This is a genomic window from Massilia sp. BGA-UO-ETr-WB1 (assembly GCF_059567845.1).
This window is the reverse complement of the sequence record NZ_JCAQOT010000024.1, coordinates 1071124-1115531: the sequence shown is the minus strand read 5'-3', so window position 1 is coordinate 1115531 and position 44408 is coordinate 1071124. Positions and strand designations below refer to the sequence as shown.

Sequence of the window (44408 nt, the reverse complement as noted above, 5' to 3'; positions counted from 1 at the left end):
AATAATTTGAGCTAAGAGGCTTGCGCCTCCGGCATCATCATCAAACGCCCACACTTATCGACTGTTAATTTTTAAAGAATTCTGCGTTACTTGCTGAAGCGTTTTGTTCAGCAGCAGAGAGATGAGATTATGCAGTGTTTCATGCAGCCCGTCAACTCATTCATTTCATCACTTCGCTGCACCTGCATGCCGCGCCGTGAGGGACGGAACTATAGCAAGCCCGCCCCAGGTTGGCAAGCGCAGCGCAAAAGCAGGGAAATGTAGGTAAACTACATCATGCTAACGAACAAATGTTGACATAAATTTCACTCAAGCGTAGATTCCACCCTGCTATCTCAGCCGATGTCCTCGCGGACGGGTGCACCGTGGTAGTAATCATACAAGCCACACATAAGCAGTCCCGCAAAGGGCAGCCAGCACTGAGACATCCTTACGACGAAAAAAATCGCATCTGACCGCGAGGCACTGTTACGCCCCTTCGTCGCAGTCCGCCGCCCCGCGCTCCTTAGACGCAGTCCAACCTGTTGAGGAGATGTGCATGCAATTCCGTAAAAAACCGCTCGCCTTGTGCCTGTCGGCCCTGTTTGCCGCTGGCCTGTCCCAGGCGGGCACCATACCGGCGGCCCACGTGTACCACAACCATATGCCCAACTTCTGGCCGTTCTACGCGGTCGACGTCCAGGCCAAGTACAACGCCACCGCCGTTGGCGCCCCCATCCGCTATACCTATGACGGCGAGGTCATCAACCTCAAGCAGAATCCCCCGGCCGGCTACAGCTACTATCTGCCGGCTTCGCTGGGCGGCGGCATCATGCCGCACGACGATCTGGTGACCTATTACGCGCACGATGCCAAGACCGGCGCCTACCAGTACTGGCCCATGCAGGTCGCCAACGAAATGCAGAACTGGTCCGGCGCCAAGGGCCAGGTCCACGTCACCATGTCCGGCGCGGTCATCAACAACGTGCAAAGCCTGGCCACCCTGCAGAACGCACCGGGCTACACCAACACCAATTGGGGCGCCGGCTGGGCCAACACCTTCAACACGCTCAAGACCAGCAATAACTACCGCACGCTGGACACGGTCCACTTCACCGGCCACCACACCATGGGACCGCTGGTCGGCCCCGAATACTTCCTGAAAGACCTGATCTACCAGAACGCCACGCTGGCCCAGCCCTACTTCCTCGGCAATAGCTTCGTCTCGTCCAAGGGTTTCTTCCCCACCGAACTGGGCTTCTCTGAACGGCTGATCCCCACGCTGGCCAAGCTGGGCGTGCAATGGTCGGTGCTCGGCAACAACCATTTCTCCCGCACGCTGAAGGACTACCCCTACGCCGCCTACGACGCCACCGGCGACACCCTCACTTCGCCGCCCAACCGCGCCGACCTGCGCAACACGTCCAATGTGGGCAGCTGGGTGGCGGCGGGCATGGCGCACGAGCAGCAGGTCGTGGTCAACAAATTCCCCTTCGCCTCCACTCCGCATTGGGTGCGCCATGTGGATCCGGCCACCGGAGCGGTGAGCAAGGTGGCCGGCATCCCGGTCAGCCAGAACGGCTCGTGGCTGGAAGGCTGGGAGGGCGCGGTCACCGTCGACGAACTCGCACCGTATACCGCGCTGGAACCGCGCCAGTTCTATGTGATCGCCCACGACGGCGACAACTCCAGCGGCCGCGCCGGTTCGCTGAGCACCTGGCAGGCCGGCCACTCCACCACCTGCAGCGGCAATGGCTACTGCCTGGGCATCGATGAATACCTGCGCGCCAAGCCGATTCCGGCCGGCGACGTGCAGCACGTGCAGGACGGCTCGTGGATAGACACGCGCGACTCCTCGTCCGACCCCACCTGGTATCACTGGCGCCTGCCCTTCCTTATATGGAAAGGCCAGTTCACCGAATTCAACCGCGTGAACGGCACCAACTTCTCGCCCAAGGTCAACTTGAAAGGCCAGCAGGAAGGCGCCACCGTGTCGCTCGAATACGGCTGGCATTACCTGGAGCGCAATTTCGCGCTGCTGCAGGCGGCGCTCAACTACGCCAGGACGGCCGAGCAGATCTGGCTGGACGGCCACCCCAACCACTGGTCGCCCACCACCGCGCTGGACAACCAGATCACCCATCCCGGCAACCAGCTCAATCCGTGGATGCTGTCCTACCCGGTCAAAGGCAACCTGGCGGCCGACTACGCAGGCGGCGCCAACCCGGCCGAACTGGCCTGGTACTTCCTGCTGCCCGCCATGGACTCCGGCTTCGGCTACTACGACGAGAACAAGGACGACTCGGTCAAGCCCACGCTGGCCTTCAACAACTCACTGAACTTCTCCAAGCCCTATGTGCAGACGCGCCTGGCCAGCGACCGCACCGGCCCGTCCGTGTGGTGGCCGCAGCGCTACCCCTACAATCCGGGTTCGGTCAACGCATCCAAGGCGGAAGGCTGGACGGTCCAGCACTACAGCAATGACTTCGCCATCTACACCTATGCCTACGACGTCTCGGGCATCGCCAGCGCCAAGGTGAAGGTGCGGGTCCACGCCAGCAACAGCATCGACGGCAACGACGACACTTACAAGGTCTATGACCCCGCAGTGCTGGCCGGCACGCCGGGGCTGTCGATCACGCCGGCCAAGGTGGGCGCCTGGCAGGAGTATCCGATGCAGCTGCGCGACCTGCAGCAGGACATGAACGGCGTGCCCTGGGTTGCCACCACGCGCGACACCATCGCCGCCTTGCCGGCGCAGGAATCCGGCGACCTGTATTACACCTACCTGTCCAGCTACCGCAACCAGTTGCTCGACTACTACGTTGAAATGACGGACTCGCTGGGCAATGTCACGCGCTCGGAGATCCAGCAGGTATTCGTCGGCGCGGGCAAGTACAAGGCCGTGTCCGGAGGCTCCGGCTACGCGGAAGATATCAACGGCGCAGTGAACGGCGTCTACCCCTTCCTGGCCATCGACAGCACCGCACCCGGCGCACCCGGCACGCCGGTGGCTGGCATGGTCAGCGACCGTTCGGCCGCGCTGACGTGGGCCGCGTCCACCGACAACGTGGCCGTCACCGGTTACAAGGTGTTCCGCAACGGCGTGCTGGTCGCCTCCCCGTCCACCAACAGCCACGTCGACCAGGGATTGACACCGTCCACCGCCTACAGCTACACGGTGGCGGCTTTCGACGCGGCGGGCAACCAGTCGGCCAGCAGCGCCGCTGCCGCCGTAACCACCAGGGCGGCGGACACGCAGGCGCCGACCGCGCCGGGACAACCCGCCGCATCGGCCATCACGCCGGTGGCGCTCACCCTGAGCTGGACGGCGGCCACGGACAACTACGGCGTGGCGCAATACCTGGTGCTGCGCAACGGCAGCCAGGTAGGCGTCAGCACGGGCACCGGCTACAGCGACAGCGGCCTGCAGCCGTCGACCGCCTACAGCTACACGATCAAGGCGCAGGACGCGGCGGGCAACACCGGCCCGGCATCCGCGCCGCGCGCGGTCACCACTGCGGCGGGCAATGTCGCCACGGTCTACTACCGCCTGCCCTCCGGCTGGAGCGGCGCCAACATGCATTACGCGCCCACCGGCGGCACCTGGACCACGGTGCCGGGCGTGCCGATGGCGTCCGCATGCAGCGGCTGGGTCTCCTACACCGCCAGCCTGGCCAGCGCCGCAGGCCTGCAGGCCGCCTTCAACAACGGCGCCGGCGCCTGGGACAACAACGGCGGCAAGAACTACGCGCTGGGCACCGGCATCTCGGATGTACAGAACGGCGCGGTCAGCACCGGCGTCAATCCCTGCAACGTCGACACCACCGCCCCGGGCGCGCCCGCCGGCCTGGCCGGCTCCGCCATCGATGCCAACACGGTCAGCCTGGCGTGGAACGCGGCCAGCGACAATGTCGGCGTGGCGGGCTATTACATCCACCGCAACGGCGCCCTGATCGGCACCGTGGCCAGCGGCACAAGCTATGTGGACAACACGGCAGCCGGCGGCACCACCTACAGCTACACCGTGAAGGCGTTCGACGCGGCGTCCAACGTATCTGCCGCCAGCAACGCGGCCAGCGTGACCACGCCCGCCCAGCCGGACAACCAGGCGCCGGCGGTCCCGGCCGGCCTCGCCGCTTCCAGCGTCGACGCCAACAGCCTCACGGTCAGCTGGAACGCATCGACCGACAACGTCGGCGTGAGCGGCTACCAGGTGCTGCGCAACGGCGCGGTCATCGCCGCCACGGCGGCAACCAGCTACAACGACAGCGGCCTGTCGCCGGCAACCGCCTACAGCTACACGGTGAAGGCGCTGGATGCGGCCGGCAACGTGTCCGCCGCCAGCGCAGCGCTGGCGGTGAGCACCGCGCCGGTGGGAGGCAACGTGGCAACGGTCTACTACCGCAACACCGCCAACTGGAGCACCGTGAACATCCACTACGCGCCCGCCGGCGGCACGTGGACGGCCGTCCCCGGCGTGCCGATGGACGCCGCTTGCAGCGGCTGGAAGTCGAAGGCGCTGCCGCTGGGCTCAGCCAGCGGCGCGCAGGTGGTGTTCAACAACGGCGCCGGCACCTGGGACAACCACGGCGGCGCGAACTACGCGCTGGGCAGTGGCGTCTCGGCTGTCAACGCGGGCGCCGTCACGGCGGCCAATCCCTGCGCCGGCGCGGACACCACCGCGCCCAGCATTCCGACCGCGCTGGCCAGCAGCAACGTGACGGCCACCTCCGCCTCCCTGTCCTGGAACGCATCCACCGACAACGTGGGCGTGGCCGGCTACAGCATCCTGCGCGACAATGTGCAGGTCGGCACCACCGCCACGGCCGGTTTCAGCGACACCGGCCTGGTTCCCGGCGCCAGCTACAGCTACGCGGTGCGCGCCTACGATGCGGCGGGCAACAGCTCCGCGCCGAGCAGCGCGCTGGCGGTATCGACCCCGGCGGATTCAACCTGCCAGGTCAGCTTCACCATCGCCGGCGCCAACACGGTGGTCGGGCAAAGCCTGTACGTGGTGGGCAACCTCGCCAACCTCGGCAACTGGACCCCGGCCAGCGGCTTTGCGCTGGCGATCCAGGGTAGCGGCGCGAACGTGCCCTGGAGCGGCACGCTCGCACTGCCTGCCAACACGTCGATGCAGTATAAGTATGTGAAGTGGAACGGCAGCACGGCGGCCTGGGAAGGCAACCAGGCCACCGCCTCGGGCAACCGCGAGTTCGCCACGCCGGGATCGTGCAGCGGCACGATCCCGCGCAGCGACGGCAACTTCAAGTTCTGAGGCCGTACCCGGCACGCGGGCGGGCATGGCATGCGTGCCATGCCCGCCCTGCGGCGCCGCTTCAGAGCCCGTCGAACTTGGGCGCCCGCTTTTCCAGGAAAGCGTGCATGCCTTCGCGCTGGGCCGGGGTGCCGAACGCGGCCTGGAACAGGCGGCGCTCGTAGTTCACGCCTTCGGTCAGCGTGGTTTCGAAGGCGCGGTTGACGGCGTCCTTGATCTGCATGGCCACCGAGGTGGACATGGAAGCGATGGTGGTGGCCGCCGCCAGGGTTTCTTCGATCAGCTTATCCGCCGGCACCACGCGCGACACCAGGCCGATGCGCTCGGCTTCGGCCGCGTCGATCATGCGCGCGGTCAGCAGCAGGTCCATGGCCTTGGCTTTGCCGATGGCGCGCGGCAGGCGCTGGGTGCCGCCGGCGCCCGGGGTGACGCCGACCTTGATTTCCGGCTGGCCGAACTTGGCGCTGTCGGCCGCGATCAGGAAGTCGCACATCATGGCCAGTTCGCAGCCGCCGCCCAGCGCGAAGCCGGCCACCGCGCCCACCACCGGCTTGCGCACCTTCAGGATATGCTCCCAGTTGCGGGTGATGTAGTTGTCGCGGTAGGTGTCCTGGTAGGTGTAGTCGGCCATGGCGGCGATGTCGGCGCCGGCCGCGAAGGCCTTTTCGCTGCCGGTCAGGATGATGCAGCCGATGTCCGGGTCGGCGTCGAATTTGCGGAAGGCGTCGCCCAGCTCATTCATCATGCGGTCGTTCAGCGCGTTCAGCGCTTTCGGGCGGTTCAGGCGGATCAGGGCAACCTTGCCATGCGTTTCTACGATCAGGTCTTCATATTGCATCGAGGTCTCCTTATTAAAGCGGGGATATCGGGCGATTGTAGCGGTTCTTGCAAGAGCGCTGGTATTATTTGCGCCGATGCGATTCTTCCCCGCCAACGATCCCCTGCTGCGCAACGCCGACCCTCCATCTCGCGCCGGGTGGCGCCGGGCCTGGCCGGCCTGCTGGTGCAATGGCTCACGGCGCCGTTCGCCGTGCTGTTCGACGCGCTCAGCTTCCTGGTTTCAGCCTGGAACCTGCGCAAGACGCAACTGGTGGAGCCGGCCCCGGCGCCGTCGGACCAGCATCCGCTGCGCGACATCGCCTCCGGCTTCGCCGTCATCTGGCGCGAGCCGCTGCTGCGCACGCTGGCCTGGGGCGCGGCGCTGTGGCACTTCTTCCTGTTCGGTTACAGCGCGCTGCTGGTCCTGCTCGCCACGCGCGAACTGGGCATGACGCCCGGCATGCTGGGCGCGGCGCATACGCTGGGCGGGCTGGGAGTGCTGCGCAGCGTGGCGCCGGATCAGCCGTAAGGCGTGTACTCGAAGCCGTTGCCGATCACTTTCAGGATTTCGGCGCGGTTTTCCGCGCTCTCGCTGAAGCCCATCAGCACGTCGGCGCGCGCCGTGCCATGCTCCAGCTTGTCCACCCAGTGCGCCACGCCGGCTGCTTCGCCCGCGCGGTGCAGCACGTTGAGATACAGGTTGTTGACGAAGGCTTCGTTGCCCAGGGCGCCATAGCTGGACTGGAATTCGGCGCTGTCCAGGAAGGCCTTGGCCACCGCTTGCAGCGACATGCCATTATCCAGGTGCGACATCCAGAAGCCCAGGCCGGCCTTGTCCGGGGTGCGGTTGAACGCGGCCTGGTACATGCGGTAGGCCTGGCCGCCGTGGCCATCGGCATCGAGCGCGATGTTGCGGTCGCTGAATTGCAGGCGCTCCACGCCGGTCAGGCTGTCGCCCGTGCCGACCGTGCCGCCGTAGCGGTACAGCACTTTCGATTCGGCCGCGCCGACGCTAACGGTGTAGTCGCCCCAGTTGCTGCCATAGACCACGGTATCGACGCCGTCGCCGCCGGACAGGCGCACGTTGGTCCCTATGCCGCTCAGCAAGTCATTGCCGCTGCCGCCTTGCGCCACGGTGTGGAGCGTGGTGAAGCTGTACACCGAATCGGCCAGGAATTTGTTGCCCGCATAGTCGAGCAGGGAGCCGGCCGGGATTTCCAGCGTGTACTTGGTGCCTGGCTGCAGATTGGCAGACGGGTCGATGGTGACGGTGTTGCCGGCGATCTGGATGCGGTTGTTCGCGCCGGTCATATAGAAGGTCTCGACCAGATTGCCCACCGAGTCGATCAAGCGGATCGAACCCTCGCCGCCCCGCATCAAATCGTTGAACCCCAGCGTGATATTGCCGGTGAGGCTGGCGCCGGCGCTGCCGCTGGCGGGCGCGAAGGACACCATGGCCGGCATGGCGGTATCGCCGCTGATGTTGTACGCGCTGACCGCATACGTGCCGGCGGCCCCGCCGGCGTAGTAGCCGCTACTGCCCACGCTCAGGTAGTAGTCGCCGCTGAGCTCGCAGCTGAAGCTGTAGCCCGGGGTGTTCAGGCCGCCCAGGCTGGTCATGCCATAGTACCCGCCGTTCGGCCCGCTAACCAGGGCCAGGCCGGCCTGGCCGCTGCCGGTATCGAGCGTGCCGTCGCCGCTGTTCTTGCCTCCCAGAACAAAAGCGTACTTGTTGCCGGCCACCATGCTGATCTTGATCCAGTCGGCGTCGCCGATGTAGTCCAGTGAACCGGCCAGCCTGGCGCCGCTGGTCAGCGCCGCCGTGGTGGCGCTGCTGGCGGCAAAATCGTCGCCGGCCGGCGTGCTGACCTGCAGCGTGTAGCCGGCGGTGCCGGTGCTGCCGGTGTTGTCCACGGTCAGGAAATAGTCGCCCGTGTAATTGGCGGTGTAGATGCGGTAATCGGTCACGCCGGGCTTGGAATAGCTGGCCAGGCCGGACGAGGAGCCTTCGGCGTCCTGGCCAGCCAGCTGCAGGTAGGGGTTGCCCACGCCGGTCTGCGTCTTCAGCTCGAACAAATAGGTGGAGCCGGCCTTGACCGAGAACTTGAACATGTCGATGTCGCTGGCCAGTTCCAGCTTGCCGCTGGTCGTGCTGCCGACGGCGACCTGCCTGGCGCCGGCCTTGTCGTTGCCATGGTCGTCTTGCACGCCGACGGCGGCATGGGCCAGGTAGCTGCCGGTCATGCCGGAGTTGGGGCTGGCGCCCACCTCGAAGTAATAGGTGCCGGTCTTGGCCGGCACGTACTGCAGCACGGCATCGCTGCTGGCGCCGGTTTCAGCCGCCAGCAGCTTGCCGGTGCTGTCGAACAGCTGCATCTGCGCGTAGCCGTAGCTGTAGTTGCCGCCGGGCACGCTGTGGTCCGGCTTGGCGCTCAGCCAGTACACCTGGCTGGCGCTCAGCGTAACGGCGTACCAGTCCTTGTCGCCGGCCACTTCCAGCTGGCCCTTGGTGCTGGCGCCCACCCGCATCGTGCCCGCGCCTGCGGCGCTGGCGCCGCGGTCGTCCACCGCCGCCTCGACGGTCAGCGTGTAGGGCGCCGCCGTACCGGAGTAATTGCCGCCGCTGGCCAGGAAATAATAATCGCCGCTGGCCGAGGCGGTGAAGGAGTAGCTGTTGCCCGACAAATAGGCCGCCACGGCCTGTCCGCCGCTGTCGGCCACCGACACGGACATGGAATAGGCCGAGCCGGCGTCATAGCCCTGCTTGGCGGTATAGGTGACGCCCTTTTCCAGGGTGACCTTGTACGCATCCACATCGCCCGGGCCTTCGAAGATTCCGCTCACCGCCTGGCGCAGCGCGATGCGGCCGGCGGTTTGCGCGGTGTCCCCCGCGTCGTCGGCGACGGCGGCACCGGCGCTGAGCGTGTAGCTGTACGGCACGGTGGCCGAGTACGTGTAGTTGGACGCGCTGACGAAATAATCGCCGGCCACGGCGCTCTTGAACATGCCCGTCATGCCCTTGGCGGACATGGTGGACCAGACCGGGCTCAGCATGCCGCCGCCCGGCTGCGCCAGGTAGAGGCTGAAGCTGCCCGAGCTGTCCGACAGCGCAGGCGCCGCCAGCTGGAAGGTGTAGTAGCTGTTGGCTGCCAGCGTGATGCGGAACCAGTCGCTATCGCCGCCCCGCTCGAATTTGGCGGAAATCTGTCCGCCTGCTTGCAGCCAGCCGGTGGTGGTGCTGTCCTGGGTGTAGTCGTCGCTGGTAGCCATGGTTGCCTTGAATGAAATTGTGACGAATTCTAAAGGCAATCGTGCCACAGGAATATCACAAATTGTCACCCAGAAATTGACGTTTGCTGCCGTGCGCCGTGCGGGCGGCCATCGCGCCTACACTGAGCCATCGCAGCTACGCTCTGGAGAATGCCATGTTCACCCACATCCTGTTTCCTACCGACGGTTCCGAACTATCGGACAAAGTCACAGCCCGCGTGCTGGAGCTGGCACGCGTGCACGGCGGCCGCGTGACCGCCATCAGCGTGATCCAGCCCTTCCCTTTCATGACCCTGAGCGGCGACAGCGGCATCGTGGCGCCGGACGCGGAGGTGTACGAGGGCCAGATGGAGCGCGCCGCGCGCGACAATGTGAACAAGGTGGCGGCGGCGGCCAGCGCGGCCGGGGTGCCGTTCGAGGGCCTGGTGGCGCTCTCGCCCAGCCCTTACCAGGAGATCGTGGCGGCGGCCGAGAAGCATGGCTGCGACGCCATCGTGATGGCGTCGCACGGCAGGAAGGGCTTGAACAAGCTGTTCCTGGGCAGCGAGACCCAGAAGGTGCTGGCGCATACCGAGCTGCCGGTGCTGGTGCTGCGCTAGCGGCGCTGGCGGCCCTGCTTCAGGATTTGCGGGGCGGCTTGGCCGAGGCGGCGGGCGGCACCTGCTTGGGCATCAGCACCCAGACGCTGCCGCGCTGCTTCATGCGGCCGGCGTTTTCGGCCGCTTCGGTGCCGAAACCGAAGAAATAATCGACCCGGATCGCGCCACGGATGGCGCCGCCCGTGTCCTGCGCCATCACCAGGCGCTGCAGCGGTATGTCGCTGTTGGCCTGGGTGGTGGACAGGAACACCGGCGCGCCCAGCGGCAGCTGCGAGGCGTCGATGGCCACCGAACGCTGCGGCGTGAGCGGCACGCCCAACGCGCCTTTCGGGCCCACTTTCGGGTCCGGCAGCTTTTCTTCCTTGAAGAACACATAGGAAGGGTTGGCGTTGAACAGCTCGGCCTGGCGCGTCGGATGGCCGGCGATCCAGGCTTTGATGCCTTGCGCGGAGGCCTGGTCCGCCGTCAGCTCGCCCTTGTCCACCAGGTAGCGGCCGATCGACTTGTAAGGGTGGCCATTCTGGTCGGCATAGGCCACGCGCACGGTTTCCAGCGTGTCGGTCAGTTGCACGCGGCCGGAGCCCTGCACCTGCAGGAAGAAGGCTTCCACCGAATCGTCCACCCACATCAGTTCCTTGCCGGTGAAGCTGGCGCTCTCGATATCGGCGCGGGTGGAGTACGGCACCACCTTCTTGCCCTGCAGGCGGCCGCGCAGGCGCATGCCCTTCAGCTCGGGATAGACGCTGGCCATGTCCACGGTGAGCAGGTCGTCCGGCACTTTATATAGAGGGGTCTGGTAGGGACCGCCCTTTTTGCGCGCGCCGCGCAGCAGCGGCTCGTAGTAGCCGGTAACCAGGCCGGTGTCCGCGCCGTCCGGCGCGATCACCTGGCGCGGCTCGAAGAAGCTCTCGAAGTACAGGCGGATGGCCTTCTCGTCGCCCGCGTTGACCTGGCGCGCCACGCCGCACGGCTCCTTCCATTCGGCGCGCTTGCCCAGCACCGAGCAGGACGCCATGAAGGCCGGCCAGGCCGCGCGCACGTCATCGCGCTCCCAGCCGGGCAGCGCCGCGAAGGTGGCCGGCACGAAGCGGATGGCGGCGGGCGGGGCCGGCGTTGGCGGCACGGCGGGCGCCAGCGGCTGGGATGGCTGGGCAGGCGGGATTGGCTGGGCCGGCGGGGCCGGCTGCTCGGGCGGGCGCGGTTGGGCCGGCGCGCCCGGCTTGGGCATCGGGGAAGTACAGCCCGCGAGCGCCAGCGCCACGGCGCCCAGGGAAAGGATTAAACTACTGCGTGCAAATAACATGGGGGGCTGGATATGTGGGTGTTGATGTTGGAAGCGTTCGTGGCGCTGTTCCTGCTGGTGTTCATCGTCTGGTGGACGTTGCCATCCAAGAAGAAGCCGGCCGCCAAGCCGCTGCCCGGTCCCGATGCAGGCGGCAAGGACGACGGCCCGGCTAGCTGACAACTTGGTTGCCGGCTTGGTTGCCGGCTCAGTGCAACGTACGCGGCAGCGACAGCACGAATTCGGGAATCTTGGCTTCGAACTGGTGGCCATCCTCGGCCACGCAGAAATACTCGCCGACCATGGAGCCTTGCGGCGTGGCCAGCGCGGTGCCGCTGGTGTACTCGAACTGCTCGCCCGGTTGCAGCAGCGGCTGGTGGCCCACCACGCCCAGGCCGCGCACCTCTTCGGTATGGTTGTTGGCGTCGGTGATGACCCAGTGGCGCGAGATCAGCTGCGCCGCCACCGTGCCGGTGTTCTTGATCGTGATCGAGTACGTGAACACGAAGTTGGTGCGTTCAGGATCGGACTGCTCGGGCAGATACTGGGTTCTGACCGAAACAGTGAATTCATAAGTGGCCATCTGCAATCCTTAGTAAATCTTCAGTAGTTCTTCGTGCAAGCGTAACGAATTGTTACCGTCTATCTGACATTGCACCGCAAATCCGGCGCGGGCGCAAGGGTCAGCGTAAAATAGCGCATCTTTTTATCGCAGGCCCATCCATGACTACCTTCCGTATCGCCCCGTCCATCCTGTCCGCCGACTTCGCCCGCCTGGGTGAGGAAGTGCGCAATGTCGTCACCGCCGGCGCCGACATCATCCACTTCGACGTAATGGACAACCACTACGTGCCCAACCTGACCATCGGCCCGCTGGTGTGCCAGGCCATCCGCCCGCACGTGGACGTGCCGATCGACGTGCACCTGATGGTCAAGCCGGTGGACCGCATCATCCCCGACTTCGCCAAGGCCGGCGCCAACATCATCACCTTCCACCCGGAAGCGTCCGACCATATCGACCGTTCGCTGCAGCTGATCCGCGACCACGGCTGCAAGGCCGGCCTGGTGTTCAACCCGGCCACCCCGCTGAGCTACCTGGAGCACGTGATGGACAAGATCGACATGATCCTGATCATGTCGGTCAATCCGGGCTTCGGCGGCCAGTCCTTCATCCCGCAGGCGCTGAAGAAGATCGCCGAAGCGCGCCGCATGATCGACGAATCCGGCCGCGACATCCTGCTGGAAGTGGACGGCGGCATCAAGATCGACAACATCGCCGCCGCCGCCAAGGCCGGCGCCGACACCTTCGTCGCCGGTTCGGCCATCTTCGGCCAGCCAGACTATAAAGCAGTGATCGACGCCATGCGCGCACAGCTGGCGGGCGTGTAATGACAATGGCGGCCGCTACCCCAGGCTTGAACCCGCTGCGCGGCGTGCAGGCCGCCATCATCGACCTGGACGGCACCATGCTGCACACCATGCCGGACTTCCACGTCGCCATCAACCGCATGCTGGCCGAGCTGCGGCCGCAGTTTCCAGGGCGGGGTCAGGTCCGGCATCGCGCCNATGCCGGACCTGACCCCGGAAGTTATTGCGCTGATGGTAGGCAAGGGGTCGGAGCATCTGATCCGCTCGGTACTGGCGGTTTATCTGGAGGCGGACGGCGTGGAGCAGCACTTCGGCGCCGCCATGGACGCCTACCAGCGCCATTACCTGGACATCAATGGCGACCACAGCACGCTGTATCCGGACGTGGCGGCAGGGCTGGCCGCGCTCAAGGCGCACGGCCTGCGCCTGGCCTGCGTGACCAACAAGCCGATCGCTTTTGCGAAACCCTTGCTGGAGCAAAAAGGCCTGGCCGGCTATTTCGAGGTGGTCTACGGCGGCGATTCGCTGGCGCAGAAAAAGCCCCATCCCCTGCCGCTGTTGCAGGTGTGCCGCGATTTCGCGCTGGAGCCGGCCCAGGTGGTGGCCATCGGCGATTCCTCGAACGACGCGCAGGCGGCGCGCGCGGCCGGCTGCCCGGTGCTGACGGTGCCGTACGGCTACAATCACGGCGAGTCTATACACGACACAGATTCCGATGGTATAGTTGACACGCTGCTACACGCGGCAGACTTGATACGCTTGCACAACCAGATAGCAAACTGATCCTAAACACAGCATGTTTCTCAACAAAAGACACAATGTCACGCACCAGGGCTCGATTGAGGCCTGGCTATGGCGACGCTGGCAATCCTGGGCTAACTGACCCGCGCTGATTGCTGTCGCCCGCATTTTCGTGCGCCGACAGGTTTTTTGAACTACCCCCGCCCGAACTCCACCTATCGCTTTGGGCGGCACGGAGAGAACATGACCGAACTCGAATTCAAATCGCTGGCCACGCAAGGCTACAACCGTATCCCACTGATCGCGGAGGCTTTCGCCGATCTGGAAACCCCGCTGACGCTGTACCTGAAGCTGGCGCAAACCCAGCACCACGGCAAGAACACCTTCCTGCTCGAATCGGTGGTGGGCGGCGAACGCTTCGGCCGCTATTCCTTCATCGGCCTGCCCGCGACCACGCTGCTGCGCACGCACGGCAACCTGACCGAGATCGTGAAGAACGGCGCCGTCATCGAAACCCACGAAGGCAATCCGCTCGACTTCATCGAACAGTTCCAGTCGCGCTTCAAGGTGGCGCTGCGTCCCGGCATGCCGCGATTCTGCGGCGGCCTGGCCGGCTACTTCGGCTACGACACGGTGCGCCATATCGAGAAAAAGCTGGCCGGCGGCGCGCCGAAAGACGACCTGAACCTGCCGGACATCCAGCTGATGGTGACCGAAGAGCTGGCGGTGATCGACAACATCTCCGGCAAGCTGTACCTGATCGTCTACGCCGACACCAGCCAGCCGGAAGCCTATTCGAAAGCGCGCCAGCGCCTGAAAGACCTGCGCGCCCTGCTGCGCCGCGGCGTCGATGCGCCGGTGACGTCGGCCTCGGTGCGCACCGAAACCATCCGCGACTTCGACAAGGAAGACTACCTGAAGGCGGTGGCCCGGGCCCACGAATACGTGATGGCGGGCGACCTGATGCAGGTGCAGATCGGCCAGCGCCTGCGCAAGCCCTACGTGGATTCGCCGCTGACGCTGTACCGCGCGCTGCGTTCGCTGAACCCGTCGCCGTATATGTACTTCTACAATTTCGGCGACATGCAGATCGTCGGCGCCTCGCCCGAGATCCTGGTGCGCAACGAGACGGCGGCCGACGGCCAGAAGAAAGTCACGCTGCGCCCCATCGCCGGCACCCGCCCGCGCGGCGGCACGCCGGAACGCGACGCCGAGTTGGCGAAAGAACTGCTGGCCGATCCGAAAGAGATCGCCGAACACGTGATGCTGATCGACCTGGCGCGCAATGACCTGGGCCGCATCTCCGACATCGGCACCGTGAAGGTGACCGACCGCATGGTGATCGAGAAGTACTCGCATGTGCAGCACATCGTCTCCAACGTGGAGGGCACGCTGAAGGAAGGCATGTCCAACCTGGACGTGCTGCGCGCCACCTTCCCGGCCGGCACCCTGACCGGCGCGCCGAAAGTGCGCGCCATGGAAGTGATCGACGAGCTGGAAATCAGCAAGCGCGGCATTTACGGCGGGGCCTGCGGCTACCTGTCCTTCGGCGGCGAAATGGACGTGGCGATCGCCATCCGCACCGGCGTCATCAAGGACGGCATGCTGTACGTGCAGGCCGCGGCCGGCATCGTGGCCGACTCGATACCGGAAATGGAATGGCAGGAAACTGAAAACAAGGCGCGCGCCGTGCTGCGCGCCGCCGAACAAGTGCAAGATGGCCTGGATGGGGAGTTCTGAGATGCTGCTGATGATCGACAATTACGACTCCTTCACCTACAACATCGTGCAGTACTTCGGCGAGCTGGGCGAGGACGTGCGCACCTTCCGCAACGACGAAATCACGATCGCTGAAATCGAAGCGATGAACCCGGACCGCATCTGCATTTCGCCGGGGCCGAAAGCCCCTGCGCAGGCAGGCATTTCGGTCGAGGTGCTGAAGCACTTCGCGGGCAAGAAGCCGATACTCGGCGTGTGCCTGGGGCACCAGGCCATCGGCGAAGCGTTCGGCGGCAAGGTAATCCGCGCCAAGCAGGTCATGCATGGCAAAACTTCCGCAATCGCGCATACCGGCGTGGGCGTCTTCCAAGACCTGCCCAGCCCCTTCACCGTGATCCGCTACCACTCGCTGGCGATCGAACGCGCCTCGCTGCCTTCCTGCCTGGAAGTGACGGCGTGGACCGACGACGGCGAGATCATGGGCGTGCGCCACAAGGAATACGACATCGAGGGCGTGCAGTTCCACCCCGAGTCCATCCTGTCGGAACACGGCCACGCGCTGCTGAAGAACTTCCTGGAACGCTGACCGGGCCGGCGCGCGCGCGCCGACGCATCCCTGGCCCGAAATCCGTCCCGAGCTCAATCCGAATTGAAGAGGAATTGCCATGCCTACGCCTAAAACCACGCACCAGATCACGCATCAGGAAGCGCTGCTGCGCTGCATCGAGCACCGCGAGATCTTCCACGACGAAATGCTGCACCTGTTCCGCCAGATCATGTCCGGCGAAATGTCGCCCGTGATGGTCGCGGCCCTGACCATGGGCCTGCGCGTGAAGAAAGAAACCATCGGCGAAATCGCCGCCGCCGCGCAGGTGATGCGCGAGTTCTCCACCAAGGTGCCGATGGCCGACACCACCAACCTGCTCGACATCGTCGGCACCGGCGGCGACGGCGCGCACACCTTCAACATCTCCTCCACCGCCATGTTCGTGGCGGCGGCGGCCGGCGCGCGCGTGGCCAAGCACGGCGGACGCAGCGTGTCGTCCTCGTCCGGCTCGGCCGACGTGATCGAGTCGCTCGGCGCCAACATCAACCTGAAGCCGGAGCAGATCGCGCAGTCCATCGCGCAGACCGGCATCGGCTTCATGTTCGCGCCCAACCACCACGCCGCCATGAAGCACGTGGCGCCGGTGCGCCGCGAGCTGGGCGTGCGCTCCATCTTCAACATCCTGGGGCCGCTGACCAATCCGGCCGGCGCGCCGAATATCCTGATGGGCGTGTTCCACCAGGATCTGGTGGGTATCCAGGTGCGCGTGCTGCAGCGCCTGGGCGCGCAGCACGCCATCGTGGTCTATGGCCGCGACAATATGGATGAAGTGTCGCTGGGCGCCGCCACCATGGTGGGCGAGCTGGTGAACGGCGAAATCCGCGAATACGAAATCCACCCGGAAGACTTCGGCATGCAGATGATCGCCAGCCGCAACCTGAAGGTGGCCGACGCCGCCGAATCGAAAACCAAGATGATGGAAGCGCTGCGCGGCGAACCCGGCGCGGCCTACGACATCGTGGCGCTGAACGCCGGCACGGCGCTGTACGCGGCCGGCGTGGCCGCCTCCATCGAGGACGGCCTGGCCAAGGCGCGCGCGGCCATCACCTCCGGCGCGGCGCTGGCCAAGGTGGAGCAGTTCGTCTCCGTGACGCAACAGCTCGGCGCGGCCAACTGAGGAGACCATCATGTTCGGCATCCATGACCTGACCCTGTTTATCGTTTCCGGCCTGCTGCTCAACATCATGCCGGGGCCGGATACGCTGCTCATCATGGCGCGCAGCGCCACCCAGGGCTGGCGCGCCGGGTGCGCCGCCGCGCTGGGCATCGGCGCCGGCACCATGGTGCACGTCACCGCCGCCGCCGTCGGCCTATCCGCGCTGCTGTCCACCTCCGCCATGGCCTTCAGCGTGGTGAAATGGGTGGGCGCGGCCTACATCGTGTACGTCGGCATCGGCATGCTGCGCGCCAGGCTCAAGGGCGGCGAGGCGGACGCCGGGACCATGCCGGCGCCGGCGCCGCTGGCCTACCGCAAGATCTTCGCGCAGGGCTTCCTGACCAACGTGCTGAATCCGAAAGTGGCGCTGTTCTTCCTGGCCTTCGTGCCGCAGTTTATCTCGGCCGACGCGCCCAACAAGGCGTTGGCCTTCCTGATCCTCGGCTGCATCTTCAACTTCAACAGCATGCTGTGGTGTAACGGGCTGGCAGTGTTCACCGCCTTCGCCAGCGCGCGCCTGAAAGTCAAACCGCTGGTGGCGCTGTGGCTGAACCGCATTACGGGCGGCCTGTTCCTGGCACTCGGGGCGCGCCTGGCGCTGTCCGAACAACATTGAAAGCACGACCATGTCCGACATCCTGAACAAGATCCTGGCCACCAAGGCCGATGAAGTGGCGGCGGCCAAGAAGCACCGCAGCCTGGCCAGCCTGCGCGCCGAAGTGGAAGGCGACGCCGAGCTGCGCGCCAATCTGCGCGGCTTCGAGGCCAGCCTGCGCAAGAACATCGCCGCCGGCCACGCGGGCGTGATCGCCGAAGTGAAAAAGGCATCGCCGTCGAAAGGCGTGCTGCGCGCCGACTTCCGCCCGGCCGAGATCGCCCACAGCTACGCCTCGCACGGCGCCTCCTGCCTGTCCGTGCTGACCGACGTGCACTACTTCCAGGGCGCCGACGACTACCTAAAACAGGCCCGCGCCGCCTGCGACATCCCGGTGCTGCGCAAGGACTTCATGATCGATATGTACCAGATCTACGAAGCGCGCGCGATGGGCGCCGACTGCATCCTGCTGATCGTGTCCGCGCTGGACCACGGCCTGATGGCGGAGATGGAAGCCTGCGCCCATGAACTGGGCATGGGCGTGCTGATCGAGTCGCACGACGGCGAGGAACTGACCGCCGCGCTCAAGCTGAAAAGCAACCTGATCGGTATCAACAACCGCAATCTGCGCACCTTCGAAACCTCGCTGGACACCACGCTGAACCTGCTCGGCCGCATCCCAGCAGAGCGCCTCGTTATCACGGAATCGGGTATCCTGAACAGTGACGACGTGCAGCGCATGCGCGACGCGAACGTCCACAGTTTCCTGGTGGGCGAAGCCTTCATGCGCGCGCCGGATCCAGGCGCGGAGCTGCGCCGCCTGTTCAGCTGATTTGTTGAGCTAAATCTTTACCGGGAGGCCCGCCATGGGCAAGTTACAGCATACCGCCGCAGTGGCCCTCGCGGCGCTGCTGTGCGCTTCCCTTCTGGCCTCCTGCGGCAAGGAACCGCCGCGACGCGACGCGCCGTCCGCCAGGCCCGCCGACATTCCGCGCACGCCGCTGCCGGCCGAACAGGTGCCGGTGCCGCCGCTGCCGGCGCCGATCCACAACCTGGACGACTACAAGCGCGCGCTGGCCGCGAAAATCCTGGCCACCACGCCGGATGCCGCATTCAGCGGCGCGCTGCCGCCACTGCTGACTTCCATCGTGGTGGTGGAGGCGAAGATCGGGCGCGACGGCGACATCGTGACCCTGCGCGTGGCGCGCTCGCGCGACCAGAAAGCCAGCGGCCTGGCGCTGGCCGCCATGCGCGCGGCGGCGCCCTTCCCCAAGCCGGGCAAGCTGATGACCGGGCACCACCAGACCTTCGATTTTTCCGAAACCTTTTTGTTCAACAAGGAATACCGCTTCCAGATCCGCACGCTGGCGCCGGTGCAGTGACGCCGTCAGCCCGTGTCAGCGCAGCTCGGCCGTCCCGGCCAGCTCCACCCGGTCGCGGCCGTTTTGCTTGGCGCGGTACAGTGCCGCGTCGGTGCGGCCCAGCAGGCTGTCCAGCGTCTCCTCGCGCGACAGGTGCGTGCCGATGCCGATGCTGACCGTGCAAGGCGGCAGCTGGTCGTCCCAGCCGGTGCGCAGCGCGGTGCGGATACGGTCCGCCACCATCATGGCGCGCGGCACTTCCGCGTCCGGCAGCAGCACCACGAACTCCTCGCCGCCGAAGCGCGCCACATAATCGCTCTCGCGCAAGGCCTGGCTGATGACGTTGGCAATCTGCACCAGCACCCGGTCGCCCACCACGTGGCCGTAGCGGTCATTGACGGCCTTGAAATGGTCCAGGTCTATGCTCATCAGCGACAGCGGCCGCCGCTCGCGGCGCAGCTGCACGCGCTGCTTGGCGTAGAAGATATCGAAGCCGCGCCGGTTCAGCACCCCGGTCAGCGGATCGTGCGTGGAGCGCTCCTCCAGGATGCCCTGCAAGCGCCGCATGGCCATCATCAGGAAGGCAATCGCCAGCATCAGCGACATGAAACTGGCCAGCGCCATGAACACATTGACCAGCGCGCCGTTGCGCAGCACGTCCTCGGTGACCACGTCGGTCGACAAGGCGATCAGCATGCGCGCCAGCACGGTCAGCGCCTGCAGCGTCACCAGCACGCCGAAGAAACAGTAGGAGAAGTGGCGCGTGCCGTGGCGCCACACCAGCCAGCACTGGACCGCGTAGAAAATGAAGGCGGCCAGCGAAAACGCGGCGATGCGCGCCCCCAAGTGCGGCTGCACCAGCAGCCACCACGCAGTGAGCAGCCCGCCCACCAGCCAGACGCCGTGGAACAAGCCCCAGCCCGGCCGCCGCGCAAAGAACTCCTGGGTGCCGATCATGGACAGGCCCACGCCCCAGAACAACAGCATATTCGCCGCCAGCAGGCCGGCTTTTCCCACCCAGCCGTTCACCGCGAACGACACGCCCGCGCCGACGATGCACAGCAGCCCCAGCGACCAGCGGTCCAGCCCGCGCACCTCGCCCCGGAAACTGCGGTGCACCGAGTACATCACCATGCTCATGACGGCGCTCATCACGATCGTCATCAGCAGCAGGGTCCGCAGATCCAGTTGCAAGAACTGCGCGGGCCCGGGGTTCATCAGCGGACCGCGCTCGGCCGGGCTGGTCCGGCGGATTTCTTGCCGGGGACTTCAGGCGCCAGCGCCAGCGTCACGGCGGGCACGCGGTCGGCCTGCAGCCGCACGCTGAAGGTGTGCAGCTCGTCGCGCCGGAAGGCGTGCACTTCGACGGTGGCGCCGACCTTGTAGCGCGACAGCAGCCCGTCCAGGTTGCCCGGCGTGACGCGCAGGCCGTCGATGGCCACCAGCAGGTCGCCCGCCGACAGCCCGGCCGCATGCGCCGCGCCGCCCTCATGCACGGCGGACAGCTTGGCGTCCGCGCCGTCGCGTCCCAGGTTGGCGTCCAGGCTGGGCTTGGCCGTCTTGCGCTCGTCGCTGTACTTCACGCCGAACGGCGCCAGCATTTTCGCCAGCGGCAGGTCTTCCGTGCCGCGCACGTATTTATCGAAGAACGATTTCAGTTTGGCGCCCGCCACTTCATCGCACAGCGCTTCCACTTCGGCCGGCGTCACGCCCACGCCGCGCGCCTTGTTCTCGTAAAAGTCGCGGCCGTAGCGCTGCCACAGCGCCAGCATCACGTCGTCCAGCGACTTCCTGCCGGCGGTTTTGGCGCGAATGGTGAGGTCGAGCGCCATGCACACCAGCGAGCCCTTGGTGTAATAGCTGACGATGGCGTTGGCCGCGTTCTCGTCCTGGCGGTAGTACTTGCCCCAGGCGTCGAAACTGGAATCGGCCACGCTCTGCTTCAGGCGCCCCGCGCCGCGCAGCACGCCGCCCACGGTTTTGCCCAGCAGCTTGTAGTAGGCCGGTTCGCCGATGATGCCGGCGCGCACCAGCATCAGGTCGTCGTAATAGCTGGTGCCGCCTTCGAACAGCCACAGCAGCGGCGTGTAGCCTTCCGCGTTCAGGTCGTACGGCGCGAAGGCGGCCGGCTTGATGCGCTTGACGTTCCAGGTGTGGAAGTACTCGTGGCTGCACAGGCCGAGGAATTTCAGATAGCCCTCGCCGATGTCCGCGCCTTTCGGGGTGGCGGCGGTGGGCAGGTCGGCGCGCGCGCAGATCAGCGCGGTGGAGGCGCGGTGTTCCAGGCCGCCGTAGCCGTCGCCCACGGCCATGGTCATGAACACGTAGCGGTCCATCGGCGCGCGCCTGGTTTTAGGCTCGAAGAAGGCGATCTGGGTTTCGCAGATGGCTTTCAGGTCGGCGCACAGGCGCGCCATGTCCAGGCCGGGCACGCGGCCGGTAATCACCACGTCGTGCGGGATGCCGTGCGCCTTGAACGTGGCCAGCGCGAAGTCGCCCAGTTCCACCGGGTGGTCGATCAGTTCATCGTAGTTGGCGGCGGCGTAGGTGCCGAAGCCGTAGCGCCTGGCCTTCAGCTCGGGCAGCGAGGTGGCCACGCGCCAGGTTTTCGCCGCCGGGTCGGCCGGGCGCTGGATGTCCACCACGTGCTGCGCGTCCTCCTGGCCCGCCACGCGCAGGAATACGCTGGTGCCGTTGAAGAAGGCGTGGGTCCGGTCCATGTGCGCGGCCCGCACCGACAGGTCCCAGGCGTAGACTTCGTAGACCACGGTCAGCCTGCCCGCCACCGGCGCGGCTTGCCAGGTGTGCTTGTCCACCTTGGCCAGCTTGATCTCGGCGCCGTCCGATTCCGCGCGAATCCGGACGATATTGCGCGAAAATTCGCGGATCATGTAGCTGCCCGGGATCCAGGCCGGCAGCGCCAGCAGCTGGCCTTCCGGCGCCGGCTGTTCCACGGTCAGCGTTACTTCGAACATATGGCCGGCCAGGTCCTTGCCGACGATGGCGTAGCTGATGCCCGGCTTCTTCGATGGTGCGTTTTTCTTCATATCCGTTCCTTGGGGTGCAGGTCGGCCGGGGTGTCGATGTCTTGCAGGATGCCGCTGTCGTCCACCTCCAGCTCCGTCACTGCCGAATGTCTCAAAATGCCGCGCGCGCCCTGGTCGCCTTCCAGCGCCAGCAGCTGCGGCAGGTAATGGCGGCTGAACCCGACCGGGTTGCCGCGCCGGCCCCGGTAGATGGGCGCGGCAATGCCTGCGCCGTGTTCCAGGGCGGTTTTCAGTGATTGTATTGTAGATGGCTGCACATGGGGCATATCGCCGAGCGCGACGATCCATGCCGATTCGGTACTTGCGTATTGAACGGCGTGCGCCAGCGAAGCGGCCATGCCGGTGTCGGCTAGCGGGCAGACAGTGACTTCGCAGCCCAGCGCCAGCAGCTGCCCAGCCACAAGCCCGGGGCCGGGGCGCACCACTGCCACCACGCGCGGCAGCACAGCCAGCATGTGGCGCGCGCTGCGCACTACCACGGCGTCATCGCCGAGTCTCTGCAGCAGCTTGTTGCGCTGGCCGGAAGGGTCGAAACGCTTGCCCCTTCCGGCCGCCAGCAGGATGCCGCAGATGTCCACCTAGGCCTTGGCCGTCTTGGCCAGGTCGAACGGCAGTTTGCGCAAGCGCTTGCCGGTGAGCTTGAAGATGGCGTTGGCGTAGGCCGGCGCCAGCGGCGGGAAGCCCGGCTCGCCCATGCCGGTCGGCGCTTCCGTCGACGGTACGATGTGCACGTCCACCGCCGGCATGTCCGGCATGCGCGCCACCACGTAGTCGCCGAAGTTCTGCTGCTCCACCACGCCGTCCTTCAGCGTGATGGCGGCGCCCGGCAGCGTGGTGCCGACCGCCATCAGCACGGCGCCCTGCACCTGCGCTTCGATGGTCATGGGGTTGACCGCCGTGTTGCAATGCACGCCGGCGGTCACCGTGTGCAGATGCGGCACGCCGCCCTTGACCGATGCCGTCACCACGTAAGCGACCACGGTGCCGAACGATTCATGCACCGCCACGCCCCAGGCCTGGCCTTTCGGCAGCGCCTTCTTGCCGTAGCCGGACTTGGCCACCGCCAGGTCCAGCGCGGCGTGATGGCGCGCGTGCTTGGCGTCGATTACCTGCTTGCGGTAGGCCACCGGGTCCATCTTCGCGGCGTGCGCCGCTTCGTCGATCAGGGTTTCCATCACGAAGGCGGTGTGGGTGGAACCCACGGAACGCCACCACAGCACCGGCACATTGGCCTTGGCGTTGTGCACGGACAGGTTGAGCGGCAGGTCGTACGGCTCGCCCATGCCTTCGATCATGGTGGCGTCCACGCCGTCCTTCACCATCATCGGCTCGAACGGCGAGCCGGTGATGATGGACTGGCCGACGATGCTGTGGTTCCACGCCAGCAGCTTGCCCTTGGCGTCGAAGCCCAGTTCCGCCCGGTGCACGTGCGACGGCCGGTAGTAGCCGCCACGGATATCGTCTTCGCGGCTCCAGATGATCTTCAGCGGGCCGGACTTGCCTGCCGCCTTGTAGGCCAGCGCCACGTTGGCCGCCTCCACCAGGTAGTCCGAGCTTGGCACCGCGCGGCGGCCGAAACCGCCGCCCGCCATCAAGGTGTGCAGCGTTACCTGTTCGGGTTTCAGCCCGGCCGTGCGGGCGATGGCCGCCTGGTCCAGGGTCTGGAACTGCGAACCGGCCCAGACCTCGCAGCGGTCCGCCTTCAGGTCGATGACGCAGTTCAGCGGTTCCATAGGCGCGTGCGCCAGGTAAGGGAACTCGTAGACGGCGGTCAGTTTCTTCGGCGCCTTGGCCAGCCTGGAGATGTCGGCCTTCTTCACCGGCAGGCCGGGCTTCTGCGCCAGCGCCTTGAACTCGGCCATCTGCTTGGCGGTGCTCACTTTCTCAACCGCGCTGGTGTCCCATTCCAGCACCAGGGCTTCGCGGCCCTGCTTGGCCGGCCAGTAGCCGTTGGCGATCACGGCGACGCCGCGTCCGCCACGGTCGGTGGCCACTTCCAGCACGTCTATCACGCCGGGAATGGCCTTGGCCTTGCTGGCGTCCAGCTTGGCCACCTTGGCGCCGAATACCGGCGGGCGCGCCACCACGGCCACCTTGGTGCCTTCCGGCTTGAAGTCGATGCCGAACTGCTGCTTGCCAGTGGATTTGTCCTGTGCGTCCAGCCGCTTCACCGGCTGGCCGATGATGACGAAGTCTTTCGGATCTTTCAGCTTGACGGCGGCGGGCACCGGCTGCTTCATGGCTGCGTCGGCGAAAGCGCCGTACTTGGCCTGCTGGCCGGCAGGGCCGATCAGCATGCCTTTCGAGGTGCGCACCTGGTCCGGGCTCACCTTCCACTCGGCCGCAGCAGCCGCCACCAGCATGGCGCGCGCCTTGGCGCCGATTTCGCGGTACTGGATATAGGAGTGGGCGATGGAGCCGGAGCCGCCGGTGATCTGGATGCCGAAGGCCGGGTCTTTATACTGCTCGCCCGCGTCGGCCAGCTCGCCGCGCATCTGCGCCCAGTCCGCGTCCAGTTCCTCGGCGATCAGCATCGGCAGCGAAGTCTGCACGCCCTGGCCGAACTCCAGGCGGTTCACCTGCACCGTGACGGTGTTGTCCGGCGCAATGCGCAGGAAGGCGTTCGGTTCGTAGACCTTGGCCGGCGCCGCCGCTTCGGCCGCGCGCGCCATCTTGTTGCCGCCGCTGACGAAGAAGCCCAATACCAGGCCGCTGCCCGCCACCGCGCCTGCCTTCATGAAGGAGCGCCGCGACACGCCGCCGGCGCCGCCTTGCGAGGCGGCAGGTGCCGCGGCCGCGCCGATATCCGCCATCGCGGTCCCTTGATTCAACCATTCTTTGCGCATGGCGTTCTCCTCAGGCGATGGTTTTGGCAGCGTCTTTGATGGCGGCGCGGATGCGCTGATAGGTGCCGCATCGGCAGATGTTGCCCGCCATGGCGCTATCGATGTCCGCATCGCTCGGCGCCTTGTTGGTGCGCAGCAGCGCCGTGGCGCTCATCACCTGGCCGCTTTGACAGTAGCCGCATTGCGGCACGTCGTGCTTGACCCAGGCGGCTTGCACCGCCTTGCCCACCGCATCGCCTTCCATCGCCTCGATGGTGGTGATCTTCTGCCCCGCCACCGCCGAAATCGGCGTGATGCAGGCGCGGGTCGGATTGCCGTCGATATGGATGGTGCAGGCGCCGCACAGCGCCATGCCGCAGCCGAACTTGGTGCCGGTCATATTCAGGTTGTCGCGCAGGGCCCACAACACCGGGGTGGATGGGTCCGCGTCTACCTGCACGTCCTTGCCATTGACATTCAATGTGATCATCTGCCGCGCTCCTTACTGTTTAATAGAGGACAACTTGGATTCCAGCGTCTTGATGTCGATGGCGCCCGGCACCCGGCTGCCATCGGCGAAGAAGATGTTCGGCGTGCCGTTGATGCGCAGCTTCTGGCCCAGCGCCAGCACCTTCTCGTTCGGCGTGGTGCAGCCGGCCGGCGCGGCCGCCGCGGCTTTACCGGACAGCATCCAGTCGTCCCAGGCCTTGTTGCGGTCGGCCGAGCACCAGATGTTCTTGGACTTGGTGAAGGAGTCCTCGGACAGGATGTTGTACATGAAGGTGTAGATGGTGACGTTGTCCACGTCCTTCAGCGCCTGCTGGCGGAAACGCTTGCAGTAGCCGCAGTTCGGATCTTCGAACACGGCCATCACGCGCTTGCCGTTGCCCTTCACGGTCTTCAGCGCCATTTCCAGCGGCAGCTCGGAGAACTTGATCTTGTTGATGTCGTCGATGCGGGCCTGGGTCAGGTCTTCGGACGTCTTCAGGTTGAACACGTGGCCGACGATCAGGTAGCTGGCGGTCTTGTCGGTGTAGCGGATTTCGTCGCCGATGCGCACCTCGTACAGGCCGGCGTACGGCGTCTCCTTGACGGAATCGACCTTGACGTTGGTGCCCAGACGGGGCTCGATGGCTTTCTTGATGCTTGCTTCGGTCGGGTTTTCCGCGCCGACGCAGGATGCCATGAAGGCGGAGGCGAACAGTAGTGCAGTCTTGCTGAATTTCATAAAGGCTCCGGTGATCACTTACCAAGTGCGTGGGAAATCAGCCGGCGCTTCAAGCCCGGCAATTTGTCCAGCAAGTTTAATCCCAAATTGCGCACCAAGCGCAAAGGCTCAAGATCGGTCCCGAATAAACGGTCCAGGCCATCGGTGGCCAGCTGCATCAGCAGCACGTCTTCCTTGCGCGCGCGGGCGTAACGGCCCAGCACCCGCTCGTCGCCCAGGCCGCGGTGCGGCTCGCGCTCGTTCACGATGCGCACCAGCTGCTCCACGTCCGCAAAGCCCAGGTTCATGCCGTGGCCGGCCAGAGGGTGCACCACGTGCGCCGCGTCGCCCACCAGCGCCACGCGCTGCGCCACCATGGCGTGCGGGCGCATCAGGCGCAGCGGGAAGCCGCGCACCATTTCCGGCTGCACCGGCGTCAGCTTGCCCAGTTTTTCCTGCGCGTAGACCGCCAGGCGGTCGGCCAGCTGCTGCGCGCCCTCCCCGCGCAGCCGGTCGGCCAGCGCTTCCGGCGCCGACCACACCAGCGACACCAGGTTGCCCGGCAGCGGCAGCAGCGCCACGATGCCGTCCGCGCCGGTAAACCACTGCTGCGCCGCGCCGTGGTGCGGATGCTCGCAATGAAAATTGGCCACGATGGCGTGCTGGCCGTAGGCGCGGTAATCCAGGCCGATGTCGCACTGGCCGCGCACCCATGAATCGGCGCCGTCCGCGCCCACCACCAGCTCGGCGCGCACGGCCGAGCCGTCCTCCAGCCGCACGGTGACGTCGTCCGCGCCGCGCACAAGGCCGATGGCGCGGCCGCTGACGGTGGTGACATTGCTGGCGAAGCGCAGCGCAGCGTCCAGCGCCTGGTTCAGGTTGCGGTCTTCGACAATCCACGCCAGCGTGCCGGTATGGGCGCCGTAGGCGTCGAAGGACAGGCCGCCGGGCTGGCCGCCGTCGCCGTTGACCAGCATGGCGTCCACCGGCGCCACGCGCGCGGCGTCGAGCGCGCCCCACACCTTCAGGGACGACAGCAGATTGTGCGCGGTGTGGTTCAGCGCGTAAACGCGCACGTCCCAGCTGGCCTGGACGGCGGGCTGGGACGGGGACGGTTGCGACGCTGGAGGGGACGGCGGACAAAGCAAGGTGACGCTCTGCCCGGCCTGGGCAAATCCGAGCGCCGCCGTCTTGGCGATGGCGCCGTTGCCAACGATGCAAATATCGCTTTGAACGACGCGCTGCGAAGCGGGGGAAGATGGATTGTTCATCCAGCCATTATAGCGGCGGCGGCTGGTGCGCGGGCGCCGTGAAACTGCGGCAGCACGAACTCGGCGATCTCCTGCATCGCCTCGGCCACCGGGCGCTGGTTCTGGCGCAGATGCAGGCCGAGATGCCGCACGCCGGCCGCCTGCAGCGCCGCCAGCTCCAGCGCCAGCCCCTTGCGGCCCACCCGGCCGCCGAAGCGGTGGTAACGCATCGGCGCGTCCGGGTCTTCCGCCAGGTCCAGGTGGAAGAAGCTGATGTAGGGCTTATCCGGCCCCGCCACCGCGCGCCAGGCCGCCGCGCGGCGCTGGTGGTCGTGCGCCATGCCGGGATAGGCCAGGCAGCCGTCCATATGCCCGCCCACCCATTCGGGCGTCTGCTGCGCCAGGCCCGCCACCAGCAGCGGCAGGCCGGGCTGCGCGGGACGCGGCAGCAGCGCCACGCCGGGCGGCAGCGCCGCCGCGCCCCCGTCGCGCACCATGGCCACCTGCTCCCGGAACGCCGCGCCGCGCGTATCGAAATCGCGCCCGAACACCGGATACTCCACCGGCCGGTCGCCGCTGGCCACGCCCAGCAGCAGGCGCCCGCCGCTCAGCTGGTCCACGCTGGCGGCCGACTTCAAGGTCAGCACCGGCTCGCGCAGCGGCAGCACCACGGCCGCCGTGCCGAGCAGGATATTCCGCGTCGCGCCCGCCAGGTAGCCGAGGTAAGTGAAAGCCTCGAACACCTGCGCCGCGTCGCCGAAGGACGGATCGTACAGCGGCACGTCGCGCACCCACAGGGCGCGGTAGCCCAGGCGGTCCGCCAGCTGCGCCAGTTCCGCGTGGCGCACCATGTCCGGCTCGCCCGGCACGCGGCCGGAGGCGCGGTTCGCCGCGCGGCCCGCCATCGACCAGTCGTTATCGAGCGGCAGCTCCAGGCCGACGCTGAAACCGCCGTGCCGCAGTTTATCGAGTGCGGACGCCATGCTCAGTCCCACTGCGGCGCCAGACCGTCCGGATTGGCGATGCGCTCGTTGCGCTCCAGCGTGGCGATGGCCGCCATGTCTGCGGCGCTCAGCACCAGGCCGCGCGCCGCCAGGTTGCCTTCCAGGTTGGCGCGGCTGGTGGAGGACGGGATCACCGCAAAGCCCTGCTGCAGCGACCAGGCCAGCGCCACTTGCGCCGGCGTGGCGTTGTGGCGGCGCGCGATCTCCACGATCACCGGCTCCTGCATCACCTTGCCGTAGGCCAGCGGCATGTAGGCCGTCAGGTGGATGCCCTGGCTGCGGGCGTACTCCACCACCTTGCGGTTCTGCAGGAAGGGATGGATTTCGATCTGCTGCGTGGCGATCTGCTGCGCGCCGACCGCAGCCACCGCCTGCCGCAGGTGCGCGACGGTGAAGTTGGACACGCCGATCCGCTTCGTCAGCCCCTGCTCCCTGGCCTCCGCCAGCGCCGCCATGTACTCGGCCACCGGCACCGCATCGCCGGGCGACGGCCAGTGGATCAGCGCCAGGTCCAGCTGCTCCAGGCGCAGCTTGCGCAGGCTTTCCTTCAGGCTGGGAATCAGCTTGCCGCCGGCCAGGCTCTCGGTCCAGACCTTGGTGGTGACGAACAGCGCCTCGCGCGGCACGCCGCTGTCCGCCATGGCCTGGCCGACTTCGGCCTCATTGCCGTAGATCTGTGCCGTATCGATATGGCGGTAGCCAAGCTCCAGGCCATTGCGCACCGAGTCGATGACGACCTGGCCTTGCAGGCGGAAGGTGCCGAGGCCGATTGACGGGATGGTGGTGTGGGTCATGGGGTTTTCCTTGTTCAGATGATGGCTACACTATGCCTTCACCGTTTGTTGAGAAAAACCCCGCAAACCTCAAATTATATTTGCCTCCGGCGCAAAGAACTCAGTCCAGCGTGATGCGCAGCACCTGCCCACCGTCCGGGAAGCTGCCCGCCACCGGCCCCGGCACGATGCCGAAATTGGTGACATACGCCGCGCCGTCCGGCCCTATCGCCAGGCCGCCCGGATAGTACAGGTCCTGGTAGATGACGGTCTGGGTGCCGTCCGCATTCACCCGGATCAGGCGCCCCGGCGGCAGCAGCGGCGGCCCGCCTGCGCCGGCCAGTCCACTGCCCACCTGCAGAACGTAGAGGCGATGGCTGGCGTCGAACGCCAGGCCGATGATGTTGGTGAAGCCGCTGGCGAACACCTCCGGCGCTCCGCCGTGCGGCGACACGCGGTACACATTGGCGGCGCCGGCCGGGAACGGGAAGCCGGTCAACTGGCCGGCGTACAGCCAGCCGTCGCGGCCGTCGATCACGGTGGTGGGCACGGCCTGCATGGGAATGGTGGCGCCCGCCGGCAAGCCGAGGAAAGGCGGCGCCGGCACCGGCCGCGCCTCGAATTTGGCCAGCGTGGTGATCTTGCCGTTGGCTGCCACCGAGAACAGCGCATTGGCGCCGGCGTCGGCCACGATGTGCTGCTGGCCCAGCGCCGCCACCGCGTAAGGATTGCTGTCGCTGCCGCCGCTGACAGGATTGTTGGCCGCCTCGAACGCGGCAATGTCGGCCGACAGCTTCCAGTTGCCGGCGCCGCCGACCTGCAGCACCTGCCCCAGCAAGTTGGCCTTGGCGCCCAAGCCCGCGCGGGCGGACGCGTCGGCGGCCAGGCCCATCGCCAGGCGCCCGTTGCCCACGCCCGTGAACACAATGCCCTGCGGCCCCAGCGCGCCGAAGCCGCCCGGCGCCGCCATCGACGGCAAGCCGCTGATCACCTGCACCGGCGCCGCCTTGCCGGTCGGGTCCACCCGCGTCAGCGCGCCGGTTTCGCCGTAGCAGGCGCTGCGCGAATCGGCCAGGACGATGCATTTACCGTCGCCGCCCCGCCCGGCCTCGGTCACGAACAACTGGCCATTCGGCGCAAACGCGAGGCCACGCGGGTTGCTCAATCCTTTGGCGATCACTTCAACTTGGGGCGCCGCCAGTGCCGGCGGTGCGGCGGCAGCGAAGACGGCGGAAACGACGGCACTGGCGAAAGCGAGGCGTATTCCTTCCATGACGAGCTCCTCTTGGCGGGATGGACTTCAGGATTGGCAGTATCAAAATTGCAAATCCAGTTTAACCCGGCAGTAAGCTAAGTCAAGAACGGCCGCCAGCCACGGCGCAACGCCAACGCTTAAACACCCCACATCCCGCCATTTTCCCAAAAAAGCCCCTTGCATCCGCAAAATGATCTGCTATAATTCTGCTCCTTGGCCTGGTAGCTCAGTTGGTAGAGCAGAGGATTGAAAATCCTTGTGTCGGTGGTTCGATTCCGCCCCGGGCCACCAAGAACAGCGTCAAACGAGAAAAGCCAACCCATGCAGGTTGGCTTTTTCGTTTCCGAAGTTAGCAGCGGACAATCAGTCAAGCTCACTCCTTCTTCTCCCTGAATTCACCATCAATCACCTTGTCGTCAGTGCTGTTGCGAGGGTTTTGGCCGGTGAATTTGAAGACCGACGATAAGATCCGATCGAAAATAGCCCGCCTCAACCAGGGGTAGGCGAGAAGAAAAGCCGCAACGAAGCCTGTGAACAATGCGGGCACGTATTCGCCTCGCGACAGGAAGTTCACCAGGCACACTGCGAGCATGCCCACCACGAGCGGCCGACGGACAGGTTTAGGCAACAGGCCAACGATGCGCGGCTTACCTTTGCTTATCCAGGGAAATCTTGCGAACAGAACGCCAAGAAGCAAGCCTGCGATCACCCGCCCTGTGCCGAGATAATCGGCCAACACGCCGACGACCAGGAAACCGGTGTAGGTGATCGTGCCCGCCAGGGCCGCGAGCACCAATAAAGCAACAGCGATCGTTAGCTTTGGCGTACGTATCGCCGCTGCGACTAAAAAACGTAGGATTTACGTACTCCTGTAAATGGCACCACAAGGCTACTGGAAATTCTAACAGCACTCACCCGTGTCAGGGCTTTCATCAGAAAACTGATATCACCCGTCGCCTGCAGTCTAGTCGGCTTGCTCCAGCGCCTGCAGCGCCAGCTTTGCCATGGCGCGGGCGCCCTCGTACGACTTGACCGCCGCGATGAATCTGCCGTTGTGGCAAAAGCCCGCGTCCGGCACGCCGGTTACCGCAGCAAGCTCGGCGTCGCGCAGTCCCGCCCATGGCTCAGGCAGATCGGCGCGCGCCTTGAAACTCTCCGGGCTGACCGGCACGGTGTGCAGCATGTAGCGCTGCTCGGCGGGACTATGGCTGATGACGAACAGCACCTTGGGCATTTCCTTGCGCACCACCTGGGTCCATGGCAGCGCGCTGTTCTGCAGCAGCAGGACTTTGCCGTCCTCCAGCATTTCCCCTTGCCGCACTTGCTCCACCGCGAGCAAGGCGCCGACGCGGTATTTCACCGCGTTGACCATGACGTCGGTCAGCAGGGCCATCGCCTGCCGGAACTGCGCCAGGCGGTAGGCGTCGGCCACCTCGCCGTAGCCCAGCCTTTGCTCGTCGAGCCAGTTCGGATTGAAGCCCGACACCACCGCCGACAGCCCGTATCCTCCGGGCGCATTCTTCGCGGCCCCCACATCCGACAGATCCAGGTATTGCACGATGTCGGCATCGATGGCGTACGCCATTTCGCGCGCCTTGTCTTCAGGCAGCTGCTGCCCTGTATACGCGGCGGCCAGGGCAATGACGCAGCGCGTGCCGTACTCCCGCCAGACCAGTCCCGCGCTGGCGTAAGGAACACCGGTCGGCCGTGCCGCGTCGAAGCCTTTCTGGTGGTGATCGAAACGGCCGGTGGCAGGGTCCCAGATGCCGCCGACGTCGACCGCAAAGTCGGCCGCCTCGACAGCCGCCGCATCGCGCGTCCGGATGATTTCGTTATCGGGAAATAAGATGTTCAGTACCGCGACCGCCCATGCGTCGTCCGCATGAAATTTGCCGCTGTGAGTCACGATGACCATAGGAATGTCCCAGTGCAGATGAAGTTGGCACGATCATACCCGCATTGGGGTGCGGGCCCTGCCCCAATTCCTATGCGCCGGCGCTGGCGACCAGCCCGCGCAGGAATACCAGGATCATGCGCCCCGACGGATCGGGCCGGTTGCCCATGCCCTGCAGCGCCAGGCCATGCGCCAACGCCATGAAGGCTGCCGCCAGTTCTTCCGGGGCGGCCGGCGGCGTGCGGCCCAGCGTGGTGAACAGCTTGCCGATGACGCGGCCGAGCCTGGCCCGATGCGCGTCCCACACGGCCTGGTACTTGACGGCGAACGTCGGGCTGCGGTTGGCGTGCAGCTGCAGCTCGATCGACAGCATGGACCAGCTGGCATCGTGATTGAGGGTCGCAGCCCAGCTTTCCAATTCCGAGAATATCTGCTCAGGCGTGCGCCCGTCGCTGTCCATGACGCTGGAAAGCTGGGCGCCCTCCGCCTCCATATGTCCTCGCAGCAGCTCCAGCAGCACCTCCTCCTTGCTGGCGAAGTTCGAGTAGAACGCGCCCTGCGAGTAGCCGGCCCGCTCCGCGATATCGCGGATGGACGTGCCGCCATAGCCGTTTGCGACGAACAGTTGCTGCGCGGTGTCGATCAGGCGGGCGCGGGTCTGGGCCTGGCTTTCTTCGCGGCTTAGCCGCTTTCTGGGTGGAGATTCGCTCATGGGCCGTAAAGATATCACACGAACTCCGGATAGCGCCAATTCAGATTTCATTTGACATTTCAATACAACATCGCCAAACTGGATTTCATATGAACTTTGAATTTCAATCATCATGCAAAACACAATCCCATTGAAGTCCGCCTTTGTCACCGGCGCCACCGGCCTGCTCGGCAACAACCTGGTGCGCGAACTGGTCCTGCGCGGCGTTGCCGTCCGCGCGCTGGTACGCTCGCTGGACAAGGGCCGCCAGCAATTCGACGGCTTGGCAGGCGTGGAACTGGTGCCGGGCGACATGGGGGATGTGGGCGGCTTCGCCGCCACGCTGCAAGGCTGCGACGTGGTGTTCCATACGGCGGCCTTCTTCCGCGACAACTACAAGGGCGGCAGCCACTGGGAGGAGCTCGAACGCATCAATGTGAACGGCACCGCGACGCTGATCGAACAGGCCTACAGCGCCGGCGTCCGGCGTTTTGTCCAGACCTCGTCGATAGGCGTGCTCAACGGCGAACCAGGCGTGCCCATCGACGAAACCTGCTTGCGCGAGCTGGGCGACGCCGACGACTATTACCGCAGCAAGATACTGGCCGACCAGGCCGTGCTGCGCTTCCTGGCGCACCACCCGGACATGCATGCGAGCCTGGTGCTGCCCGGCTGGATGTGGGGACCGGCCGATATCGGTCCCACGTCGTCCGGACAGTTCGTCAACGACGTAGTGCTGGGCAAGCTGCCGGGACTGGTGCCTGGCAGCTTTTCCGTGGTCGATGCGCGCGACGTGGCGCAGGCGCACATCGCGGCGGCGCTGCAAGGGAAACGCGGCGAGCGCTATCTGGCGGCGGGGCGCCACATGACCATGCGCCAGCTGGTGCCCTTGCTGGGCAAGGTCGCGAACGTCAAAACACCCACGCGCGGCTTGCCCGTGCCGCTGCTGTACCTGCTGGCGGCAGTGCAGGAAGCCTATGCGCGCCTCACTGGCCGGCCCATCCTGCTCAGCCTGGCCACAGTGCGGCTGATGGTGAAGGAAGCCGGGCGCACCCACTTCAATCACGCCAAGAGCGAACGCGAACTGGCACTGAAATTCCGGCCGCTGGAACAGACCGTCGCCGATACGGTCGGCTGGTACCGCAGCCGTAACTGGTTTTGAAAAGCGGCTCCCGCCTGCTGGGATAGGCGTACAATCGACTGCACCCTTACCCCTTGCCGGAGCCCATGATGCGCGCACCTGTCCCTCGCGGTCTGTTGTCTGCCCTGTACTTCTCGCTCGCGGCGCTGCTCATGCCCTGCCACGCGGCGGCGGGCAAACCCTATGATTATGCGGTGGTTGGCGACCCGGCCAACGTGACGCGGCCGGCGCCGGCCCAGCCGGCCCTGGTGCTGATGGGCGGCGGGCCGGACGTGGACGAGGCCTTCAAGTGGATGATCCAGAAGTCCGGCGGCGGCAATTTCGTCATCCTGCGCTCGCGCGGCACGGATGCCTACAACCCCTATGTCTACGCCATGGGCGGCGTGACTTCGGTGGAAACCATCACCATCGCCAGCCGCGACGCCGCCAGCGATCCTTTCGTGATCGCGCGCATCCAGGGCGCCGAAGCGCTGTTCATCGCCGGCGGCGACCAGAGCGACTACGTCAAGTTCTGGAAAGGCACGCCGGTGCAGACTGCCATCGAGGCGCTGGCCGCCAAAAACATCCCCATCGGCGGCACCAGTGCCGGCATGTCGATCATGAGCAAGTTCGCGTTCACCGCGCTGAACGGCTCCATCACCTCGCCGTCCGCGCTGGCCAACCCGTACGACAAGACCATCACGCTGGGACGCGATTTCCTTTCCCTGCCCGACATGGGCGGCCTGATCGCCGATCCGCACCTGGTCGCGCGCGACCGCATGGGGCGCTTGATCACCTTCATGGCGCGCATCGTGAACGACGGCTGGAGCGGCAGCGTGCATGGCGTGGGCGTGGACGTCGAGACCGCGCTGCTGATCGAGGGCGGCCAGGCCACGCGCGTGGGGGCCGGCTCGGCCTACTTCCTGCGCACCGTGGGCCTGCCCGAGGTCTGCAAGCCCAAGACACCGCTCACCTACCGCAACGTCGCCACCCAGCGCCTGTCCGGCGGCGGCACCTTCGACATGCGCAACTGGGCGAATTACGACGGCAGCACCGTCAATTACAGCATTTCCGCCGTCAACGGCGTGCTGAGCTCCACCCAGCCCGGCGGCTCGGTCTACTAGCCGGGAGTGTCCGCAGCGGACGTGGAAGAGACCATCATCTTCCCGCTGCTCGCCTACCCCGCCTCCGAGCAGCCCAGCGACACCTGCTTCGGCCGGCCCGGCGGCTTCACCATCCGGGTAGACGGCGAGCAGGAAGTCCCAGCCAGTAAAGTGGTGCGCGTGCACCACGAGTACCGCCCCTTCGTCGCGGCCGGGCCGGGCGAGTCCGGCATGGACGACGACACCGCACGCCGCTATTGCGCCGACGCGGCCTTCCTCAAATCATGGAAGAAGCTGGCCGCGCGCAACGGCGACGCCGGCGGCAACTATCTGAACGCCGCCAAGGTCTCCTGCATTCTCAAGACGGGCAACACCTGGAAGTCTATTCGGCAATATCGAGGGCGGCGCCGGCAGCGACGGCGAAATGCCGGCGCCGGCGAAGTAGGCTTGGCCGTTCAGGCCGGCTGCGCCCTGGCCTGGCGCGCCATACGCCAGATGGTGACGATGTTGACGGCGGCCACCACCACCTCCAGCGCGGTGCCGCCCACCGATCCGGCGATCACATTGTTGGCGATCCACAGCCCGGTCCCGCACAGCATCACCAGGCGCATGGCCACGCCCTGCAGCTGGAACAGCGCGTACGTGCCGAGGCAGGACGCCGCCAGCGGCAGCCAGTCGCTGGCCTGTTTGGCCAACGCCAGCCCCAACGCCAGGTTGGCCGCGATCACCGCCGCCGCCACCCATTTGGAGCGGGTGCGCAGCGCCAGCAGGGAGCGCAGCAGCGACATGGTGGAACTGGCGACCGCCGTGGGGTTGCCGAGCAGGGCGAAGTGCAGCACATACGCCAGGCATTCGCCCGCCATAAACAGCTTGAAGCGCCGGTCGTCGGTCTGCAGGAAGGAGCCGACGCCCAGCACAAAGGCCAGGTAGCCGACGCATTGCGCCGGGGAAAACCAGTCTATTACCGTCACGGCGCCGCCTTTTCGGCAATCCATTGGTCGACGATGCCGGCCAGCACGTCCATCGGCACCGAACCGGCGCGCAGCACCACATCATGAAAGGCCGGCAGCGTGAAGCGCGGGCCCAGCGCGCCGCGCGCCTTTTCGCGCAGTTCCAGTATTCGCATCATGCCGAGCAGGTAGGCACAGGCCTGGCCGGGGTTGGCGACATAGCGGTCCACTTCGGAAGCCGGCATGCCGTAGTCGATGGCTTGCTGGCGCGTCCAGCCCTTGGTGTGCAGGCCGGTGTCAACCACCAGCCTGCGCGCGCGGAACAGCTGTTCGGCGAGGCCGCCCAGCATGCCCACGGTGTCGCCGTCATACCAGCCCTGCTCCATGGCCAGCTGTTCCACGTACAAGGCCCAGCCTTCGCTGTTGGCGCTGCCGCCGCTGAAGATGCGCCGCGCGCGGTATTTCGGCAAGTCCGTCATTTCCTGCTGCAGCGCGATCTGGAAGTGATGGCCCGGCACGCCTTCGTGGTAGGACAGCGTGCGCATGACCGCCATCTCGTATTCCGGGCCGGGCAGCGGCATCCAGAACACGCCCGGGCGGCTGCCGTCCGGCGCCGGCGGGCTGTAGCGCGCCGAGCCGGTGGCTTCGGTCAGCGCCGGTTCGCGCCGCACTTCGATCGGCGCGCGCGGCTTCAGGTTGAACAGGCTTGCGCTGCGCTGCTCGGCGTCGCGCACCAGTTCCGCGTAGCGCGCCAGGATGGCGGGACGCGGGTCGGGCTCGGCAGGCGGCTGCAGCGATTTGTCGAGCTTGACCATGCGCTGCTGGATACTGCCCTCGGCGAAACCGAGCTGGCGCAGGTACTTGTCCATCTCCGCTTCGATGCGCGCCACTTCGCGCAGGCCGATGGCGTGCACCGCGTCCGCCTTCAGGCTGGTGCCGGCGTTGCGCGCCAGCAGGTAGTCATAAGCGGCGGCGCCGTTGGGCAGGCGCGAGATGCCCGCTTCGCTGCCGGTGCGCGGGTGCAGTTCCGCCAGCATGGCCTGCACGCGCGCGTAGGCCGGGCGTATGCGTTCGCCGACGATGCCGGTGGCGCGCGCCAGGGCGGCGCTGCGCGCTTGCGGCGCCAGGTCCGCCAGCCCGGCGCTGCGCTCGGCCAGCGAGGTGACCAGCACGTTCTGCTCCGGCGCGGGCCTGAGGAAGGCGTCCACCTGCTGCTGCGCCTTCTCCAGGATGAAGCGCGGCGGCAGCAGCGAGCGCGCGGCGGCGGCGCGCGCCATGGCCACCGCTTCATCCATGCGGGCAGGAATCTGCTCCAGGCGCGCCAGGTAGCTGTCCAGGTCGGCCGCGCGGCGCAGCGGGTGAACCTGGGTCATCAGGCGCGGCAGGCCCACTTGCGGGCCGCCCAGCTGCGAGAAAATGAACAGGTGGTCCTGGAAGGGACGGCCGGCCAGTTCGTTGGACAGCGTCCAGCGCATGGTTTCGGCCGAGGCGCGCTGGGTGGCGCCCAGCGGGCCGGCCAGGAAGGCATCCAGCCTGGCGACGCCCTTACGCGCCAGCGCGGCCTGCTTGTCGCGCGCGGCCTGGGTGATGGGCGACAGGCGCCGGTCCAGTTGGTCTTGTTCCGCGCCGGAAAAATACTGGCTCGCGGTGGCCGACTCGGGGTTCAGGCGCATGTAGTCCGCTGCAAACGCCTCCGACCATTTGTCGAACGCGGCGCTGGCGGGGGCGCTGCGCGCTGACGCCGCTTCGGGGGTGGCCGCTGGAACGGCCGCAGCCGGGGCGCCGGCGGTCAGGACGGCGAGCGGTAGCAACGCAATGGCAAAACGGGGGAACATGACGGCCTTTCAAATGAGCTCAGCCCTCTATTTTGCCTTGCGTTTGCCCTGCGCGCACCTAAACTCTATGCGTCCAATGACGAAAGAGGAGGCACCATGCCCTGCACCCGCACCCTCACGGCCGCCGCACTGCTGTCCTTGTGCCCGGTGGCGCTGACGCAGGCGGAACGCTCCAGCACAGGATTCGATCCGCTGTTCGACCAGGCGCTTTGCGCGCCGGACAAGGCCGGCCGCCCGCCCCTGCTGCTGGCCATGCTGGCCGCGCAAACCGAAACGGCGCCCTTCCGTCCCACGCAGCAGGAACGCAAGCCGGCTCCCGCGAGCGATCCGCCCCTGTACACCAACCTGGGCAACCTGCACCTGCAGGTGAGCACCGCCAGCCCCAAGGCCCAGGCGTATTTCGACCAGGGCCTGCGCCTGATCTTCGCCTTCAACCACGCCGAAGCGGCGCGCGCCTTCCGCGCCGCGCAGCGCCACGATCCCGCCTGCGCCATGTGCTACTGGGGCGAGGCCCTGGTGCTGGGGCCCAACATCAACGCGCCCATGTTTCCGGAAGCGATGGCGCCCGCCGCTGCGGCCGCAGCCAAGGCCGCCAGCCTTGCCGCGCGCGCCACGCCGGCGGAGCAAGCGCTGATCCGGGCGGTGGGCATGCGCTACCAGTCACCGGCGCCGGCCGACCGCGCCCCGCTCGACGCCGCCTACGCGGCCGGCATGACGGACGCGGCGCGCGCCTTCCCCAACCACGACACCATCCAGGTGCTGTTCGCCGAAGCGCTGATGGACTTGTCGCCTTGGGACTACTGGGAAGCAGGCGGCGCGCGCGGCAAGGGCCGCACGCCGGAGCTGGTGGACGCGCTGGAGCGCGTGCTGGAACGCAATCCCACCCATCCCGGCGCGGTGCACTACTACATCCACGCGGTGGAAGCGTCCAGCCATCCGGACAAGGCGCTGCCCTATGCGCGCGGCCTGGCGCGCCAGATCCCGGGCGCCGGCCACATCGTGCACATGCCGTCGCATATCTACTACCGCGTCGGCCTGTACAAGGAGGCGCTGCAGTCCAACCTGGACGCCATCGCCATCGACGAGAAGTACTTCGCCAGGGCCGACAGCGACGCGGTCTACAAGGGCGCCTACTATCCGCACAACATCCACTTCGCCATGGTGTCCGCGCTGATGGGCGGCGACGGCCCGAGCGCGCTGGCGGCCGCCGCCAAGCTGGACAAGTCGATCCCGGCCGAAGCGCTGCCCAGCTTCGGCATGCTGCAGCCGGTGAAGGCGGCGCCCTATTTCTCGCATGTGCAGTTCAGCAGCCCGGACCAGCTGATCGCCCTGCCCGCGCCCGACCCGCAGCACGTGCTGGTGCGCGCCATGTGGCACTACGCGCGCGCCGTCGGCTATGCCCGCAAGGGGGCGCACGCCGAGAGCCAGAAGGAGATCGACACGCTGGCGGCCATCGGGCGCACGGCCGACTTCTCCTCCATCACCAGCTGGGGCGTGCCGGCGCCGGACATCGTGCGCACGGCGCACGCCGTTGCCACCGGCCGCCTGGCCGAGGCGCGCGGCGACCTGCCCGCCGCCATCAAGGCCTACGAGCAAGGCGTTGCGGTGCAGGATGCCATGCCCTACACGGAACCGCCCTACTGGTACTACCCGGTGCGCCAGTCGCTCGGTGCGGCGCTGCTGCGCGCCGGCCGCCTGGACGACGCGGAGGCCGCTTTCCGCACGTCCTTCGCGCGCACGCCCAGCAACGGCTGGGCGCTGCGCGGGCTGATGGAGGTGTACCGCCAGCGCGGCGACCAGGCCGCCCTGGCTGCCGCGCAGAAGCGCTTCGACGCCACCTGGCTGGGGCGGCGCAGCGGGCCTGAACTGTCGCGCTTATGATTTTATGATGACCAGGCCGCTGAAAATTATTATTGACTGATCGATCCAAAACAAACTACACTCGAGCCAGTTCTTGACAATTCAGTCCAGAATAAACCCGGAGGTAGTCATGCACCAGGCAAAAGCAGAGGCGGTAAAAGCGGCGGCGTTAAAGGCGGCGTTGGTAACGGGCGGTTCGCGCGGCATAGGCGCGGCCATTGTGGAACGGCTGGCGCGCGACGGCGCCGCGGTGGCATTCACCTACGCCTCGTCCGAGGCGGCGGCGCAGGAACTGGCGGCCAAGGTGGAAGCCGGCGGCGGCCGCGCACTGGCCATCAAGGCGGACAGCGCCGACGAGGCGCAGCTGCGCGCCGCGGTGAACCGCACGGTGGAGGCGTTCGGCGCGCTCGACATCCTGGTCAACAGCGCCGGCGTGCTGGAGATGGCGCCGGTGGAAAGCTTTCCCATGGCGCAGCTGGACCGCAGCTACGCCATCAACGTGCGCGGCGCCTTCATCGCCATCCAGGAAGCGCTGCGCCACATGCAGCCCGGCGGCCGCATCGTCACCATCGGCAGCATGGCGGCCGTGCGCGCCGGCTTCGCCAACAGCAGCGTGTACGCGATGACCAAGGGCGCGCTCGCCTCCATGGTGCGCGGCATCGCCATCGATATCGGGCGGCGAGGCATCACCATCAACAACGTGCAGCCCGGCCCCACCCAGACCGATATCGTGCCCGTCGAATATATCGACACCCTGGTCAACATGCTGCCGGTGGGCCGCATGGGCAAGCCGGAGGAGATCGCCGGCATGGTGGCCTACCTGGCCTCGGCCGAAGCGGGCTACGTGACGGGAGCGAGCTTCACCATCGACGGCGGCCTGATCGCCTGAGCGCGTGGCCCGATGCGTGGCCTGATGGGTAGCTTTATAATGGCCGCCTTCCCAGCACCGATTGCATCCCATGGCCCGACCCAAGGCATTTGACCGAGACACCGCGCTGCAGCGCGCCATCGCCCTGTTCCGTGACAAAGGCTATGCAGGCGCGTCGACGGACGACCTGCTCGGCGCCATGGGCATCGGCCGCCAGAGCATGTACGACACCTTTGGCGACAAGCGCGGCCTGTACCTGGCCGCGCTGGAGCGCTACAACACGGACAGCGTGGCGGAGTTCGTGCGCGACCTGGACGCGGGCGGTCCGCCGCTGCGCGCGCTGGAAGCGGCGCTGCAAGGCTTCGCGCGCCGCGCCGGGTCCGGCTGCACAGGCTGCATGGGGGTGGGCGCGGTGCTGGAGTTCGGCCAGTCCGACCCGGACGTGGCCGCGCTCACCGGCGCCAGTTCCCGCAGCCAGCTGGCGGCATTGGAGCGCCAGTTGCGCAACGCCGCCGCCGCCGGCGAGGTGGCGAAGGACCTGGACGTGCAAGCCGCCGCCGGCTTCATCGCGTCCAGCATGGCAGGCATGCGCGTGTCCGCGCGCGCCGGCGCAGGAGTGCCGGCGCTGGAGCAGATTGCGCGGTTCACAACGCTGGCGCTGCGGCCTGCAGCCGGCGCTTAAGGATGAAGCTTCGCGATTGCAAGCTTAACGCTTGGCCGCCGGCCTGAGCACCGCGTCCACGCGCACCTTGTCCTGCGCCGTCAGCTGCGGCGCCACGGCTTTCAGAGCCGCATCGGCGTCGGCGTAACCGGCGGACTTGGCGAGGCTGAACCAGACGTAGGCCAGCGCCAGGTCCTTGTTGCCGCCCTGCCCTTCCATGGTCATCACGGCCAGGTTGAACATGGCGTCGGCCTGCCCCTGCCTGGCCGCTTCGTTGAACAGCTTGCGCGCGGTCGGGTAGTCCTGCGGCACCAGCTTGCCTTCGTAGAAGTAAGTGCCCAGCGCGCCCTCGGCCGCCGGATGGCCTTTGACCGCTGCCTGCTTGTACAGCGCAATGGCGCGCTGCTGGTCCGGCGCCACGCCGTAGCCCAGGTCATACATGCGCGCGGCGGCGTAGATCGATTCCACGTGGCCGGCCTTGGCGGCGGCGCTGAAATAGGCGCCCGCCATCTTGTAGTCCTGCGCCAGGCCGTCGTCGCCGTTGTAGTACAGGCGGCCCAGCTCGTACAGTGCCGGCACGTAGCCCTCCTCGGCCGCCTCCTGCAGGCGCGCGCGCGCCTGCGCCATGTCCTTGCGGCCGCCGAAGCCGGTCAGGTAAGCCATGCCCAGCATGCTGGCGGCGGGCGTGTAGCCGACGTCGGCCGCCTTGGCGTACCACTTGCGCACTTCTTCCGCGTTTTTCGGCACGCCGATGCCGAGCAGGTTGATCTTCGCCAGCAGCATGATGGCTTCCACCCGCTCGTTGATCATATCCGGCGCGGCGGGGTCGAATTTCATGCGGTCGAAGGTCGGATGGTAGCGCGTGTCCACCACCTGCTGCAGCCAGTAGATGGCCTGCCTGGCGTCGCGCGGCGTGCCCATGCCGTACAGGTGCATTTTCCCCAGCATCAGCGCGGCGGCGTCGTAGCCGATCTTGTCGTAGGCGGCCTTGAACTGGACCATGGCGGTGGCGTAATCCTGCTTGTCCATCGCGGCAAAGGCATTGGCCAGGGTTTTGTCCTTGCGCAGGATGCGGTTGCGCGCGGCGGCGAAGCGCCGGTCGGCCTGGCCGCAGGCCAGGCTGTCCCTGTCCGGGGTCAGCGGCTCCGCTGCGAAACCGGCGGATGGACGGCCGTCGGCGCCCGTGGAAGCGTCGCCGTCCGGACTGTTCTCATGGAAGTAGTCGGCCGGATCGGCCAGCGTGGCGGTGTGGCCGAAGTCTTCCATGTAGCGCAGCATGGTCTCGTCGTCGCTGCTGCTGTAGCCGCTCATGAAGGCGCACGAGGATGCCCGGTCGCGCGCCAATACCTTGCTCTTCGCCGCGACCACCTCGCGCGGGTCGCCCGCCGCGCCGCGCTGGCCCTTGACGACGACGCTGGATTTCGCAGCTTGCTGGGCAGCGGCGCACAATGGCAGCGCCAGCACCAACGCCAGCGCCAAAGCCGGATGCGGCTTGCGGAATGAGATCATCGTCACCTTTCAGGTCCGGAATACGAATACGGGCCTTCGATGCTATCCTGATATCACCATGCCGGGTAATCAATCCGCTGAGCAATCCCGCATGGACACCGCGTTTGCGAATAGAATGGTTGCTATGAATCCGCTAGTCAGCGCCCCCGTCGCCAGCTTCACCGACCTCCTGCTCGACGCCATCTGCATGGTGGACGCCGGCGGGCGCTTCGTCTTCGTCAGCGCGGCGTGCGAGCGCATCTTCGGCTACCGGCAGGACGAGATGATCGGCATGGCGATGATAGACCTGGTCGATCCGGCCGACCGCGAACGCACGCTGGCTGCGGCGCGCAGCATCATGGACGGCCAGCCCAATTCCCGCTTCGAAAACCGCTACGTGCGCAAGGACGGCAGCATCGTCCATATCATGTGGACGGCGCGCTGGTCCGAGGCCGACCAGTTGCGCGTGGCGGTGGCGCGCGATATCACCGCCAGCAAGCAGGCGGAGGCGATGCAGGCCGCGCTGTACGCCATCTCGGAATCGGCGCACGCGGCGGAGGACCTGCCGGCGCTCTACCAGCGCATGCACCAGATCATAGGCGGCCTGCTGCCGGTGCAGTCCTTTGCCGTGGTGCTGCGGGACGCGCCGCACGAATCGCTGTATTTCGCCTACCACGCCAATGCCAGCGGCCCGGAATCGGACGCCCGGATGGCCGTGCTGCTGTGCGAGGAAGCGCTGCGCCGCAACCTGCCGCTGCGCGTGGCGCCGGATACCACGTCCGCACTGCCGCCGATGCTGGCAACGGCAGCGCACGCGCAGCAGGGCTGCTGGCTGGGCGTGCCGCTGAACACCCCGCAGGGCACCATAGGCGCGCTGGTGCTGCGGGACGCGCCGGATTTGGACACAGGCACCGGCAACGCCGCCCGCTGCGCAGGCTACACGGACCAGCACCAGGAGCTGCTGCTGTTCGTATCGACCCAGGTCGCCACCGCCATCCAGCGCAAGCAGATGGAAGCGCGCCTGCACTTCATGGCCCAGCACGACGAGCTCACGCAACTGCCGAACCGGCGCCTGTTCCATGACCGGTTGGGCACCGCCATCGCGCGCGCGCAGCGCCAGCAGGGGCGCCTGGCGCTGCTGTTTGTCGATCTGGACAAGTTCAAGCAGGTCAACGACCTGCACGGCCACGCCGCCGGCGACCGGTTGCTGGAGACGGTGGCGCACCGCCTCAAGGACTGCGTGCGCGAGGCCGACACCGTGGCGCGCATCGGCGGCGACGAGTTCGTGGTGCTGCTGGAGCACGTGGCGCGGCCCGAAGCGGCCATGCTGGTCAAGGAGAAAATCCACCAGGCGCTGGCTGTACCGGCCGATATGGGCGACGGCCGTACGCTGCAGGTCAGCGCCAGCATCGGCATTGCCCACTTCCCGGACGACGGCGCCGACATGCCGCAACTGCTGCGCCACGCCGACCAGGCCATGTACGCCGCCAAGCAGGCGGCGGGACAAACGCCGGGACAAGAAGCAGCGTAGTACGCGCAACACACTGATTTTTTGAAGCAGCCGACAAATAGTGTTTGCGAAATCATGCATATTCGCGCATGCTTGGGCAACTTCGGTCCGGCCAATACGCATCCGGTCCGGCCAAAATCCCGACCCATGATGAAACCACTACTGACCTGCGCGCTGCTGGCAGCGCTGAACCTGGCCCACGCCGCCGAGCCCTGGGTGGCGGACCTGGGCAACGGCAGCTACCGGAACCCGGTGCTGAACGCCGACTACTCGGACCCCGACGCGGTGCG

General features: G+C 66.6%; 38 protein-coding genes, 1 tRNA gene and 2 pseudogenes (1 of these 41 running past the window's edge). 21 read left to right on the top strand and 20 right to left on the bottom strand.

All coding sequences use genetic code 11. The annotated features are described in order from the left end of the window. Positions 1-538: 538 nt before the first annotated feature. Positions 539-5260, top strand: a complete 4722-nt coding sequence (locus AC56DV_RS18145) for a carbohydrate binding domain-containing protein (RefSeq protein WP_496315626.1) — start codon at positions 539-541, stop codon at positions 5258-5260. 61 nt (positions 5261-5321) lie between these two features. On the opposite strand, the gene AC56DV_RS18140 is transcribed toward AC56DV_RS18145, so the two are convergent. Beyond that, positions 5322-6098 (bottom strand): enoyl-CoA hydratase, encoded by a 777-nt coding sequence (locus AC56DV_RS18140; RefSeq protein WP_496315625.1) that lies wholly within the window; start codon positions 6096-6098, stop codon positions 5322-5324. Positions 6099-6236: 138 nt separating this feature from the next. On the opposite strand from AC56DV_RS18140, the gene AC56DV_RS18135 reads away from it, so the two are divergent. After that, positions 6237-6608, top strand: a complete 372-nt coding sequence (locus AC56DV_RS18135; protein ID WP_496315624.1) for a hypothetical protein — start codon at positions 6237-6239, stop codon at positions 6606-6608. On the opposite strand, the gene AC56DV_RS18130 is transcribed toward AC56DV_RS18135, so the two are convergent. After that, positions 6599-9349 (bottom strand): DUF4214 domain-containing protein, encoded by a 2751-nt coding sequence (locus AC56DV_RS18130; RefSeq protein WP_496315623.1) that lies wholly within the window; start codon positions 9347-9349, stop codon positions 6599-6601. The genes AC56DV_RS18135 and AC56DV_RS18130 overlap by 10 nt on opposite strands. A gap of 155 nt (positions 9350-9504) precedes the next feature. On the opposite strand from AC56DV_RS18130, the gene AC56DV_RS18125 reads away from it, so the two are divergent. Continuing rightward, positions 9505-9948 (top strand): universal stress protein, encoded by a 444-nt coding sequence (locus AC56DV_RS18125; RefSeq protein ID WP_496315622.1) that lies wholly within the window; start codon positions 9505-9507, stop codon positions 9946-9948. Between the two features lie 19 nt (positions 9949-9967). Here AC56DV_RS18125 and mltA read toward each other — a convergent pair whose 3' ends face one another. Then, positions 9968-11251 (bottom strand): murein transglycosylase A, encoded by a 1284-nt coding sequence (gene mltA / locus AC56DV_RS18120; RefSeq protein WP_496315621.1) that lies wholly within the window; start codon positions 11249-11251, stop codon positions 9968-9970. Positions 11252-11269: 18 nt separating this feature from the next. Here mltA and AC56DV_RS18115 point away from each other — a divergent pair, with 18 nt between their 5' ends. Continuing rightward, positions 11270-11410, top strand: coding sequence for a hypothetical protein (locus tag AC56DV_RS18115; RefSeq protein WP_496315650.1), 141 nt, complete (start codon positions 11270-11272; stop codon positions 11408-11410). Positions 11411-11438: 28 nt separating this feature from the next. Here the strand turns inward: AC56DV_RS18115 and apaG are convergent, their stop codons facing one another. Next, positions 11439-11813, bottom strand: a complete 375-nt coding sequence (gene apaG / locus AC56DV_RS18110) for a Co2+/Mg2+ efflux facilitator ApaG/CorD (RefSeq protein ID WP_436269706.1) — start codon at positions 11811-11813, stop codon at positions 11439-11441. Positions 11814-11953: 140 nt separating this feature from the next. On the opposite strand from apaG, the gene rpe reads away from it, so the two are divergent. The 8 genes and pseudogenes from rpe (at position 11954) to AC56DV_RS18070 (ending at position 18798) form a co-directional block, all read left to right on the top strand. Beyond that, the gene (gene rpe / locus AC56DV_RS18105) at positions 11954-12619 is read left to right on the top strand and encodes a ribulose-phosphate 3-epimerase (protein ID WP_057158095.1); all 666 of its coding nucleotides are present in this window, start codon (positions 11954-11956) and stop codon (positions 12617-12619) included. Between the two features lie 26 nt (positions 12620-12645). Further along, a pseudogene (gph, locus tag AC56DV_RS18100) lies at positions 12646-13381 on the top strand (phosphoglycolate phosphatase); the annotation flags it as partial. A gap of 201 nt (positions 13382-13582) precedes the next feature. Then, entirely contained in the window at positions 13583-15079 is a 1497-nt protein-coding gene (gene trpE, locus AC56DV_RS18095) for an anthranilate synthase component I (RefSeq protein ID WP_496315620.1), read from the top strand. Between the two features lies 1 nt (position 15080). Further along, positions 15081-15644: an anthranilate synthase component II gene (locus AC56DV_RS18090; protein WP_496315619.1), complete on the top strand. Its 564-nt coding sequence runs from the start codon at positions 15081-15083 to the stop codon at positions 15642-15644. 79 nt (positions 15645-15723) lie between these two features. Then, complete coding sequence (gene trpD / locus AC56DV_RS18085) at positions 15724-16782, top strand: anthranilate phosphoribosyltransferase (RefSeq protein WP_496315618.1); 1059 nt, start codon at positions 15724-15726, stop codon at positions 16780-16782. A 10-nt stretch (positions 16783-16792) separates the two neighbouring features. After that, the gene (locus AC56DV_RS18080) at positions 16793-17437 is read left to right on the top strand and encodes a LysE family translocator (RefSeq protein WP_496315617.1); all 645 of its coding nucleotides are present in this window, start codon (positions 16793-16795) and stop codon (positions 17435-17437) included. A 10-nt stretch (positions 17438-17447) separates the two neighbouring features. Beyond that, positions 17448-18248 (top strand): indole-3-glycerol phosphate synthase TrpC, encoded by an 801-nt coding sequence (gene trpC, locus AC56DV_RS18075; protein ID WP_496315616.1) that lies wholly within the window; start codon positions 17448-17450, stop codon positions 18246-18248. 34 nt (positions 18249-18282) lie between these two features. After that, the gene (locus AC56DV_RS18070) at positions 18283-18798 is read left to right on the top strand and encodes an energy transducer TonB (protein WP_496315615.1); all 516 of its coding nucleotides are present in this window, start codon (positions 18283-18285) and stop codon (positions 18796-18798) included. Between the two features lie 15 nt (positions 18799-18813). Here the strand turns inward: AC56DV_RS18070 and AC56DV_RS18065 are convergent, their stop codons facing one another. The 10 genes from AC56DV_RS18065 to AC56DV_RS18020 form a co-directional block, all read right to left on the bottom strand. Beyond that, positions 18814-19971 carry a GGDEF domain-containing protein gene (locus AC56DV_RS18065; RefSeq protein WP_496315614.1) on the bottom strand — a complete coding sequence of 386 codons (1158 nt, stop codon included), beginning with the start codon at positions 19969-19971 and terminating at the stop codon, positions 18814-18816. A 23-nt stretch (positions 19972-19994) separates the two neighbouring features. After that, positions 19995-21824 (bottom strand): M61 family metallopeptidase, encoded by a 1830-nt coding sequence (locus AC56DV_RS18060; protein ID WP_496315613.1) that lies wholly within the window; start codon positions 21822-21824, stop codon positions 19995-19997. Next, entirely contained in the window at positions 21821-22402 is a 582-nt protein-coding gene (locus AC56DV_RS18055; RefSeq protein WP_496315612.1) for a nucleotidyltransferase family protein, read from the bottom strand. The genes AC56DV_RS18060 and AC56DV_RS18055 overlap by 4 nt, the downstream gene beginning before the upstream one ends. Then, complete coding sequence (locus AC56DV_RS18050) at positions 22403-24670, bottom strand: xanthine dehydrogenase family protein molybdopterin-binding subunit (protein ID WP_496315611.1); 2268 nt, start codon at positions 24668-24670, stop codon at positions 22403-22405. 10 nt (positions 24671-24680) lie between these two features. Next, entirely contained in the window at positions 24681-25139 is a 459-nt protein-coding gene (locus tag AC56DV_RS18045; RefSeq protein ID WP_057158105.1) for a (2Fe-2S)-binding protein, read from the bottom strand. A 12-nt stretch (positions 25140-25151) separates the two neighbouring features. Continuing rightward, positions 25152-25877, bottom strand: a complete 726-nt coding sequence (locus AC56DV_RS18040) for a DsbC family protein (RefSeq protein WP_496315610.1) — start codon at positions 25875-25877, stop codon at positions 25152-25154. 14 nt (positions 25878-25891) lie between these two features. Continuing rightward, positions 25892-27127 (bottom strand): FAD-dependent monooxygenase, encoded by a 1236-nt coding sequence (locus tag AC56DV_RS18035; RefSeq protein WP_496315609.1) that lies wholly within the window; start codon positions 27125-27127, stop codon positions 25892-25894. After that, positions 27124-28089 carry a TIGR03571 family LLM class oxidoreductase gene (locus AC56DV_RS18030; protein ID WP_496315608.1) on the bottom strand — a complete coding sequence of 322 codons (966 nt, stop codon included), beginning with the start codon at positions 28087-28089 and terminating at the stop codon, positions 27124-27126. The genes AC56DV_RS18035 and AC56DV_RS18030 overlap by 4 nt, the downstream gene beginning before the upstream one ends. A 2-nt stretch (positions 28090-28091) precedes the next feature. Further along, positions 28092-28904, bottom strand: a complete 813-nt coding sequence (gene dkgB / locus AC56DV_RS18025; RefSeq protein ID WP_496315607.1) for a 2,5-didehydrogluconate reductase DkgB — start codon at positions 28902-28904, stop codon at positions 28092-28094. A 100-nt stretch (positions 28905-29004) separates the two neighbouring features. Further along, positions 29005-30156, bottom strand: coding sequence for a ScyD/ScyE family protein (locus tag AC56DV_RS18020; protein ID WP_496315606.1), 1152 nt, complete (start codon positions 30154-30156; stop codon positions 29005-29007). A gap of 197 nt (positions 30157-30353) precedes the next feature. Here AC56DV_RS18020 and AC56DV_RS18015 point away from each other — a divergent pair. Continuing rightward, a tRNA-Phe gene (locus AC56DV_RS18015) sits at positions 30354-30429 on the top strand. A gap of 82 nt (positions 30430-30511) precedes the next feature. On the opposite strand, the gene AC56DV_RS18010 is transcribed toward AC56DV_RS18015, so the two are convergent. The 3 genes from AC56DV_RS18010 to AC56DV_RS18000 all read right to left on the bottom strand — a co-directional run bounded on the left by AC56DV_RS18010 (position 30512) and on the right by AC56DV_RS18000 (position 32744). Continuing rightward, entirely contained in the window at positions 30512-30931 is a 420-nt protein-coding gene (locus AC56DV_RS18010; protein WP_496315605.1) for an FxsA family protein, read from the bottom strand. 171 nt (positions 30932-31102) lie between these two features. Further along, positions 31103-32053 carry an MYG1 family protein gene (locus tag AC56DV_RS18005; RefSeq protein WP_496315604.1) on the bottom strand — a complete coding sequence of 317 codons (951 nt, stop codon included), beginning with the start codon at positions 32051-32053 and terminating at the stop codon, positions 31103-31105. Positions 32054-32123: 70 nt separating this feature from the next. Beyond that, positions 32124-32744 (bottom strand): TetR/AcrR family transcriptional regulator, encoded by a 621-nt coding sequence (locus tag AC56DV_RS18000; RefSeq protein WP_496315603.1) that lies wholly within the window; start codon positions 32742-32744, stop codon positions 32124-32126. A 112-nt stretch (positions 32745-32856) separates the two neighbouring features. Between AC56DV_RS18000 and AC56DV_RS17995 the strand changes: the two genes are divergently transcribed. The 3 genes and pseudogenes from AC56DV_RS17995 to AC56DV_RS17985 form a co-directional block, all read left to right on the top strand. Beyond that, positions 32857-33885, top strand: a complete 1029-nt coding sequence (locus tag AC56DV_RS17995) for an SDR family oxidoreductase (protein ID WP_496315602.1) — start codon at positions 32857-32859, stop codon at positions 33883-33885. A 95-nt stretch (positions 33886-33980) separates the two neighbouring features. Further along, a complete protein-coding gene (locus AC56DV_RS17990; protein WP_496315601.1) occupies positions 33981-34967 on the top strand; it encodes a cyanophycinase in 987 nt (328 codons plus the stop codon). Positions 34968-34973: 6 nt separating this feature from the next. Further along, positions 34974-35333 (top strand): annotated as a pseudogene (locus AC56DV_RS17985) (DUF4424 family protein); the annotation flags it as partial. A gap of 68 nt (positions 35334-35401) precedes the next feature. On the opposite strand, the gene AC56DV_RS17980 reads toward AC56DV_RS17985, so the two are convergent. Together AC56DV_RS17980 and AC56DV_RS17975 are read right to left on the bottom strand one after the other, a co-directional pair. Beyond that, entirely contained in the window at positions 35402-35917 is a 516-nt protein-coding gene (locus tag AC56DV_RS17980; RefSeq protein ID WP_496315600.1) for a YgjV family protein, read from the bottom strand. Next, positions 35914-37731 carry a DUF885 domain-containing protein gene (locus tag AC56DV_RS17975; protein ID WP_496315599.1) on the bottom strand — a complete coding sequence of 606 codons (1818 nt, stop codon included), beginning with the start codon at positions 37729-37731 and terminating at the stop codon, positions 35914-35916. The genes AC56DV_RS17980 and AC56DV_RS17975 overlap by 4 nt, the downstream gene beginning before the upstream one ends. A gap of 96 nt (positions 37732-37827) precedes the next feature. Here AC56DV_RS17975 and AC56DV_RS17970 point away from each other — a divergent pair, with 96 nt between their 5' ends. The 3 genes from AC56DV_RS17970 to AC56DV_RS17960 all read left to right on the top strand — a co-directional run bounded on the left by AC56DV_RS17970 (position 37828) and on the right by AC56DV_RS17960 (position 41141). Further along, positions 37828-39612, top strand: coding sequence for a tetratricopeptide repeat protein (locus tag AC56DV_RS17970; RefSeq protein WP_496315598.1), 1785 nt, complete (start codon positions 37828-37830; stop codon positions 39610-39612). 109 nt (positions 39613-39721) lie between these two features. Next, the gene (locus AC56DV_RS17965; protein WP_496315597.1) at positions 39722-40480 is read left to right on the top strand and encodes an SDR family oxidoreductase; all 759 of its coding nucleotides are present in this window, start codon (positions 39722-39724) and stop codon (positions 40478-40480) included. A 70-nt stretch (positions 40481-40550) separates the two neighbouring features. Then, positions 40551-41141: a TetR/AcrR family transcriptional regulator gene (locus AC56DV_RS17960; protein WP_496315596.1), complete on the top strand. Its 591-nt coding sequence runs from the start codon at positions 40551-40553 to the stop codon at positions 41139-41141. A gap of 24 nt (positions 41142-41165) precedes the next feature. Here AC56DV_RS17960 and AC56DV_RS17955 read toward each other — a convergent pair whose 3' ends face one another. After that, complete coding sequence (locus tag AC56DV_RS17955) at positions 41166-42629, bottom strand: tetratricopeptide repeat protein (RefSeq protein WP_496315649.1); 1464 nt, start codon at positions 42627-42629, stop codon at positions 41166-41168. Between the two features lie 124 nt (positions 42630-42753). On the opposite strand from AC56DV_RS17955, the gene AC56DV_RS17950 reads away from it, so the two are divergent. Further along, a complete protein-coding gene (locus AC56DV_RS17950) occupies positions 42754-44139 on the top strand; it encodes a sensor domain-containing protein (RefSeq protein WP_496315595.1) in 1386 nt (461 codons plus the stop codon). Between the two features lie 126 nt (positions 44140-44265). Then, positions 44266-44408, top strand: the start of a protein-coding gene (locus tag AC56DV_RS17945) for a glycoside hydrolase family 43 protein (protein WP_496315594.1). 1456 nt of this gene lie beyond the right edge of the window; only the first 143 of its 1599 coding nucleotides appear in the window; its start codon is at positions 44266-44268; its stop codon lies beyond the right edge, outside the window.

Bases quoted from the DNA above. Each gene is read 5' to 3' on its own strand.
- AC56DV_RS18045 (WP_057158105.1), bottom strand. From the start codon at position 25,139: ATGATCACATTGAATGTCAATGGCAAGGACGTGCAGGTAGACGCGGAC.
- AC56DV_RS18130 (WP_496315623.1), bottom strand. From the start codon at position 9,349: ATGGCTACCAGCGACGACTACACCCAGGACAGCACCACCACCGGCTGG.
- AC56DV_RS17975 (WP_496315599.1), bottom strand. From the start codon at position 37,731: ATGTTCCCCCGTTTTGCCATTGCGTTGCTACCGCTCGCCGTCCTGACC.
- AC56DV_RS18125 (WP_496315622.1), top strand. From the start codon at position 9,505: ATGTTCACCCACATCCTGTTTCCTACCGACGGTTCCGAACTATCGGAC.
- AC56DV_RS18140 (WP_496315625.1), bottom strand. From the start codon at position 6,098: ATGCAATATGAAGACCTGATCGTAGAAACGCATGGCAAGGTTGCCCTG.
- AC56DV_RS18050 (WP_496315611.1), bottom strand. From the start codon at position 24,670: ATGCGCAAAGAATGGTTGAATCAAGGGACCGCGATGGCGGATATCGGC.
- AC56DV_RS17960 (WP_496315596.1), top strand. From the start codon at position 40,551: ATGGCCCGACCCAAGGCATTTGACCGAGACACCGCGCTGCAGCGCGCC.
- AC56DV_RS18000 (WP_496315603.1), bottom strand. From the start codon at position 32,744: ATGAGCGAATCTCCACCCAGAAAGCGGCTAAGCCGCGAAGAAAGCCAG.
- AC56DV_RS18090 (WP_496315619.1), top strand. From the start codon at position 15,081: ATGCTGCTGATGATCGACAATTACGACTCCTTCACCTACAACATCGTG.
- mltA (WP_496315621.1), bottom strand. From the start codon at position 11,251: ATGTTATTTGCACGCAGTAGTTTAATCCTTTCCCTGGGCGCCGTGGCG.
- AC56DV_RS17970 (WP_496315598.1), top strand. From the start codon at position 37,828: ATGCCCTGCACCCGCACCCTCACGGCCGCCGCACTGCTGTCCTTGTGC.
- AC56DV_RS17950 (WP_496315595.1), top strand. From the start codon at position 42,754: ATGAATCCGCTAGTCAGCGCCCCCGTCGCCAGCTTCACCGACCTCCTG.
- AC56DV_RS18145 (WP_496315626.1), top strand. From the start codon at position 539: ATGCAATTCCGTAAAAAACCGCTCGCCTTGTGCCTGTCGGCCCTGTTT.
- trpE (WP_496315620.1), top strand. From the start codon at position 13,583: ATGACCGAACTCGAATTCAAATCGCTGGCCACGCAAGGCTACAACCGT.
- AC56DV_RS18020 (WP_496315606.1), bottom strand. From the start codon at position 30,156: ATGGAAGGAATACGCCTCGCTTTCGCCAGTGCCGTCGTTTCCGCCGTC.
- AC56DV_RS18070 (WP_496315615.1), top strand. From the start codon at position 18,283: ATGGGCAAGTTACAGCATACCGCCGCAGTGGCCCTCGCGGCGCTGCTG.
- AC56DV_RS17955 (WP_496315649.1), bottom strand. From the start codon at position 42,629: ATGATCTCATTCCGCAAGCCGCATCCGGCTTTGGCGCTGGCGTTGGTG.
- AC56DV_RS18030 (WP_496315608.1), bottom strand. From the start codon at position 28,089: ATGGCGTCCGCACTCGATAAACTGCGGCACGGCGGTTTCAGCGTCGGC.
- AC56DV_RS18005 (WP_496315604.1), bottom strand. From the start codon at position 32,053: ATGGTCATCGTGACTCACAGCGGCAAATTTCATGCGGACGACGCATGG.
- apaG (WP_436269706.1), bottom strand. From the start codon at position 11,813: ATGGCCACTTATGAATTCACTGTTTCGGTCAGAACCCAGTATCTGCCC.
- trpC (WP_496315616.1), top strand. From the start codon at position 17,448: ATGTCCGACATCCTGAACAAGATCCTGGCCACCAAGGCCGATGAAGTG.
- AC56DV_RS17965 (WP_496315597.1), top strand. From the start codon at position 39,722: ATGCACCAGGCAAAAGCAGAGGCGGTAAAAGCGGCGGCGTTAAAGGCG.
- AC56DV_RS18040 (WP_496315610.1), bottom strand. From the start codon at position 25,877: ATGAAATTCAGCAAGACTGCACTACTGTTCGCCTCCGCCTTCATGGCA.
- AC56DV_RS18080 (WP_496315617.1), top strand. From the start codon at position 16,793: ATGTTCGGCATCCATGACCTGACCCTGTTTATCGTTTCCGGCCTGCTG.
- AC56DV_RS18060 (WP_496315613.1), bottom strand. From the start codon at position 21,824: ATGAAGAAAAACGCACCATCGAAGAAGCCGGGCATCAGCTACGCCATC.
- rpe (WP_057158095.1), top strand. From the start codon at position 11,954: ATGACTACCTTCCGTATCGCCCCGTCCATCCTGTCCGCCGACTTCGCC.
- AC56DV_RS18035 (WP_496315609.1), bottom strand. From the start codon at position 27,127: ATGAACAATCCATCTTCCCCCGCTTCGCAGCGCGTCGTTCAAAGCGAT.
- trpD (WP_496315618.1), top strand. From the start codon at position 15,724: ATGCCTACGCCTAAAACCACGCACCAGATCACGCATCAGGAAGCGCTG.
- dkgB (WP_496315607.1), bottom strand. From the start codon at position 28,904: ATGACCCACACCACCATCCCGTCAATCGGCCTCGGCACCTTCCGCCTG.
- AC56DV_RS17995 (WP_496315602.1), top strand. From the start codon at position 32,857: ATGCAAAACACAATCCCATTGAAGTCCGCCTTTGTCACCGGCGCCACC.